Genomic DNA, 57,671 nt, shown 5'->3' on the forward strand with positions numbered 1-57,671 from the left:
ATATCGTTCTACAACCATGATCGTCTCCAGAAACGACTAAACGGCTTGAGCCCTGTCGAATACAGGGCTCAAGCCGCCTAGGCTGGTTTTCATTATTTACCCTGTCTACTTGACGGGGAGCAGTTCACAATATCCAGACGGGTCGTTTCGTCATGAGGTCGTTGCAAAAGCGGATAACGTCTGTCGAGCTAACGCAAGTGCTTGCTCGTTCCCGAGCGTGACGCGGATCCCGTCCGGTTGACGCGACGTATGGATGCCGTGCTCGGCTAAGTGGGACCAAACCGCTTCGGGTTGGTAGAGTGTGACGTATAAAAAATTCGCCTCAGCTGGCTGCACTTGACCGATCGTCCCGAGTAACTCTGACCACTTGACGCGCATGTCGTGATGCCAAGCGATTGACTCGTCCAAGTAGGTCGCATCAGCCAAAAAGACGTTGGCAATTTTCGCGCTCACACCGCTTATATTGAACGGGGGGACGAACTGCCGGAAATACTGAGCGAGTTCGGTCGTCGTGATCATAAACCCGAGACGGACGTTGGCTAAGCCGAACGCCTTTGATAGCGTCCGTAAGACGATCACGTTCGTCAGTTCATTCAAGTGCGTGACGATACTCGATGCAGGCGTGAAATCGATATACGCCTCGTCGACGATCAAATAAGGGACGAGGCCTGCCAGTTCGGCCAACTCACCGACCGTCCACAACTTACCGGTCGGGTTGTTTGGGTTCGACAACAGCAACAGCTTCGGTGCATGTTGCTGAATCGCCAAGGTGAGCGCCTCATACGATAAATCGTCCGCCTGAACATGCCGACCGTGTGCGATCGTCGTGAAGATCGGGTAGAGAGCGAAGTCAGGACTCGGTGACAAGACGACGTCTTCTGGTGACAAGAGCGCCTGCGTGACGACGTGAATCATCTCATCACTGCCACAGCCGACGAGCAACTGGTTCGATTCGACGCCAGCATAGGCCGCGTAGCGGGTGAACAGTTCATCAATCGGTTGGACCGGATACTCGTGCAGGTCATGGAACGAGATTGTTGCCAGCTGTTCATGCAACCGCTTCGGCACCGGGAACTGGCTTTCGTTTTGATTCAACCGATGTCCTTCCGGATAAGTGACGGGATAGATCGGGAGGTCGACTTGCCTCATTCCGTCGGCTCCATCGAGAACCATTTTTTAGCGAGTTTATCGATCTCGCCTGAGTCGATCATCTTGTTCAGCTCGTCATTGAACTGATCACGCAAGTCGTCTTCCAATTTGAAAGCGGCCGCCGATCCTTTTTCGCCGTCTTCTTTAAGCGCGAACGTATAAAGACCTGCGTCTTGGTCTAAGTATTTTTGAGCGACCGTGTCTTCGATGACCATTGCATCGATGCGGCCCGTGTTCAACTCTTGAACGATTTCTGGAATCTTATTCAATGAGACGAGTTCAGCGTCAGGCGCTTGGTCTTGAGCGATAGTCTCTTGAATTGAAGCGGTCTGGACGCCGATCTTCTTGCCGGCTAGCGCTTCGATCTCTTTTAGCGATTCATCTTTTGTCATGATCAAGTTCGTTGCTGATAAATAGATGTCCGAGAACGACGCATTTTCTTTCCGCTCTTCGGTCGGCGTCATGCCGGCCATGACAAAGTCGATCCGTCCGGCGTTCAAGGCTCCGAGCAAACTACCGAAGTCCATGTCCTCAATCTTTAACTCATAACCGAGACGCTCTGTGACCGTTTCAGCGATCTCGATGTCGAAACCGACGATCTCATCCCCGTTCGCCGTATCAACGAACTCATACGGGAAGTAATCGGCACTCGTTCCCATGACGAGTGTCTTTTTTTCTTCTCCCGTTGTCCCTTGGTTGCACCCCGCTAATAATGCGCTTGCGACTAGTCCCCCTGTAACGATCCACTTTTTCATGTATAAATTCCTCCTTCAAGATATGAGACTAAGTGTAATTGTATAATTATTAATTGTAAAGTATAAAAATACAGAAAAGCTAAAAAATATCATCCAGTCCGCTTTAAGCTGGATGACAAGAATCATCCGTCAATCTGCTGCAAGTAGCTGATGACGTCGGTCAAATAGGTCTCGATCGGGCGATTTGCATCGATTGTAAGCGTATGCATAAAGTCGGGTTTTTTACGGTTTGCGACAGTTCGATGAAAATCGTCCGAGGTGACGGATTCGATTTGACTAATCTTGCGTTCGCGCTCGGAAAGGCGGCGATTGATTTCATCGACGTCGTCGACGACACACTCGACGTAGCGATAAGTGGCGCCATGGTTTTCGGCGAGTGCCAATCCGCGTTCAAGCATCGCATCATACAGGCAAGGGCTGTCCAGAATGACGTTCCGGGCTAGTGACAAATTGAACGCAACAAGCGCCCAATCGATGTCATAGGCGACTTTTCCGGCCAGTGCCGGGTCAAGCGGATGATCCACCATTGCTTCGAGCAAGGCTGTCTTCGTCACGTCATGGTCGACGATGACCGCATTGAGCTGAGGCGCGATGGCACGGGCCAGCGTCGATTTGCCGGAGCCCGGAAATCCGGACATTTGTAAAAAGAACATGGTCTCACCTCACTTTTCGTTTGATTTACCACGGCTGAAACCGGCGAATAACCTGCCACCGAACGGCAACATCGCCTCGTCAACGAAGCATACGAGGTCGTCAATTTCATTGTTTCGATAATACGACTCGAGAGCAGCTACAAGTTGATGAGCCAACTCGTTGTCGTGGCGGGCGAGGGCGCGGTATGCCCATTTTGATGTACCCGTCCATTTTCCGTTCGTGCGCAAGATGAATTCGCAGATTAAATCCCCGATCGTACTGCTGATGAACAGACCTTCTTGCCGATTTTGACAGCCAATCAAGTCATCGAGCGCATCTGTCAAAAAATATCGTTTCATCTCAATCGTCTCATCAGACCACACATTTGGGCCGCGCTCGAGTAAGTCTTTAGCTTCACGTTTGATGGCTTCGATCACGCCTGTATCTTTCAATACGACGCTTTCCGCTACCATCGTCGGTAAGGACGGCATGGCGCGTTGGCGATCTTGATCGAAAAAGGCGCGGTAGGACGTCAAGTTGTGGGCGAATAGCTCGATGCGCCATCCGTATTCGATCAGCGATTCACGGTAAGACGAGACGAGCGTTTGATCGAAGACGACTATGTCTAAGTCAGACGTTTCCGTTGCTTCGCCCCGGACGATGCTTCCTGCTAACACCGCCGCCTGACAGTGGGGGAAATGCACAGTGATAAATGTTTTTGCCGCATTGATTGGCTCAAGTCTCGATGTCATCGTTTTCTCCTTGGTTAATCGACGTCAAAAAATCACGAACTTCCGCCCGTGAACGTAAGATGATGATGTTCTGATTGGCACGGCTCGATTGCAAGCGATGCAACACATCTGGGCGCTGCGATTTTGGGTAATTCCATACCCACTTCAAGAATTTCGGATCAAACCGCTCCTCACAACCAGTTCCCATGTCCGGTCTTGCCTTGCCTTTATATTTGATCATTCGTTTCAGGACGCGATATGTACAAACAATCCGTGGCAAGTCGAGATAGAGGATTGTATCGGCCGCTTCCATTCTCAAGTCGAGCGTGCCGCCGTAGTTGCCGTCGATAATCCAGGACGTTCGTTCGATTAGCTCGGTTTGGATTACAATCTGCTCTTGTCTCGTGGCAGGAACCCAATTCGGTTTCCATAATAATGCGTCCAAATGGTGGGCTTCGATGCCGAGTCGCGAGCTAATATTCCGCGCAAGCGTCGACTTTCCCGATCCACCAGAGCCGATAATTAATATTTTTTGCATATGTCCCTCCGGTGTTCACTATTCATTCAATAAATTTTGTCTGTGTCATGGTGATTATTCCGATTGAAGGATACGCCATTTCTCAATCACGCCATCTTCTTCATACATGACACGTACTTCCATCTGATTCAAGACGAGCCGTTGCTCGGAAGCGAATAAAATGATTGGATAGCCAGTCGACAGCGGCTCGTCAGCTTCGAAAACAGGACTGTGGGCCTGCATCGCATAATAGCCGTCCGAACGCGTATTGGCCGCACCGGCGTCAACTTGGATGACTGTCTCGAAACCTTGTAGACGGAGCACGTAACTGTATGTCGTCCGGGCCCCACGTTCGAGTCTCCATTCCTCGATGATTGCTTCACGTCTATCTTTCGCCTCTTCTAATAATATTTCTTGCGACGTATATTCACGCTCATACGGAATCATCTCTTGAATGTTGACGACCGTCATCGTCGCGAGTTTTTGCGATTCTTCTGACGGGGGAGTGATTAAAATACCGATAAAAATCAAGATAGGGATGAGCAAATAAATGATGACCCGACTTCGCATATGGTTTCACCTGTCCTTTATCGGTTTTTTCGCCATAATCTGTCAGAACCCTGCCTGCTGCTTAAAAAATGTTACCGAGAACATGTTCAATCGTCAAAAATATGACGACCGGATGTATGATGAAGTCAGGAGGGGATTGGGATGAAGATTGGGGTTATCGGTGGGGGAATCGCCGGGTTGACAACGGCGGCTCTCGCTAGTCGATCGGGACATGACGTAATCGTGTTTGAATCATCGCGCGAATGGGGCGGATGTGCCGGTAAGTTTGATCGCGGGGACTACCGTTTCCCGGCGGGGGCGACGCTCGGGATGGGCTTCGAACGAGGCGGACTCCATCAACGCGTGCTCGACTATTTAGACGAGGCGGTCGCAGTCGAGAAGCTAGACGAAGTGATGCATGTCCATCTGAGTGATCGAACGATCGTCTACTATCAAGCACGTCAAGCGTTTCTCGAGGAACTGAGCGCAAAGTTTCCGGAACTGCAGTCGGATATCCGGTCATTCTTTCGAGAAGTATGGACGGATTTTGATAGAATCCGACCGTTGTTCGAGCGTTTGCCGGCTTTACCGCTCCGGACGCTCGACGATGCGCTGACCGCGGTTCGCGGATTTCGGCCGAATCAAGTAGCGGCACTTGTAAAACTATATCGTCCGCTTCGCGAAACGTTAAGGCGTCATAATCTGAACGGAACAGCGTTCGAACGACTCATCGACGGAATTTTACTCGATAGTTTGCAGACGGGGGCACGCGATGCAAGTCACTTGCTCGCGACCGTCGCACTTTCGATTTACCATGAAGGGGCATTTTACGTCGAAGGTGGATTGTATACACTCGCGCACGCCTTGGAACGCTCGATTCGACATGGCGGAGGCACGACGCTGCTCGGTCGTCAAATCATGAAAATCGAGCGCGTCGCCGACGGCTGGTTATTGACCGATCGCCGGGGCCGGCTTGAGATCGTCGACGTCGTCGTTGCCGCGATCCCGCTCGAGGCGACACATCGCTTGCTGAGCGGTGCTGACGAGCGTCGATTTGCCGGGCAATATCGACGTCAGTTGAAGCAATCGCAATGGGGCACGTTCAGTCTATACGTGACGTTGCCCGAGCGCGTCTGTCTGGACCAGCCCTTATTCCAACAAGTGTATACGGACGACTTGCCGTCCGGCCATGCCTTCATCTCGATGTCGGCCGAGGACGACGTGTTACGGACGTCTCTCCCCGAACGGACCGTGACGGTCTCGACGCATATCGATTTATCAGAGTGGGACGATTGGAAAGACAGGGCCACCTATGAGAAACTAGAAGCAATATGGACCGAGCGTCTCATCTCGGCCGTGAAGCGGGCGTTTCCTGACTGGACGGGCGAATCAGCGGTCCTCCTTCCCGGGGGTCCAGGAGCGTGGGTAAAATATACGAGACGACCGCACGGTGCTGTCGGTGGCTATGCGCAAACACCGCGTCAGGCTCTGTTCCATGCCGCGAGCTATCGGACGACGCTACCGAACTTTTTCGTGTGCGGGGATACGGTGTTCCCGGGAGCGGGGACGATCGGGGCAATGACGAGCGGGTTGCACGTCGGACGTGCGCTCGGTGCAAAGCTATAATGAAGGGGACGGTGTCATGCATAAGAAAACATTTAATGAACTGACGACGAAAGAACTGTATGATCTGTTGGCGCTGCGGACCGAGGTGTTCGTCGTCGAGCAAGATTGTCCGTATCAGGAAGTCGACGGGAAAGATGTCACGGCGCATCATTACTGGATCGAAGAAGACGGTGTGATTGTCGCCGCACTCCGAGTGCTCGTCGAAGAAACGCCGATCGCTATCGGTCGCGTCGTCACGAAAGCGTCACATCGAGGCAAAGGGTACTCGCGCAGGCTAATGGAAGAAGCCGTCATTGACTTCGGGTCCGCCGAGCTCTACTTACAAGCCCAGACATACGTCGAACCGTTCTATGCGAGTTTCGGCTTTTCGCGAACGAGTGAAGAATACTTAGAAGACGACATCCCACACGTCGATATGATTCGGGAAAGAACCATATCTTCCTAAAGCAGTGCGGTACCGTTCGCCAGAAGTTCATGGTAGAATGTTGAGGAATACATGCGCACATGAAAACGTGCGATAACATTATAGCGTGCAAAGGGGTTTACGATGGTGACTGACCAACAAGTGATTGAAAAAGCGAAAGAATTAGCCGACCTTTTGGCAAAGACTCCAGAAGTGGCCCGCTTCAAAGAAGCGGAAACGAAAGTGAACGAAAGTGAACGCGTCCAAACGTTGATCAAACGGATCAAATATTTACAAAAAGAAGCGGTCAACTGCAAACATTACGGCAAGACCGAAGCGCTTGCCAAAGTCGAACTAAAAATCGACAAGGCGATGGACGAACTCGATTCGATTCCGGTCGTCCAGGCGTTCCAAGAGACACAAGTCGAAGTGAACGACCTTCTTCAATACGTGACGGTGACGCTCGCCAACTCGGTGACGGACCGAATCATCGAAGCGACGGAAGGCGACGTACTCGCAGGTAAAACAGGAAGCGGCATGGCAGCGGAGAAATCACGCGGCGGTTGCGGATACTAAAAAACAACAGCTGGCCTCTGGTCAGCTGTTCTACTTTATAGAGGTGAGACGAAATGGAAGCGATACATCAGACACCGATGATGAAGCAATATTTTTCAATCAAGGCGGATTATCCTGACGCCTTTGTATTTTACCGGCTCGGTGACTTTTACGAGCTCTTTTTTGAAGACGCCCAAATCGTGGCGAAAGAACTCGAATTGACGCTCACCGCGAAAAACGGCAAAAACGCCGAGCATCCGATCCCGATGTGTGGAGTCCCGCATCACTCGGCAGCCGTCTACATCGAGCAGTTGATCGAAAAAGGATTCAACGTCGCGATCTGTGAGCAGATGGAAGATCCGAAAGCGACAAAAGGCCTTGTGAAGCGGGAAGTCATCCAAGTCATCACGCCAGGTACTTACATGGCCGCGCTCGGAGACAAAGACAACCGTTATTTGGTCGCCGTCGCCAAAGTTGGTGAAACATACGGGGTCGCCCGTGGTGACGTGACGACAGGTGAATCTTGGCTGACGACGTTGCCGACGAAAGAAGCGGTCCTCCGTGAAGTCGAAGGATTGGTCCCGAGTGAGATATTAGTCGATGACGACCAGCTCGCGGACATGTTGCAGCCGCTCGGGATCCCGCTATCGATTCAAGTCGAACGCCGGTCGAGCGAACTGTCCGCATCGGCGAAAGACGACGCCCAAGTGAGCGCGTTTGATTTGCTGTACGCCTATTTGACACGGACGCAAAAGCGGGCGCTCGACCACTTGCAGCCGGCGATCGCCTATGAGGTCGAGGCCCACATGCAACTCGACCCGAATACGGCACGCAACTTAGAACTGTTCCGCTCGGCCCGCTCCGGAGAACGGAAAGGCTCACTCTTATCACTGCTCGACGAGACGACGACCGCCATGGGCGGACGTCTTTTAAAGCGTTGGCTCGAGCAACCGCTCTATACAGAGCAAGCGATCCATGAGCGTCAAGACGCGGTCGAGAACTTACTTGACGATTTCATGCTGCGCGACCAACTCCGGGACGAATTGAAACACGTCTATGATATCGAGCGGCTCGTCGCGAAAGTCGGCTACGGGACGGCGAACGCGCGCGATCTCGTACAATTGCGCGACACACTAGCACGCATCCCGGCTTTGAGCGTGATGCTCGAAGCGGTCGCATCAAGCCGGTTGCATCATATCCATGAAGACTTGGACACGTTCGAAGACTTGGCGGCGCTCCTTGAAGCGGCGCTCGTCGAATCTCCACCGATCTCGACGAAAGAAGGCGGAATGATTCGTAAAGGCTATTCTGAAGAGCTTGATCAGTTGCTTGAAGCGAAAGCGAACGGGAAGTCGTGGATCGCGAACCTGGAGCAACAAGAGCGGATCGCGACCGGGATCAAGTCATTAAAGATCGGCTACAACCGTGTCTTCGGGTATTATCTCGAAGTGACGAAAGCGAACGCCCGTTTACTCGAAGAAGGTCGGTACGAGCGGAAACAGACGCTCACGAACGCCGAACGCTACGTCACGCCCGAGCTGAAAGAGAAAGAAGCGCTCATCCTCGGTGCGGAAGAGAAGAGCTGCACGCTCGAGTATGACTTGTTCGTCACATTGCGAGACCGAGTCAAACTTGAGACGAAACGGTTGCAGCAGCTCGCACGGTCGCTCAGTGAACTTGACGTCCTGCTCGCTTTGGCGATCGTCGCCGAAAAGCGGGACTACGTGCGTCCGACAGCGTCCGCAAACGTTCAAATCGATCGCGGCCGGCACCCGGTCATCGAGACGGTTCTGCCACGCGGTGACTATGTCGCCAACGACTTGACGCTTGACGACTCGCGTCAGATGCTGTTGATCACCGGACCGAACATGTCCGGTAAATCGACGTACATGCGCCAGTTCGCGTTGATCGCGATCATGCACCAAATCGGATCGTTCGTCCCGGCCGAGGCGGCCGAACTGCCGCTGTTTGACCGCATCTTCACTCGCATCGGGGCAGCGGACGACCTCGTGAGCGGTCAGTCCACGTTTATGGTCGAAATGACCGAGACACGCCAGGCCGTGACCGAGGCGACGGCGAACAGCTTGATTTTGCTTGATGAGATCGGGCGCGGGACGTCGACGTATGATGGGATGGCGCTCGCGCAAGCGATCGTCGAATATATCGCCTCCTCAATCGGCGCGAAGACACTGTTCTCGACGCATTATCATGAGCTGACCGTCCTCGAAACGACGATCCCGACGCTCGAGAACGTCCACGTCCGCGCCATCGAACGCGACGGACGCGTCGTCTTCTTGCATGAAGTTCATCCAGGCAAGGCCGACAAGTCTTACGGCATCCACGTCGCGGAACTGGCCGACTTGCCACAATCGCTCATCGAACGAGCGCGGACGATCTTAACAGAGCTCGAACAAGAGAAAGAGCGGGTCGCTGCCCCGACTGACCCGATAACGAAGAAGTCGAGCGATGAAACCGCTCAGCTCTCTTTGTTCGAGACAAAAGATGAGTTAAAACAACAATTGCTCGAGCTCGATCTTTTAGCGATGAACCCGATCGAGGCGATGCAAGCGCTCTATGCGCTCCAACAGTCTGCGAAGAAAGGGTGAGTCGATGGGAATCATTCAAGAGTTGCCAGAACAGTTAGCCAACCGGATTGCGGCCGGGGAAGTTGTCGAGCGACCGGCATCGGTCGTGAAAGAACTCGTCGAAAATGCGATTGATGCAGGCGCGACGAAAGTGGAAGTCGAGCTAGAAGAGGCCGGGATCCGGCTCATCAAAGTGCGGGATAACGGCCACGGCTTTTACGAGGATGATGCGGCCCGTGCTTTTTTAAGACATGCGACGAGCAAGATACGAGACGAACATGATTTGTTCCGGATCCGGACGCTCGGATTCCGGGGCGAGGCGCTCGCCTCGATCGCATCGGTCAGTCACGTCACGTTAAAGTCGCGCCGGGCTGATGAGGCCGGCTTTGAGATGACGCTACATGGCGGCGTCGTGATCGAGCAAACACCGACTGCTGCGAACGTCGGGACAGAGATCACGGTCAGTCAATTGTTCTATAATACGCCAGCCCGTTTGAAATACTTGAAAACATCTGCGACCGAGCTCGCGAGCATCACCGACACGTTGAACCGGATTGCCTTGTCACACCCGGAAGTTCGATTGACGGCTTTCCATGAAGACAAGGAGCTGCTCCGAACGAACGGGAACGGGGACATCAAGCAAGTCATGCTCGCAATCTACGGTCGGCAAGTCGCTTCCCAAATCGTGACGGCGTCGAGTAAGACGAATGACTACAGCTTGAGTGCTCACCTCGTGCGGCCCGAAGTGACGCGTTCAAATAAACAGTATGTGACTTTGATCTTGAACGGTCGGAGCATCAAAAATTTCGCGCTCACGCAAAGCGTTCTCGAAGGCTATCATACGCTTCTGCCGATCGGTCGTTACCCGATCGCTGTGCTCGAAGTGAACATGGACCCGATGCTGATTGATGTCAACGTTCATCCGACGAAGCGGGAAGTGAGACTGTCAAAAGAGAAGGAACTCTGTCAACTGATCCGGGAGACGGTTCAGCTGACACTTCGGGAGCAACGGTTGATCCCGTCGGTCAAACCAAGACAGCCGTCCGTTCCGACAGAGCAATCGAAGCTTGATTTCACCGTTGAACGCTCAGACACAACAGTTGAGCCGAGCGCATGGAACTATCCGATCCCACGCGAGCCGGTCACATCTCCGAGTCGCTGGTCGCCGACACCACTCGTTCAAGAGACACCGGTCGAAACAGTGCTGCCAGAAGAACCGGTGGTTGAAAAGGCGGAACGCCGGCTGCCGGCGCTCGACGTTATCGGCCAACTCCATGCGAGTTACATCGTCTGCGGCGCGGACGATGGCATGTACATCATCGACCAACACGCCGCCCAAGAACGCATCAAGTACGAACTGTTTTATGATCAACTCGGCCAGCCTGAAAAAGAGTATCAGTTGTTGCTGTTGCCGCTCACGCTCGAGTTCACCCAACAAGAGACGCTTGCGATTGAAGAAGTCGCCCCACTTCTTAAAGAAGCGGGCCTCGATTTAGAGGCGTTCGGAGGCAATACGTTTCTTGTCCGGGAAATCCCGACATGGTATCCGCAGCACGATCTCGAAGGGACAGTCCGTGATTTAATCGAGATGGCGATTCGGGACCGATCAATCGATATCGCTAAATATCGCGAAGAGGCGTCGATCCTGATGGCGTGCAAACGATCGATCAAAGCGAACCATCCCTTAAACCTCGAGATGATGCGACAGTTGATCCGCGACCTTGGCGAGACGACGTCTCCGTATACGTGTCCACACGGACGTCCGATTTTAGTGAAGTGGAGTACGTATGAACTCGAGAAGTTGTTCAAACGTGTCATGTGACAAACGTTGTAATCTTATTTTAACCGGCTGTAACGTTTATGGATGCTTAGCTATGGGAACAATATACACATGTCGTCAAACGCATCGAGGTTGAGAGGTGGAGTTCACACTGCCTCACCCTCAAGGTGTAGACATGATTCATAAACCAGTAGGGGGAAATGATTATGACAGACACGCTTAAAGTAACGACACGAGAATTACGACCACGTTCGGTTCGAACAAACTTACGTAAAGAAGGAAAAGTACTTGGTGTCGTTTACGGCTACAAAGTCGAAAGCACACCAGTCGCGTTTGAAGAAATGGCATTGCGCAAGATTCTCCGTGAACACGGTGACAACGCCTTGATCGAACTTAACATCGACGGCAAGAAAGTAAATACACTCGTTCACGGGACGGAAGTTGATCCGTTCACGAGCACATACAAGCACGTCGAGTTCATGGCAGTCAAAATGGATGAGGCAACTGAAGTTGAAGCAGACGTCACACTCGTCGGCGACGCGAAAGGTGTCAAAGAAGGCGGCTTCTTGTCGCAAGCACTCTATAAAGTCACTGTTTCGGCAACGCCTGCTAACATCCCAGAGCGGATTGAGCTCGACGTTAGCGAGCTAGGGATCGGTGACTCACTCACAGTTGCTGATATTCCGGAGAATAAAGATTACGAAATCTTATCTGAAGGCGATCTTCAAATCGCATCAGTGAACGAGCCGGTAGCAGTCGAAGAAGAGGAAACTGAAGGTGAAGAAGCTTCAGCTCCAGAAAAATCGACTGATGAGACGACAGATTCTTCTGAGAAAGCATAATTGGTTTCATGCGGCCCTTTACGAAGGGTCGCTTTTTTTAGTCACAAATCCGACAAATGTAACCGATTACGATGTGAAAAGTGTGTCAACAGTTCGAATGGGCAGTTGCAAAAATGTCGCTCCGGGCTTATATTGTTAATGATTTCACATGTTTGTTCTTATTATATGGTTCATTTAAACAGAAAGAAGGGTTTGTGACATGGCATCAATGGAAATCCATGCACTCGAATCATTACGGAAGAAAGCACAGGCTTCCTCAGCGATGATTCACTATCGGCCGATGGAATATTTTTTACGGGCAATGCTCGCGGGGATTTTTATCGGGTTCGCATCAATCTTCACATTAAAAGTCGTCAACGGCATGTATCTTGTAGATTCACCATTTACGACGCTCATCGGGGGATTCTCGTTCGGGATCGCGCTCGTCATGATCATCTACGGAGGCGCTGAACTATTTACCGGGAATACGATGTATTTTACGACTTCAACGATGCGTGGCTACACGACGCTGAGTGATACGATGCTCGTCTGGTTGCTTTGCTTCGTCGGGAACGCGCTCGGCGGCATTCTTTTCGCCTTGTTGCTCGCGCCGACTGGAGTCATTCAAGAGCTCGGCATGAACAACTGGTTATTTGCCGTCGTCGAGAGCAAGATGCATCATACGACAGTCGAAATCTTTTTTAGAGCCATCTTCTGTAACTGGATGGTCTGTCTCGCTATCTTCTTGCCGAAACAGATGAAAAATGAATTTGCCCAAATCTTCTCGATGATCTTCCTAGTGGCCGTCTTCTTCGCTTCAGGGTTTGATCACGTCATCGCCAACTTCGTCTTGTTCGCACTCACACTCGTTGTTCCGCATCCAGAAGCAATCAGCTTTGCTGGAGCCATCCACAACTTGATTCCGGCTACGTTCGGAAACATTATCGGAGGCGCGTTATTCATGGGCGCGATCTATACATGGTTGAACGCTAAAGGATTGCGTGAAGCACAAGAGTCTGAGGAAGAAGAAGTCGAACTGAAAATCGTCAAGCCAGCCAAAGAAGTATGACATACATCACGAAACGCACAGTCGAGCCCACGTCAGGGATTCGGCTGTTTTTTTACGTTCGGGATCGGTTGCAACTGTCACAATATCGACGTGCCTCAAATCGATAAAACGTGACATAATCTATATATAGAATTTTTATCGGTTATCAGCCGTTTAATAATCAATATATAGCGAGGTGATGCGGAGTGAACATGCTCCAGCTTTATAATGATGTCTGTGTGCTACCAGATCAAGATTTGATCCAAGAGAACGCCAACGTCGACGGGAAGTCGCCACTCGGCAAACTAGCGCGCTTATCTTCAGAAGTGTCAAAACAATTATCGACCACGTACCTACTGTCGGAACGGTCACGTCTAGCTATCCGTGATAACTACTTATATGTGCATGACGCCGATTACTATGTGACCGGATCGACGACGTGTTGTCAAATCCCGCTCGGAGAGTTACTCGCGAACGGGTTCCACACAGGACACGGGACGATTCGTCCCCCGCAGGATATTCGTTCGGCGATGGCGCTCGCCTCGATCATTCTTCAAGCGAATCAGAACATGCAACACGGGGGACAGGCGTTCCCGATGTTTGACGTCGATCTCGCTCCTTACGTCGAGAAGACGTATGAACGTCAACTCGAGCGGCTGAACGGACTACCGATTGAGCTGACGGCGGAGCAACAACAGCAGATTGCTGAAGCAGAAACCGTATCGGCGACGTACCAGGCGTGCGAGGCGTTCATCCATAACGCCAACTCGATGCACTCGCGCGGCGGCGGTCAAGTTCCGTTCGTGTCGATCAACTACGGCACCGACACGAGTCGGTGGGGACGGGTGTTTATCCGCGAGTTGTTAAAAGCGACAGAGCGAGGATTAGGCAACGGGGAGACGCCGATTTTCCCGATTCAAATCTTCAAAGTAAAGGAAGGAGTCAACTTCAATGACGGGGACCCGAACGTCGATTTGTTCCGCCACGCATGCCGCGTGACGGGCAAGCGGTTGTTCCCGAACTTCTCGTTCGTCGATGCGCCGTTCAACCTTCAGTACTATGACGGGACACCTGCTTCAGAAGTTGCCTACATGGGCTGCCGGACACGAGTGATGGGAAACCGTCATGGGGCAGAGACGTCGATCGGAAGAGGTAATTTATCGTTCTCGACGTTGAATTTAGTGAAAATGGCACTCGTGTCATCCGATGTCGAGTCGTTTTATAAGACGTTGGATGAATTCGTTGACATCGCCATTGAGCAATTGCTTGAACGTTTCGACTATCAATGCAAGCGACATGCGGACGAATTCCGCTTTCTTTATGCGCAGCACGTCTGGCGGGGTAGCGAGACGCTTTTGCCTGAATCGGAATTACGAGACGTGTTAAAACAAGGAACGTTATCGGTCGGCTTTATCGGTCTCGCCGAAGCACTCCGCGTTCTCGTCGGCGGGACGCACGCCGAATCGAGGGAAGCCGAACGTCTCGGGCTTGATATCGTGACTCATCTCGCGGAAAGGATGAGACAGGCGGCGGATAACTATGATTTAAACTTTTCGCTATTGGCGACGCCAGCCGAAGGATTGTCCGGGAAGTTCGTGTTAAACGATCAACAGGAGTTCGGAATAATCGCCGGTGTGACCGACCGCGCCTTTTATACGAATTCGTTCCACGTCCCGGTTTATCAACACGTCTCAATCCGGGACAAGATTCGAATCGAGGCGCCATACCACGCCTTATGTGATGCCGGACATATTACGTACGTCGAGGTCGACGGATCGCTTGCCCATAACCCGGAAGCGGTCGAATCGATTGTACGTCTCATGCGGACGCATGACATCGGCTATGGCTCGATCAATCATCCGGTCGATCGTTGCGGGAGTTGCGGTCTAGAAGGGATCATCGACGAGTCGTGTCCGACGTGTGGGGAACGAGACCAGATCGAGCGGATCCGTCGTATCACCGGTTATTTGGTCGGGACGATGGATCGATGGAATTCGGCGAAACGAGAAGAAGAACGAGCGAGGGTGAAACATCATGCGCGTCCTATCCGTACTTGAAGAATCGGTCGTCGATGGTCCGGGCATTCGAACCGTGATTTTTACAGCAGGCTGTCCGCATCGTTGCCCGGGCTGTCACAACCCTGAATCGTGGAATCCGCGAGGCGGTCGTGACATCTCGATCGAAGAGTTGTTAGACCGTGTCGAGACGGCCGCATGGGAAGGCGTGACGATATCGGGCGGTGAACCGTTCCTGCAACCGGCTGAGCTGTCAGAAGTCGTGCGCGGTTGCAAGACACTCGGGAAGAACGTCTGGATCTATACTGGCTACACGTTCGAGGCGCTACAACAGCTAGAAAATGAGGACATCGATACCGTCCTTGACCACGCCGACGTGCTCGTCGACGGGCGTTTCGAACAGCCGCTCATGGACCGCTCGCTCCGTTTCAGGGGGTCGAGCAACCAGCGAATCATTTTTCTGAATAAAGTGTGATCGGGGCGACAACGCTCCGATTTTTTGTATACTAACAAAAAAGGGGGAAATCATTATGAAATGGTGTAGCTATGAAGTCGAAGGGGAGATAAGAGTCGGGGTGGTCGAAGCGGACCAAGTATATGACGTCAGTGATCAACTACATACGAACTCATTGTTAGAAGTGATTGCTCGCGAATTTAAACCGGATATCGATCTAGACGTCGCAAGCGTACGACCGCTCGAAGACGTCAAATTGCTCGCGCCATACCGGCCGCTAAAAAATGTCATCTGCATCGGTAAAAACTACGAGGAGCACGTGAAAGAGATGGATACGGCGGGAGCCGGTAAGCTCGTCATCTTCACGAAAGCGCCGACTTCGGTCGTCGGTCCTGACGCTATCGTCGAGCGTCATGCAGCGCTTACCGACCAACTTGACTATGAGGGCGAGCTCGCCGTCATCATCGGAAAGTCAGGACGCGACATTCAAGACGTCGAGGACCACATTTTTGGGTATACCATCATTAACGATATTACGGCACGAGACGTGCAAAAACAGCACGTCCAGTTTTTCCGCGGCAAGTCGTTCGATACGTTCTGTCCGTTCGGACCATTTATCGTCACGCCGGAAGAACTCGAATTTCCACTGTCAATCCGCACAGACGTGAACGGGGAAAACCGTCAGCTCGGAACGACGGATGACATGATCCGTCCGATCGATGAACTGATTCGGACTCTCTCAACAGGGATGACGCTCGAAGCGGGTGACATTATCGCGACCGGGACGCCAGCCGGGGTCGGCCATGGCATGAAGCCGCCCGTCTATCTTCAGTCCGGAGACCGGGTCGAAGTGACGATCTCTGGGATCGGCACGTTACGGAACGACATCGTCTGACGAAATTGACGCAAATTGTGAAGAATCTTGTAATCGTTCCGTCAATTCCATGAAACGGTGCCGGCTTCTATTATACTTAGGGTAGAAGTTAGAGGAAACATCATTGAGGAGATGACATGTTATGGAACGAAACGATCAACAGAATGAACAAAATCGGCATGAAGATTGGTTAGATACAGAGCTCGGTTCGTCAAAGCGGACGCCTGAACCTCCGCAAGCGGAACAAGTCACTCGGCCCTCTTTCATGAGCCGCATGTTCCCAGGGTTCATCGGCGGTGTCGCCGGGGCGTTGTTGACCGGTGCGATTGCATTACCGTTCATCGATCAAGCGCCTGACGTCACGTCGAATACGAATGTGACGTCAGACGGGACACCTGTCCAAACCTCATCGAACATCAAAGACACATCGGTCACCAATGCGGTCGCGGTGGCACAACCGGCAGTCGTGACCGTTAACAACTTCGCGGCGAGCGGATTCTCGGACGAAGCGGTCGAAGCGGGTGTCGGATCAGGGGTCATCTATAAAAAAGAAAATGGGTCGGCTTACATCGTCACGAACCATCACGTCGTCAATGGCGCCGAACGTCTGACCGTCACGTTCAACGACGGTTCAACTGCTGAGGCGAAGCTCATGGGAAGCGATGCGACGTACGATTTGGCCGTGCTCGAAGTCGACGCGGACAACGTATCGTCTGTGATTAAGATCGGGAAATCGAGCGAATTGAAACCGGGGCAGACGGTCATCGCTATCGGTAACCCGCTCGGACAGTTTGAGAACTCGGTCACACGCGGGATCGTCTCTTCGACGTCACGTCTCGTACCGGTCGATACGGACGAGAACGGACAAGCCGACTTCAATGCCGAAGTCATCCAAACGGATGCGGCCATCAACCCCGGTAACTCTGGTGGGGCGTTGATCAATGAATCCGGTCAGTTGATCGGCATCAACTCGATGAAAATCGCGACCGATTCTGTCGAAGGGGTCGGCTTCTCGATTCCCGTCGACATCGCGTTGCCACTCATCAATCAAATTGAGCAGACCGGCGAAGTGAACCATCCGTCGCTCGGTGTCTCATTGCGTGACGTTAATGAGTTCCCGCCTGGTTATTTGACTGAACAGATCAACCTACCGGAGTCGGTGACGGTCGGGACGATTATCGTCGACGTGCAGGCGAACAGTTCGGCGGCGGCAGCGGGCCTTGAGGCTCGTGACGTCATCGTCAAAATCAACGATCAACCCGTGTCCTCGTTCATCGATTTGCGGAGCGAATTGATTCGTGACACGGACGGCGTCGTCACGATCGAGTACGTCCGGGACGGCAAGACCGAAACGGTCGATGTCGAGATTCAAAATGCGAACGGAGACGCGTTGTAAAGATGGGCACTATGCCCATCTTTTTTGTTATGCTTAGAAAAAGGAGGGGATAACGTGATTCGTAAGTTATACGGTGTGTTATTTTTAGGGGCCGGCATCATGCATTTCGTTCAAGAGCGCGCCTTCATGTCGATTATTCCGAAATCATGGCCGTTCAAGCGCTTCATGGTACAGGCTAGCGGTGTGATTGAAGTCGTCTATGGAGTGTTGTTGCTCATGAACAAAGGGACCGGCTTCGTCAAGAAGACGTTGCCAGCTTTTTTGATCGCCGTGTTCCCAGCAAACATCAATATGGCACTCAAACCGTCTCGGATCGGTGGCAAGACGTTACCCAAATGGGTGACATGGGGTCGACTGCCGATGCAATGGGTATTGATCAAAGGTGTCAAGAAACTGTGACTACATAACGGGGGAATCAATCATGACTACGAACGTACTGAGCTGGTTCGAGCATTTTCATGCTCATCCGGAAGTGAGTTGGAAAGAAAAAAAGACGACGAAGACGATTGCGGACATCTTGGCGTCATGGAACGTGCGTCACGAGACGTTTGACGACGTCACGGGTGTCATCGCTGAAATCGGCACCGGTGCCGACGTTATCGCCGTCCGAGCCGATATCGATGCCTTATGGCAACAAGTCGAAGGAGAGTTCCGGGCCAACCATTCGTGCGGCCACGACGCCAACATAAGCATGGTGCTCGGCGCGCTCGAGCTGTTAAAGGACGAGGCGCTCTCGAAACGGATCCGCTTTATCTTCCAACCGGCGGAAGAACAAGGTAACGGCTCGCTCGCGATGATCAATAAAGAGGCACTTGACGATGTCAGCCACTTATACGGCATTCATTTGCGCCCGCTCGAAGAGCTGAAGCGCGGCCAATACGCCGCTGCGATTCAACACGGCGCCGCTTTGTTCTTGAAAGGACGGATCATCGGGGACGATGCCCACGGTGCGAGGCCACACCAAGGTCAGAATGCGCTCGACGTCGTCTTCACGATCCAACAGATGTTGAAAAGCATCTATCTGTCGCCGTTTGAGCCGCATTCAATCAAGCTGACCGGTGTCCAGGCAGGAAGTGAAAACATGAACATCATTCCAGGCAACGCCACGTTCTCGATTGACGTGCGGGCCCAGCAAAATAAAGAATTGCTCGAGCTTCGTGACCGTCTCGAGGCGATGTTGCATCAAATTAGCGTGCTGCATGGCATCGAAATCGAGTCGGAATGGCAAGACTTCACGCCGGGTGCCGAGATTGGAGAACGCTCGAGCCGGATCGCAGCGGAAGCAATCATCGCACTCCATGGCGAGGACGCGCTCGTCAATCGCATCGTGACGTCGGGAAGTGACGATTTTCATTTTTACACGGTCGAGAAACCGGGACTCGATGCCACGATGATTGGGATCGGGGCAAATTTGACGCCGGGACTGCATCATCCGCAGATGACGTTCGACCGCGACGTCTTGCCTGAAGGGGCGGCTTTGCTCGCCGAGACGTTAAGACGAGCGGTTGCAACACGATAAAGTGAAACGAAATGGACGGGGCGTGAGCTTGCCGTCCATTTTTTTATTGCTAACTCTTGATGTAAGCGTTATCATATTCTCATTAGCGACAATATAACGACAATTCTGAATTTTCGCTAACGGGGAGGAATTTACATGGAACTGCAGGGGAACAGGCAAGACATGAAGCTTGGTTGGGCGTTGTTGCCGCTATTTGTCATGATTGGGGTCATGCTCGTCGCCATCGTCAAACTCGAGCAAGGGCCACACATCCCGCTCATCGTCGGGACGGCGACCGCTTCGCTTGTCGCGTGGCGTCACGGCTACAAATGGAAAGACATCGAGGAGATGATGTACAAGGGGATACGGCTCGCCTTGCCGGCGGTCGTCATCATCATTTTGGTCGGTTTGACGATTGGCGCCTGGATCGGGGGAGGCGTCGTCGCCACGATGATTTATTTCGGGTTGAAGATCATCTCGCCAGCCTACTTCCTCGTGACGATCTGTCTCATCTGTGCGGTCGTTGCTTTGTCGATCGGCAGTTCGTGGTCGACAATGGGGACGATCGGTGTCGCCGGGATGGGCATTGGGCTCAGCATGGGGATTCCGGCGCCGATGGTCGCAGGTGCCGTCATCTCGGGCGCCTACTTTGGCGATAAGATGTCGCCGCTGTCGGATACGACGAACCTTGCGGCCGGTTTGACGCATACGAACTTGTTCGTCCACATCCGTCATATGCTTTATACGACGATTCCGGGACTCATCATCGCGCTCGGCGTCTATTGGTGGCTCGGGACGCGTTTCAATGATACGGCGACGAATCCTTCAGACATCGTGCAGACGCTCGGCATTTTGGAAGACAGTTTCGTCATCTCGCCTTGGTTGCTACTGATTCCGCTCGCGGTCATCGTGCTCGTCACGAAAAAAGTACCGGCCATCCCGGCACTCGTCGTCGGGATCGCGCTCGGCTTTCTGGCCCAAGTCGTCATTCAAGGCGGATCGCTCTCGGATAGCGTCGGTGCGCTTCAAAGCGGCTATGTGATCGACACCGGCAATGAGCTCGTCGATAACTTATTCAGTCGGGGTGGGCTCGACGCGATGATGTATACCGTCTCGATGACGATCGTCGCGATGACGTTCGGGGGGATTTTGGAGTATTCGGGGATGCTGCAATCAATCATGAACCAGATCGTCAAACTAGCGAAGACGGCCGGCTCGATGATCGCGTCGACGATTCTTGCCGGGATTGCGACGAACGCGACGTGTTCCGAGCAATACATATCGATCGTCGTACCGGCACGCATGTTTGCCGGGGCCTATGAGAAGATGGGGCTCCACTCGAAGAACTTGTCCCGGGCGCTCGAGGACGGCGGCACGCTGACGTCGGTGTTCATCCCGTGGAACACGTGCGGGGTGTTCATTCTCGGGACGCTCGGTGTCGGGGCGTTCGAGTACGCGCCGTACGCCGTCCTCAACTTCATCGTCCCGGTCATCTCGATCATCTATGCGTTCACTGGGTTCACGATCGAACGGATCACGGTATTGCAAGCAGAAGCCCAAGTCGAAGATCAAGCGGCATTATAAAAATTTCCCGGCCCTCTAGGCCGGGAAATTGAATTTATAGACGGCGCGGGGGCGGCCTTGGGCGTAGCTCATTTCTTCACCGATGACACGGACCAGCTGTGCGTCGTGTAGTTTTTTGATGAGCCGTTCGGTCGTCCGGCGCGAGACGTTCAAGTAGTCGGTCAGCTCTTTGGCGGTGAACTCGAGTTTGCGTTTCGAGAACCGGATGATCTTGCCGGCGTTGGCCGGGCTGATGCCGACTTGTTTGACGATATCAAACGCAACTTCCTCGGTCACACGGTAAGAAGTCACGTCGTCGCGTTTTGGGAAAGACAATCGCTTCGAGTCGTCAACGATGCGGACTCGTTCGTCGGTGGCAGCAGACAAAGCGATTTGTGCATGTTCGTAAGCTTGTTGGTATTGGGTGCCGTAGCCGATCCCGATTGAATAGTCAAAAGACGCGGGGGCGAGTGTGTTTTCTTCGAGGGCGTTGATCGTCTCGCCTTTCGTCGTCAATAGAGCGGTCGAGGGACCATCTGTCGTTTCGAGATGTCCGCCGATATAGTGAACCGTAGCCAAATGGTCGCGGATCACCTCGGAATCGGTATCGTATAAAATGATTGAAAATTGAGCGTTGTCCGCCAATAGTTGACGAACACGTTGAATCAGTTGCTCGAGGTGGTACCGGATCGTACTCGGAGGCTCGATCATGAGCTGACTCTCGTAGCCTTGCTCCTGCAATTGGCGGTGGACACGCTCGATGCTCGTCAAGGCCAAGTTCGTTTGAGCGGGTTGTAAGCTCGCGTGAAACGCGAATACGTCTTGAAAGTCGACGCCAGGATGAATCTTCATTAAATGAGGTGGGGTCGTCACTTCGGGGAGAGACGATAAAATCGCCGCCAATCGTTTCGGCTCAATTACATCGATCGACACGTGTTCGAGAGAGACGGCACGAGTGAGCGCCGCCGACAAGAGCGTCGTCAACAGTACGGTCTCGTCTTGGACGACGTGGTGCGCCATATTCGTACTGAGATAAGGTAGCGCGTACGAATAAGGGAACGATCCCGAGAAAAAGACGCCGTCGAACGAACCGAGCTGTTTGGCGATCGTGGCCGCCTCGTGCGGATGTTGATACGTATAGTAGGCGAAGCGAACATCTTCATAATCGGGGGCGAGCGCCGTGATGGTAGCGACGAAGTCGGCTGAACCGACGATTGCTAAATGAAGCGACATGCGAAAACTCCTCCTTGCAATTTAGCGACTATTTAACGACAATATATACAATGAACTTTTAAATGTAAAGGAGCTCTTATCATGAAACTAGAAAAAATAGAACTGTTTGCGATTGAACTACCGCTCAAAGTCCCGTTCATCGTCAGCTACCATCGCTATGACGTCATGCCGTCGGTAATCGTCAAGATGACGACCGAATGCGGTCTCGTCGGGTACGGTGAGGCGGTTGCCGACGAACACGTGACGGGCGAGTCGCTTGAGAGTACGATCAGTGTCATTCGCCGCTTGCTCGGTCCACTGTTGATCGGACGGAACCCGATGCATCTAGAACGGATTCACGACGAGATGGACCGGGCCATCCGCGACGTTCCAGCGGCCAAGGCAGCGCTCGACATCGCTTGTCATGACTTGATCGGGAAGAAGCTCGGACAACCCGTCTACGAGTTGCTCGGCGGACGCTATCACGACGCCTTCCCGGTCACACACGTCTTAAGTATCGGTGAGCCTGAAGCGATGGCGGCGGAAGCGTCGGAACAGGTCGCGGAAGGTTACACGGCCGTCAAAATGAAAGTCGGCGTGGATGTCGCCTCGGACGTCCGTCGTGTCGCGGCAGTAAGGCAAGCGGTCGGTCCTGACGTCCCAATCCGTGTTGATGTCAACCAAGGCTGGGTAAACGCGGCGAAGACGCTGCAGGCGATGCGTAAGCTCGAACCGTTCGATATCGATTGGGTCGAGCAACCGGTCAAAGCCGACGATTTTGAAGGAATGCTCGAAGTCAAAGGCAAAATATCGGTCCCGCTTATGATTGATGAAGGGGTACGCGGTGTCGCCGACATGCGCCGCTTGACGATGATGCAAGCGGCGCATAAAGTGAACGTGAAATTGATGAAGTGCGGCGGCATCTATCCGGCGAAAAAACTCGTCCATATGGCCGAGATGTCCGGTATCGAGTGTCAAATCGGCTCGATGGTAGAATCGTCGATCGCTTCGAGCGCGGGCTTCCACGTCGCGTTCTCGAGTAAAATCGTTCAATCGGTCGAACTGACCGGCCCGCTCCGGTTCGCAACGGACGTCGGTAATTTGACGTACGATTTACCGTTCATCCGCTTGAACGACCGGCCTGGTCTCGGTGTCGACGTCGATGAGGACGTGCTCCGTCGCCTGACGACCGATTACTACGAAGTCGGAGGCGCCGATCATGTGGCACGGTGAATGCAATGGACTTGAACTCGACGTTCGGCATCTTACCGATATGGACTTGACGGCCATCGAAGCGGTGCAACAAACCGTGATTGCTGATCTTGCCGAAGGTAGCCATTACCAAGCGCTCACGACAGACGAATTCATGAAGCTGTTGTCGGATCAGACGATCATCGGCGCGTTCCACAAAGATGCGTTGATTGCGTTTCGGGCGTTGCTCATCCCGCCGCTCGATGACGAACACTTAGGTCGTGACATCGGGCGGCGTGAGGATGAACTCGATCGCATCATCTACCAAGAGGTGACGAACGTCGATCCGTCTTATCGGGGCTACCGTTTGCAGCAACATTTAGGGAAGTTGTTGATGGAAGAATTGAGCCAAGATGAACGGTTTGACCTCGTCTGTGCGACCGTCGCTCCGTTCAACATCCCGAGCTTGAAGGACAAGTTCGTCCTCGGCTTACGGATTGGTGCCCTAAAACAAAAGTATGGCGGTAAACTTCGTTATATCTTTATGAAAGAATTGCATACGGGTTGGCGACCGTTAGGTGAGACGACGTGGCTTGAAATGAGTGATACGGACGGGCAAGTCGAATTATTGAAGACAGGTTGGTACGGAACGGCGATGAAACGAGTCGATGAGACGTGGCTCGTTCAATATGAACGATGAAAATGGCCTGATCGATGTGATCAGGCCAAACGTGTTCAGTCGAGGATGAATAAAATGTCTTCGGCTAACTTTCCATACGTCCGATCGCTCGGGTGGAACTGGTCGCTTGCGAGGTCTCGGGTGACGTCGCTCACGTACGCGAACGGATCGATCACGTCGATACGATACGTATTTCCAAGATTAGCCGCCGCAGCGTTCCAGTCGAGAATCAGCTGGTTGAACGCCTGTCCATTCTCATTCTCAGGGAACGGATTATAAAGCGCGATGTAGACGATTTGAGCCGAGTCGTTCAGACCACGGATTTGTGCAAAGATGTCATTTAAGTTCGCTTTAGCGTCGGTGACGACTTGTTCGATATCGACGGATTCGAAGTTGTCGACGTTCTCGCCGCGGTTGAATAAGTCGTTGCCGCCAATCGTCAGCGTGATGTAACGGGCGTTTTCGATTGTCCGTTGCACTTCCGGCTGTGCGAGTTGAGCGAGCAGATCCTCGGTGCGTGCCCCCGATATGGCCAAGTTTTGTGTGCGGATATCTTGTTCTTCGAGAGCTGCGCTGACCGGTTGAACGTAACCGGCGCCTGACGTCGAACCGACGCCGCGTGTGATTGAGTCACCGAGAGCGACGAAAATTTCGCCGTCTGGTTCAGGTCTCGTATCTTCGCTGATTGAGAGCGTACGCTCTGGCGGGTTGACGATGTCTTGATACCCGATCCAAAGACCAAACAAGGCCGTTGCCGTCAACAAGACAGAGCCGATTAAAAACGCATACCATTTCCCATTTTTCATGTGATGACCTCGCTTTCTATGAGACCATCATATCAAATATATTCGAACCTGCCCTATGTGAATGTTCGAATAGGACAGAAGCGGACGAGTCCGCTAGAATAGAGTTGAGGTGAGACGATGCAACCAACATTGAAAATAGACCATTTGACAAAAGTAATCGGGAAAAAAACCATTATCGACGATATCTCGTTCGATGTGTTTCCTGGGGAAGTGTTCGGATTTTTAGGACCGAACGGTGCTGGTAAGACGACGACGATCCGGATGATCGTCGGCTTGATCAAACCGACGAAAGGGTCCGTCTCGATTTGCGGTTTTGGCGTCGAGCGCCAGTTCGTCCAAGCGATGAACCAGATCGGGGCGATTGTCGAGAATCCCGAGCTGTATAAGTTTTTGAGCGGCCGCGAGAACTTGAACGTGTTCGCGCGCATGTTACCGGGTGTCACGGAGGCCCGGATTCAAGAAGTGATCGACCTCGTCGATTTGACGGCCCGGATTGATGACAAAGTGAAGACGTACTCGCTCGGGATGCGCCAGCGGCTTGGGATTGCGCAAGCGATGCTCAACAACCCGCGTGTCTTGATTTTAGATGAACCGACGAACGGGCTCGATCCGATGGGGATTCGTGATTTGCGATTGTTTATCCGTCGCCTCGTCGAAGAAACCGGACTCAGTGTGCTTGTTTCAAGCCACATCTTGGCGGAAATCGAGTTGCTCGCTGACCGTGTCGCCATCATGTCGCGCGGCAAGATTGTGAAAGTCGGTACCGTTCAAGAGCTGATCAATGAATTGGCGTCGACGGTCGACGTTCACGTGGCGGACAGTTTTGAGGTGTTGCCGATTGTTCGTGGTTTTGAATCGATCGAGCAGGCGGACGTCGTCGACGAACGGACGATCCGTGTCTCGATGAACTTAGAAGACACGGCCCGATTAAATCGTTATTTGCTTGATCGAGATGTTGAGGTCTTTGGTCTCGAACGACGTGTTCAGACGCTCGAAGAACTGTTTATCACATTGACCGGGGGTGACCATATTGTCTAATCCATCTTTACTCGGCCTGATTCGTAACGAAGTGTTGAAGATCCATAATAAACGACGGCTATTGGTCGTCTCGGTCATCCTCGTCGTACTCGTCTCGATGTTCACGTACGCCAACTATCGTCAAATCGAGAAACAGCGTGAAGAGCAAGGGACGATCGACTGGCGTGTCGACCTGCAGCAAGAAATCGTCGATACGCAAAACCGGCTCGCCTCGGCGAACGTCCAAGACGAGTTCCGGCAAATCCTCGAGTTCCAAGTGCAACAAAATCAATACTACTTAGATAACGACATCAACCCGAGTTACCCTGGGGCGCCGACGTTCATGCGTGTCTTCTTCTCCCAAGGGACGACGCTCGTCCTGCCGCTGTTCATCATCGTTCTGATGGCAGACATCGTCAGCGGCGAGCATAACGACGGGACGATCAAGACGCTGTTGTCACGTCCGGTCCGGCGCTTCAAGATTTTGTTGGCGAAATGGATGACGACGCTGTTGTACACATCGATCCTCATCTTCATCACGGCGTTCGTCAGTTATGCCATTTCCGGGCTCGTGCTCGGATGGGACGGTTGGACCGCACCAATCTTGACCGGATTCCAGGCCTCAGCGACCGGGACGTTCTCGACCGACTTCGTCCATACGCTGCCGATGTGGCAATACTTGCTCATGTCGGTCGGTCTATCGTGGTTCGTCGTGGCGGCCGTCGGTACGATCGCACTCATGATTTCGGTCCTCGTCAAAAATACGGCGACCGGGATCGGGATCATGATGGCCATCCTCATTTCGGGACCGCTTCTCACGTCGCTCGGGTCGAACTGGGACAGCTCGAAATACTTGGTGAACGTCAACTTCGGTCTTCATACCTATCTCGAGGGACAAGCTCCGCCGATCGATGGGATGACGCTACCGTTCTCGCTCATCGTCATTTTTGCTTGGTCGCTTGCGGCTTTAGCGTACGCGTTCTATCACTTCACTCAAAAAGATGTCTATTAAATGAGAAAGTGTCACCATCCCGGTGGCGCTTTTTTTATACGGTTGAAAGCACTAAACAGGAAGACTGAATAGGTTAAATGTCTCAATAGTTAGAATTGTCAAAATAATTAAAAAGTTGGATTCCTTAACTGTGGGAAACTATGTAAAGTAAGAGACACCACATAAGGAGGGAAACACATATGAAAAAAGTTTTATCGACATCACTGATTGCAGGCGTCTTACTCGTTCCACAATTCGCCGGGGCGGCAGAACTGAAGACAGGCAAGTTGACAAAACCATCGACTGAGGCGCCGGCGACGATCGTCAAAGAGTTCGCCAAAGCGAAAGGAGAATTCAAGACGATCGAATCGAAGCGCGACAAAGTCGGACAAGTCGTCAAACTGCAACAAACGGTGGACGGTGTTCCTGTATTCGGCGGTATCGTCGTCGGAGTGGTCGACGAGGCCGGGCAATTGAAGACGGTCGTCGATGACACGAAACAACTGAAAGGACTACATAAATCGATCAAACTGAACGAACGAAAAGCGATCGCCCGCTATAAAGAACTTGTCGGTCATACAGGCGCCTACGAGCTCGAGCCGGCAGCGGAACTCGTCATCTACCCGAACAAAGGTGAAGCGGCTTATGCCTATGAGGTGACCGGGACGATACTTGATGCTGAGGAACCATCACGTTGGACGTACTTCATCGATGCGACGAGCGGCGAGGTGTTGAACAAATACAACCAGTTGGCCCACGCCAAACCGACGAACGGCATTACCGGAACGACGTTTACCGGGACGGGGATCGACGTGCTCGGGCAAAGTCAGACGTTCAAGACGACGAAGAGCGGGTCATACTACTATTTACAAGACTCGACGCGCGGTAAAGGCATCTACACGTACGATGCCGGAAACCGGACACGTCTTCCCGGATCACTTTGGGCCGATGTCGATAACGTGTTGAACACGACATATGACCGGGCCGCGGTCAGTGCGCACGTGAATGCGACGAAAACGTACGATTTCTTCAAAAACACTTACGGCCGCAATAGTTACGACAACAACGGGGCGGCCCTCAACTCGACGGTCCATTACAGCCGCAGTTACAACAACGCGTTCTGGGACGGCAGCAAGATGGTTTACGGGGACGGGGATGGACAGACGTTCACGTACCTCTCGGGTGCGCTCGATGTCGTCGCCCATGAGTTGTCACACGCCGTCACCGAGTACACGGCCGGCTTGATCTACCAGAACGAATCGGGTGCGATCAACGAAGCGGTGTCTGATATCTTTGGTACGGTCGCCGAATACAGTGTCGGATCGAACTTTGACTGGTTGGTCGGGGAGGATATCTACACGCCAGGCGTTGCGGGGGACGCTCTACGTTCGATGTCGAACCCGGCCGCTTACGGTGACCCGGATCACTATTCGGTGCGTTATACAGGAACGCAAGACAATGGCGGTGTCCATATCAACTCAGGAATCGTCAACAAAGCGGCCTACTTGTTAGGGAACGGCGGATCGCATTACGGTGTCTCGGTCCAAGGTGTCGGCGTCATGGAGATGGGGGACATCTACTACCGCGCCCTCACGGTCTACTTGACACCGACTTCGAACTTCTCGAGTCTTCGCCAAGCGGTCGTCCAATCGGCTAAAGACCTTTACGGTTCGACGAGCACACAAGCCGTCGCTGCCGCGAAATCGTTTGACGCGGTCGGCATCTATTAATCGGAATCAATTAAGTAGACAGACATCTCTTCCCGCGCGGAAGAGATGTTTTTAGTTTAGTAGGTGATAGACTCGCAAAAGAGGGTAAATAGGGTTGTAGTTTAAACTGAACTGATTCAGAGGAGGATTTATGGATATTCACCAATTTCGCATCGACCATAAAAATGGAATTCGCTTGAGCGACTTCCAAACGAGCATGCAAGACCGGCCGTCTGATGAGACGTTGACTGAAAAATTGATTCCAAAGAGTGTCGACAGGTTAAAAGAGTTACATTGGAAGCTATATGCCGAGGCTAAAAAGGGTGTCGTCGTCGTCTTGCAGGCGCTAGATGCCGGAGGGAAAGATGAAGCGATCAGCTATATCTTCTCAAACTTGAATGCCCAAGGGTTGAAGACGAACGCCTTCCAAAAGCCGTCGGACACCGAAAAGAAACATGACTACTTATGGCGGATGCACGATTTGATGCCGGAGCGGGGTCAAGTCGGTATTTTGAACCGATCGTATTACGAAGAAGTCATCGCCCCCCGCGTCCACGATCTACTAGGCGACGAGGTGATCCCAGATGAAGCGAACGTATGGGCCGTGCGCTACCGTCAGATTAACGATTATGAGCAGTATCTTAAGGAGAACGGCTTTGAGGTCATCAAATTTTTCTTTAACGTCTCAAAAGAAGTGCAACGCGATCGTCTGCTCGAACGGCTGAAAGACCCGAAGAAGAATTGGGAGTTTTCATTCAGTGACGTCGAGGAGCGGAGACATTGGGACAATTACCAGTCCATCTTCGAAGACATGTTGTCGAATACGTCGACAAGTCAGGCACCATGGTATATTCTTCCGGCCGACGATGACTGGTACGCGCGTTACATCGTCTCGAGCGTTATGATCGACGTGCTCGAGAACATCAAACCGCAGTTCCCGACGTTCACAGAAGATGAGCAGGAAAAGATTGACGAGGCGATTAAAGAGTTAGAAAGTGAATGATTGAGCGTCGTGTGCTGAAACGATTGATTTCCCTATTGCGTTGAAAGCGAATCCAATGTACAGTGGACGTATCGAATCAGACGTCAGACATCTATACAAAGGAGCAATCATTGTGGGGAATATTAGTTTGTTGTTCGGCGGCGTGGCACTGTTCATTAACAGCCTCGTCCTGTTTGGGAAAGTCGATATGAAAAGTGCCGGGGTGTTCAGCCTGTTCACCGGCATGTTCCAGGCGTTCATCGCGACATGGCTCGTCATCGGGGCGAGCCCGTCAGAACTGTTTGGATACGCAGGTATTTACTTGTTCGCATTCACGTATTTGTACGTCGGTGTGACGTTCATCTTTAACTTGGACGGACGCGGTGTCGGCTGGTTCTCACTGTTCGTCGCGATTTCGGCACTATTTTACGCTGTCGTCGGGTTCGCGAATGGTGACAGCATGGGCGCGGTGACGTGGTTGTTCTGGTCGTTCCTTTGGGGATTATTCTTCTATGGGATGGCGTTGGAACGAGCGATCGACGGCGTGACAGCACGCGTCGCCTTCGTCCTCGCTTGGTTGACGTTGATCGTACCCGCATTGCTCGGCTTGGCCAATTTGATGACGCCACTCTATGACGTCATTTGGTGGGCGGCGAGCGGTACGGCTGTCCTCTACTTCGCCTTCGCGATGTCGCGGTTCAAACGCCAAGTCGAGACGGCAAACTAAAAACGCTCATCCTGAGCGTTTTTAGTTTGCGTGTTAAATTGTGTCTAAAGTGTGAAAAGTGGGAAAGGAGTAGGTAAAGGAGGCGGTCACAGATGAGTGATGGCTTGATTTTACTGCTCGGTTTATTAATCTGCGGTTGGATGCTGTTTGCGGTCGTGTTTGATGATACAATTAAAAGAAGAATTTGACGGGCCGTTTCCTTTTTAGGAACGGTCTTTCGTTTGAGGAGTGACAGAAATGAAAAAGACACCAGTCATCGTGATTGTCGGGCCGACGGCAGTCGGGAAGACGAAGACGGGCATCGAGCTCGCCAAGGCGTTCGACGGAGAAATCGTATCAGGCGACTCGGTCCAAGTGTACCGCGGAATGGATATCGGTTCCGCCAAAGTGACGGTCGAAGAGGCGGGAGGCGTACCGCATCACTTGATCGACATTTGTGACCCGGATGAGGCGATGAGCGTCGCCAAATTTCAACGTCTCGCCCGCGCGGCGATCGACGATATCTACTCGCGCGGGAAGGTGCCGATTGTAGTCGGTGGGACGGGCCTGTATATTCGGGCGATTTTATACGATTACGAGTTCACGGAGCGACCGGTCGATACGGAACTGCGTGCAGCGCTAGAAGCCGAAGCGGAAGCGCATGGCGCCGAGGCGTTGCACGACCGCTTGCGTGGCCTCGACCCGAGGCGCGCCGACATCATTCATCCAAATAATGTCCGCCGTGTCATCCGTGCCCTCGAAGTCGCGCTCTCAGGTGACGAGCAGGCAATGGATAGTGCCCCATCTGAGCACTATGATTATAAGTTGTTCGTCCTGCACGCCGATCGCGACGTCTTATATGAGCGGATCAATCATCGCGTCGATTTGATGATCGAAGCGGGTCTCATCGAAGAAGTCGAGCGCTTATTGAGTGCCGGGTACCGCGAAACACAGGCGCTACGGGCCATCGGCTATAAAGAAGTCGTGCCGTACTTAGACGGGAATATGACGCGAGAGCGGATGACCGAGACGTTGAAACAACATACACGCCAGTTTGCAAAACGGCAATTAACATGGTTCCGTCATCAATTTGATGGGATTTGGGTAGATATGGGAAAGAAATCATTTGAACTATCGTATAAAAATATCTATGATGAGGTTGAGGAGTTTTTTCGAAAATTCCGATTATTTGAACGAGACATAGACTAGGGGGAATGCAACATGAAGGCAAGCTATAACATCCAAGATCATTTTCTGAACCAATTGCGCAAAGAGATGGTTCCGACGACCGTGTTTTTAGTCAGTGGCTTCCAAATTCGCGGAGTCATCAAATCATTTGACAACTTCACAGTGATCGTCGAGTCGGAAGGGCGCCAACAGTTGATTTATAAACATGCGATTTCGACGTTCTCGCCAGCACGGAACGTCACGTTGTTCGAACCGGAAGCGGTCGAGATGACGGAAGGTTAATTGAAGCATAAGGAAAGAGCGGCCCGGGGACCGCTCTTTTCTTATGCCGTTTTTATGTTGCGGTCATCACGGAGCGCCTCGAGGACGCGATGGATGGCGCAGCCACCGAGCAACGAGTCGAGTTGCTCGCACATTTGGGCGGGACTCGACCGATACAAGTGCGTATACGTCCGTTTCCACGAGCGGTCGGCCGACTGGATGCGGACGAGCAGGTCGGCGTGGCCGAGCTCTTTCAGCTTATCGATATTCATCCGGTTCGTCCGGGCGAAGGCAGATAAGACGACCGCTTTCGCGAGCGGTGTTTGTACCGGATATCCTGAAACGATTAAAGCGGCCATCGCCCCTTTCATCTCATGCGCGACGACCGAGTCGATGAGGTCGTCATGCGTATATGGATTTCCGGCGTGACCGGCGACTGCCTGTTCAAGCTCATTGTCTGATACGGGACAGACCGCCCCTTCAAGGATACCGTCAATCGTTGGATGGACATCTGCATAACGTGCCGCTTCCCCTGTCGCGATCAACCGTTCATACGTGTCTAGTAGTGAAATCATCATCGTTCCCCCTTTTTGTAACTACTTATATCGTAACAATATAAGTAAGCGCTTTCAATATATTCTTCGCAAGTTTCTGACCAGTAACGAAAGTATGTTCGCCTCGAACGATAAAACACGATACAATGGGCAAAGAGAAGAAAAAGGGGGTCATACCATGAATTATTATCAACAGATCGACGCGGTCGCAGGTGGTGGTACGTTCGACCGGGCCCGGTTTCAAGTTCCGAAAGTCGAGAAGTCGACGCTTCGGCTAACGGATTTGTCGGATGGGACACCGATCCAGACGAATGCACTCGTCAGTTCGATCGAGGTGCGGGAAGGGAAGTCTGGCGCCAAATGGTTGCAACTCAATTTGACGACGTCTGGCGGGCTGATCCGGGCCAAACACTGGCTACGGGGCAACGAAGACCAACTGCTACCGATTTACGAATCGGGCGTGATCGCCTTAGAAGGAAAGATTGACGTCTATCCGAAGCCGGACGGCGCTAAATCGATCACGATTGATCGTGTCCAACCGATGTCCCGGGACGAGGCGGTGTCGCTCTTACCTGGACTTCCAGGCGACGAGACGTTCGATCAATTCGCCGAAGAGCTGTTCGCGATTTTGTCGACGCTGTCTCCGGACTATGAGGCGATTGCGCTGGCGCTCCTCGACCAATATTGGGATGATTTCGTATTGGCGCCGGCTGCGCTCTATCATCACCACAACTACGTCGGTGGACTGTTAAAACATACAGTCTGCATGCTGCGACTCGGCTACCGCATTCAAGAGCAAGACGATTGTTTGGCGACTGCGTTCCGGATCATCAAAGAAGCCGAGCAGTTGCACAAAGTAGACGTATGGAATACGATGAACGGTGTTAAAGTAGAGCAGGCGTTCCGTGGTACGTTTGAGTCGCTCTATACGGCGTGTGAGGCGATGGCAGAACTGAAAGAACCGCTCCGCTGGGATGAACTCGCGCTCGGTATCTTGTTCCATGATATCGGCAAATTGTTCGAATACAGTCATCTGTTGTCGTCACCGAGACGGTTCGAGCAGCTGTTTTACGTTACCGGCACGAGTGAGACGACAGGGATCGCCATCAATCCGATGGGGAGTCTGGTCGGACACATGCCGTACGGAGGGCTGTTGTTCGAGAAGAGTCAACAAGCCGCCGGCATCACGTTGCCGCTTGACGTCCACCACCGGATTTGGCATATGATCTTGTCCCACCACGGAAAACGGGAATGGGGTTCTAGCGTCCTGCCGGCCACGACCGAAGGGTGGCTGCTCCATTTGATCGACTTGTTGGACGCTCGCTACGAGAAGTGGGCACGGGTCCACGAAAATTTATAAAGTGAGGTGCAAGGCATGATTCCCGTGCAATTAGTGACCGGCTTTTTAGGCGCCGGAAAAACGACGTATATGAACCGTCTTTTAGAAGCGACGGACGAACGATTGCTCTTGATCGTCAACGAGCTCGGCTCGGTCAACATTGACGAACAATTGATCGTCAACATGGATCAAGAACAAATCGAACTGTCGAACGGTTGTATTTGTTGTTCGATCCAAAATGATTTGAGCAAGACGTTTTATCAACTCGCCTCACGAGGCGAGTCGTTCGACCGCATCGTCATCGAGACGACCGGTGTTGCCGACCCGGCCCCGATCATCCAGACGATTTATTACGACGATTACTTACGCTCGCGCTTTAAACTGACGGCGATTTTGACCGTCGTCGATGCGAGCCAGATGGACCGCGAACTGTTCATCGAAGGTATCCATCAAATCGCCTATGCCGATGTGATTTTGCTCAACAAAGTCGATCTCGTCAGCGAGGCCGAGCTCGGGCGGGCCCACGGCCGGATTCGTGAATTGAACCCGACCGTTCGTGTCATCGAGACCGAGCAGACGGTCGGAGCGTATGATTTACTCGAGAACACGTTCCAGCTCTCCCGCATCGATGAACGTCTGCTCGGCGAACTGACGGCCGGACATACGTCCGTCTCGACGCTGCGGGCCATCACGATCACGACTGACGTGCCGCTAAACCGTGAGCGGGTCACACGTTACGTCAGAGAAGTGCTCATGCACTATGAACAAGACGTCTATCGTCTCAAAGCGATCGTCCGCCTTGAAGGCGAGTCTTCAAAATTTGTCGTCCAGGCGACGAACCAGTTGATGGGCGCGACGTTCGCCAATGAACCGAGCGACGATACCCGGTCTGTTTTTGTCTGGATTGGCAAAGAACTTGACCGGGAAGCGCTTGAACGCGGGATGAAAGCTTGTGAGGTGAATGAACGATGAGATTGATGCTAGTAGACGGATTTAACTTATTATCACGTTATTATTTTGCGACCGAACGACGCCGAGCGCTCGACCCCGAAGTGACGTTGAAAGGTTTGCTCCGTAAAGTCGACGGCTGGACGAACGAGTTTACCCACATCGCTTTCTTTTGGGACGGACCGATTGAAACGACGCATCGATTCGCCTTGTTCCCTGACTATAAGGCGACCCGGACCGGTCTACCGGAGCCGTTGTTTCATGATTATGTCAAACTGCGGGCCGCGCTCACGGAACGCGGCATCTTTCAGTCTGAGCTGGCCGGGTACGAGGCGGACGATTTGATGGGGGCCGTCGCGACGGCGTTTCCCGGAGAATCGTACATGTATTCGTCCGACCGGGACTTGCATCAACTGTTATCCCCGAACGTGTTTCAAATCGTCCCTAAAAAAGGTGAGGAACTGTTGATGAACCGGGAATTGTTCGAAGCGACGTACGGGGTGAGACCGTTACAGTTCGTCGATGTGAAGGCGCTCCAAGGCGATGCGTCGGACAACATTCCGGGCGTTAAAGGGATCGGCCCGAAGACGGCGACGATCCTCGTGCAGTCATACGATACTGTCGAGCAGTTATACGAACTGTTGCGAACGGAACAGTTGCTTGAAGCACACCAAAAGTATGTGAAAAAATTGGACGGTCACGAAGAAGTCGCGTTGCTGTCGAAGCGTCTGTCACAAATCGATATCGACGCTCCGATCGAGACCGACTGGGAGGCGTACCGCTTTGGTTCACGTTTATTTTGACGCGGCCACGAATCAGCAGACCGGGGAGAACGGGCTCGGTGTCTGGCTAAAGGCATCCGATGGGACGGTCGTTACGTTCACAGAGAAGCGGACCGGGCTATCGAGCGTTCAAGCCGAGCTCGCGGCACTCGTCTTCGCGCTCAAACAAGCAGAAGCGCTCGAAGGGGAGTCGACGTTCCTCTTTTATTCAGACGCCGAGACAATCGTACGTGCGCTCGAGCAACGCTTTATGAAAGACAAATCGGTCAAACCGCTATTTCTCGAGGCGTTGATCGCCTACGACGAACTGCCGGTCACGTTCATCAAGTGGATCCCACGGGCAGACAACCGGGCTGACTCGGTCGCAAAGGCAGCGCTGCTTGGCAGATGAAGAAGTCGAGACACGTCTCGACTTTTTTTCGATTCTCATAGGCGCACGTTTCTTTTTTGCAAAAATTTCGCTAAAATGAAAGCGTAGTCAAAAAAAGAGGGGGAATTTTTCATGGATTATCGGATCGAACGGGACACGATGGGGGAAATCAACGTCCCAGCTTCAGCAAAATGGGGAGCACAAACACAACGAAGCTTAGAGAACTTTAAAATCGGGACGGAGAAAATGCCGCTCGAAGTCGTTCATGCGTTCGCGATTCTGAAAAAAGGCGCGGCCTTGGCCAACGCTGAATTAGGAGTCCTCGAGCAAGGCAAGGCGGACATCATCGCCGAGGTCGCAGATGAGATTGTGGCGGGTGATCATGACGCCGAGTTCCCACTCGTCGTATGGCAGACAGGATCAGGCACACAATCCAATATGAACGTCAACGAAGTGATCGCCCACTTGGCGAACGACAAGTTAAAAGCACGCGGGCAGACGCTGACGATTCATCCGAACGATGACGTCAACAAATCACAAAGTTCAAACGACACATATCCGACTGCGATGCATATCGCCGCTATCCTCGCCGTCGAGGACAAAGTCATTCCGGCCATCGAAGCGCTCCACGCGACGCTCGAGAAGAAAGCTGAAACGTATATGGACGTTGTGAAGATCGGGCGCACCCACTTGCAGGACGCGACGCCGGTCACGCTCGGGCAAGAGATCAGCGGCTGGGTCCGCATGCTTGAACTATCAAAACAGATGATTGAACGGACGCTTGAACCGTTAACAGAACTCGCACTCGGAGGGACAGCGGTCGGGACAGGTATCAACGCGCACCCGGATTTCGGTGAAGTTGTCGCTGCCAAAATTTCGACTGAGACCGGTAAACATTTCGTGACAGCCGTGAACAAGTTCCACGCACTGACGAGTCACGATCAACTTGTCTTCACGCACGGGGCGTTGAAGGCGCTCGCAATGGACGCGATGAAGATCGCCAACGACGTGCGCTGGCTCGCCTCTGGTCCCCGTGCCGGAATTGGTGAGATCACGATTCCTGAAAATGAACCGGGTAGCTCAATCATGCCTGGAAAAGTGAACCCGACGCAAAGTGAGGCGTTGACGATGGTCGCGGCCCAAGTGCTCGGCAACGATACGACGATCGGGTTCGGTGCGAGCCAAGGGAACTTCGAATTGAACGTCTTTAAGCCGGTCATTATGTACAATTTCTTGCAGACATGCCGTTTATTGACAGACAGCCTTCATTCGTTCGACGTTCACTGTGCCGTCGGGATCGAGCCGGATTTAGATGTGATTGCCCATAACGTTGAACGCTCCCTTATGCTCGTCACGGCGTTGAATCCGCACATCGGCTACGAAAATGCTGCGAAGATTGCCAAGCATGCCCATAAAAAAGGCATCTCATTGAAAGAGTCAGCGCTTGAGACGGGTCTATTGACCGAAGAGCAGTTCGACCAGTGGATTCGTCCGGAAGAGATGACATCACCTAATTTAAAAGTTGGAAAATAACAGGAAGAGCGGTCGTTGAACCGCTTTTTTTTTTGAATTTATAGGACGTTTGAACTAGATTAATGTCAAACAATAGGAATTAAATGAGGAAATAGTTGTATTTTCGCGAGTGAAGTCGCATAATCAGAGACAGAAGCGAATATCGGGGAGAGCGAAACTGGGGGGTCGGGCATGGAGCAACATCAACTCACAGATCAAGTACATAGAATCTTGGTGAAAATCACGGAAGCTAGACAGATTCAAAAAACCGAAATCGAATTTTTATTGGATTGGATGAAAACGGAAGTCAAAAATCGTCGACTCATGCATCTGCTTGAGATTTTTAGCCGGGTCGAATCTGACGTGCGTGAGCTGCCGCCAGTCTTGACGCAGTCAGAAGCGATTGCGTTGATTGCGCCGGTCAAACGTTATATTCATACGGTTTTGGGAATCGAACAAGAAGATGAAGACTTAGTATTGATTTTATCGGGTAGTTTCTCTACGTTTAGTCGCTACAAACCGAGAGTTGAAAAGTTAGGGGCGAGGCCGGTGTTTCTGCAGACGATCGCAGAAGCGGTCGAGTACGATTATGAAGACGTCCCGAAAGCGATCGTCATGGATGTCGAACTGTGGCCACACTTCCCAGAGCGAGACATTCAGTCGTTCGTCAGCAAAATGAAGAAACTCTATGTGCCGCTCATCGTCATCGGGACGAATGAGCATTATCGCTTGGCCGCTTACTCATACGGCTTTGATGATTACTGGGAATCGTGGATCCCGATGGAAGAACGGCTTGTCCGGCTCGGCTTACATATTGAAAAGGCACGGCTCGTCTCGAACGCGCTTCTCATCGATGAATTGACGGGCGCTTTTAACCGTAAATACTTAAAAGCGACGTTCAGCCGGTTCGTCTCCCGCTTAGAACGTTCCGGAGAGAGCTTCACGCTCGCACTTTTAGACATCGATCACTTTAAGCAGTTAAATGACACGTTTGGCCATACGTATGGCGACGAAGTGTTGCATCGCATCGCCGAAGAGATCCGTCTAGCCATCCGGTCGAGCGATGAGTTGATTCGGTACGGCGGCGAAGAGTTTTTGGTCATCCTTAACGTTTCCGATCGGACCATCGTCGATGCGGTACTTGAACGTGTCAGGACGCGGATTGAGCAGATGGAATTTCCTTATGAGCACCATGTCACCGTGTCGATCGGTTATACGCGTGTCTGCCAGACCGGGATGACGCTAGGGGAATGGTGTGCCTATGCCGACGAGGCCTTATATAAAGCGAAGCGTGACGGACGTAACCGCATCATCCGGTACTCGTCAGCGGTTCGTGAAGAGAAGCGTCTCGCTTATGTGACAATGAGTCCACAGCAATACGCTTCACTCGCCGAACAGCTACCGAAACAACATCGGCGCTATGAGGTCGTCTATCGACCGTACGACTTATACGTCTGTAACGACAACGTTGAGATGTTCATCTTAGACGAGTCGGGATCGACCGCGACGAAAGGGACGCTATCGGCCGTGAAAGAACAACGCGGCAAGTATAGCCATATCCTCGCCGTCACGAAGCGAACGGCGACCGAGCTCGGGACACTGTATGATGATTTGACTGAGCAAAACCATAATGATGTTATCACGAAAAAAATTGAGCAATGGCTTGAAAAATTACCAGATTGAAAAAGACATCGATCTCATTCGATGTCTTTTTTGTCGTATTGGCGGAACGTAAAACTATAATCATGCCGCTCATCTTTCGGATGGAACTGTTCGTTCGTGACGATGAGATTTTGCGGCGTGAGCGGGTAATACGTGTCCGCTTCGAACGTCCCGTCGACTTCGGTAATATAGAAGCGTTCGGTGACTGGCATCGTCTGTTCATAAAGCGTCGCCCCGCCAATGACCAAGAAGTCTTCAGTGTCGCGCGCGGTGAGGATGCGATCGAGGTCGTGCCAGACTTCGACGTCGGGTGCTGAAAATTCACGGTTCGACGTGACGACGATGTTTCGCCGGTTCGGGAGCGCCCGGCCGATCGATTCAAACGTCTTTCGACCCATGACGACCGTCTGACCCGTGGTGACAGCTTTGAAGTATTTCAAGTCGTCAGGCAGGCGCCAGAGCAAAGCGTTATCTTTCCCGATTTCACGATTCGAGCCGCAAGCGACGACATGGATGATCATACGCTGACAGCTCCTTTAATGTGCGGGTGCGGGTCGTAACCGACAAGTTCGAAGTCCTCGAACCGGAAGTCCTCGATCGATGATACGTCACGCAAGATGTTCAGTTGCGGAAGCGGGCGCGTGTCACGCGTCAGCTGCAGCTTCACTTGATCGAGATGGTTATGATAGATGTGCGCGTCGCCGAGCGTATGAACGAAATCGCCGACTTCAAGGCCGGTCACGTGGGCGACCATGTGCGTCAACAAGGCGTATGAGGCGATATTGAACGGCACACCGAGGAACGTGTCGGCGCTGCGTTGATACAACTGGCATGATAGTTTGCCGTCGGCGACGTAAAACTGGAACAGCAGATGGCACGGCGGGAGCGCCATGTCATCGAGTTGACCAGGGTTCCAAGCAGACACGACGAGTCGACGAGAGTCGGGATTCGTCTTGATCTGTTCGATCACTTGGGCGAGTTGATCGACACTCGAGCCGTCTGGTTTCGGGAACGAGCGCCATTGGGACCCGTACACAGGGCCGAGGTTGCCGTCCTCATCCGCCCATTCGTTCCAAATGCGGACGCCGTTGTCTTGCAGGTAACGGACGTTCGTGTCGCCGGAGATGAACCAAAGCAGCTCGTGGATGATCGAGCGGGTATGTAATTTCTTTGTCGTGATGAGTGGGAATCCGTCCTGCAGGTTGAAGCGCATCTGATAGCCGAACACGCTCGTCGTGCCGGTACCGGTCCGGTCTTCTTTGACGACGCCGTGGTCGAGAATATGGTTACATAAGTCGTGGTATTGTTTCATGGTAGGTGTGCCCCCTTTTCAATCATTCATTTCTAACGTTATCACATCTACCACAAGATGTAGATGATTTCTTGACTGTAAAATCGATATACAGCTACGAGACAGTGATTATTCGTTTTCGGGATGTCCGATTTCGGGTATACTAGGGAAAGACAATTAAAGGGAGGGATTCGATGAAGTTACAAGGTATGAATATTTTGCAGATCGTCAGTGACGACTTTGAAGATTTAGAACTATGGTATCCGGTCCACCGGTTACGTGAAGAGGGAGCGAACGTCATCCTCGCCGGCGAGAAAGCGGATCACGCTTATATTGGAAAGTACGGCGTTCCGGCCAAGTCGGACGTCGCGTTCGACGACGTCGACATCTCGTCATATGATGCGTTGCTCGTCCCGGGTGGCTGGTCTCCTGACTTGTTACGCCGTTTCGATTCGGTAAAAGGGTTCGTCCGCTACATGGACGAACAAAAACGGCCGATCGGTCAAATCTGTCACGCTGGCTGGGTATTGATTTCAGCTAATATCCTTCATGGCGTCAACGTGACGAGTACGCCAGGTATTAAAGACGACATGGAAAACGCGGGTGCGATTTGGCACGATGAGCCGGTCGTCGTCGATGGCCATATCGTCTCGAGCCGCCGTCCGCCTGATTTGCCTGACTATATGCGAGAATTCATCAAAGTCATGGCTAAAAACTGAAAAAAGAATAAAGGAGATTTCCCCAGTTGAACTTAAAATCTAACCCAATTCTCCGTAAATCGATGGAGTCGACTGCTTACAGCACGGAGCCGATGACGAAAGCCGGCACGTGGTCAAAAGTGTTCACGTTGCTCTTACTCGTCACGGCCGCGGCCGGGACGACATGGCTACTCGTGCCGACGATTGGGGAAGCGCTGTTGTTCCCACTTATGATCGGTTCGCTCATTCTCGGCTTGATCATGGCGCTCATCATCACGTTCAAACCAAACACGGCGCCTGTCGTAGCACCACTTTACGGCATCGTCGAAGGCGTGTTCGTCGGTTCGATTTCGTATTTCTTTGAAGCGATGGCACCAGGTATCGTCGGTCGCGCCGTCTTGACGACGTTTATCGTCGCGTTCGCGATGTGGTTCGTCTATTCGACCGGTCTCGTCAAAGTGACGCAAAAGTTCCGGGCCGGTGTCACGGCCGCGATTTTCACAGTCATGCTGTTGTATCTCGTCCAAATCGGTATGAGTTTCTTCGGTTCCGGACTGCCGTTCATGACGGGGTCGTCACCGCTCGCGATCGGCGTCCAGTTCGTCATCGTCATCATCGCCTCACTCGCGCTCGTCCTCGACTTCGACTATATCGCACGTCAAGTCGAAGCCGGGGCACCAAAGCAGTTGGAATGGGTGGCGGCGTTCGGATTGATTGTGACGCTCATCTGGCTCTATATCGAATTGCTCGACTTATTGTACCGCCTCGCGATGCGAGACTGATCATCGGCCTTGGGCCGATGATTTTTTTAGGAAGACAGGAAAGGATGTGACCGCCCTCGCGATTAAAGAGGGCGAAACTTATGAAAAAAATTATTATCATCGGTTCGGGCATCGTCGGCATCTCGGCTGCCTATCATTTGGCCGGGAAAGCCGATGTCACCGTCATCGATCGAAAAGAAGTGGGCCGGGCGACCGACGCGGCCGCAGGCATTGTCTGTCCGTGGATCGCCCAACGCCGCAATAAAGCCTGGTACGCGCTCGCAAAAGGCGGTGCCCGCTATTATAGAGACGTCGTCGCCGAGTTAATGAATGAGGGTGAGCGTGATACCGGCTATAAACGCGTCGGGACGCTCGCGTTGCATGAAGACAAGAAGTTGAACGAGATGCTCGAGCGGACGACGCTGCGCCGGGAAGAGGCACCAGAGATCGGTGAGTTGACAAGACTGTCGGCTGAAGAGGCGAAAGTTCTTTTCCCACCGCTGTCAGATGAATACGATGCGCTCCTCGTCGCAGGCGGGGCCCGCGTCGACGGCGAGAAGTTGCGCGCGGCACTAGAACGAGTCGCCGTCAAACGTGGCGTGAAACTTATCGACGGCTCTGCCGTTCTCGTCGAAGAAAACGGCTATCACGTCGAATGTGACGGTGTCCGCTATGAGGCCGATGAGATCGTGCTCGCCTGTGGGGCATGGTTGCCTGAGTTGATGGAGCCAATCGGTTATACGGCACGCGTCTCGGGGGAGAAAGCGCAAATCGTCCACGTCCAGTTGCCAAACGTCGATGCGTCAGATTGGCCGGTCGTCATGCCGCCGCGACGCCGGTATTTGCTCGGCTTCGAAGGGGGGCGGGTCGTCATCGGTTCGACGCATGAGCGGGGTAAGGCGTTCGATGCACGCCGGACGGCGGTCGGTGTCCATGAAGTGCTCGCAAAAGGCCTTGAGTCGGCACCTGGGTTAGCCGAAGCCGAATTGATCGAGACACGTGTCGGCTTCCGTCCGGTCACACCGAACTCGATCCCGGTTCTCGGTCGTGTGCCGGGGGCGGAGAAATTACTCGTCGCCAACGGTCTCGGTTCATCGGGCTTGACGGTCGGCCCGTTTATCGGCAAAGTGCTTGCTGACTTGGTGCTGACGGGAGACTGCGAACTTGATCTGTCGCTTTATCCGATAGAAGACCATGTCTACCGACAACTGCAGTGAACGAAACAGGCGACAATCCGCGGATTGTCGCCTGTTTTTAATCACTTCGTCGCATGATCCCGTGCAAGAAAAAATGAAAATACTCCTGCATCGTCTCGGTCATTTCGTGCGAAGTGAAATCTGGATCTGATAAAACTGCCTGTTGCATCAAGCGAACGTAACGAAGGTAAGCATCGGTCGATACGTCTGGATCGATCGCCCCGGTCGTCTTGCCGTACTCGATCAAGCTTCGGAACGCGGCATACCCTCGGGCCGCGAGTTGTTGCCACGACGGGTCGGCCGTGACGATTGATAACACCGCGTCATCGAACAATGCCGCCGATTCAATTTTCCGTCTTAATATCTCAATCAGTAACTCCTCGAACGGGATGTGTTCCCCGATGCGCTCATCGATCCAGCCCATCTCATCTTCGGTCAGACGAGTGAGCACTTGAAGGACGACTTGTTCCTTCGAACCGAAGTAATTGTAAATTGAGACAGGAGAGACTGAGGCAGAGCGGGCAAGTTCACTGATTGTGAAACGTGACTGCTTCTCGCTCATCAGCGACTTGGCGGCGTCAAGTATGGCCCGTTGTTTCGTCTCCGTCCGTTTCGTAAAACCGTCCACCTTCATCCCTCTTCTCCATTGTTTTGTAATCAATATACCATTTCCATTTCAAAAAATAACGTGATATACTAGTTTTGTAATCATATCATGTTTATATTTCAAAAAGGAGAGGGCGAAATGATCCAAATTGAGAAGTTGACGAAACGGTTTGACCAGACGCACGGCATTTTCGACGTCTCGTTCCGTGTCGAGCCCGGCACCGTTTTCGGCTTTATCGGTCCGAACGGTGCCGGGAAGTCGACGACGATTCGTCATTTGATGGGACTGCTCCACGCCGACTCGGGGAAAGCGACCGTGATGGGGCATGATTGCTGGAAGGAGACCGAGACGGTGAAGGCGCTCGTCGGCTATTTGCCAGGTGAGATCAACTACCCGCAAGACATGACCGGGGAAGAAGTCATTCGTCTGACGAGACGCCTTCACGTGACGAGTGCGGAGCGGGAGCGTCAATTGCTCGACGTGTTCGCTTTCGATACGGGTTTGAAAGTCCGGAAGATGTCGAAAGGGATGAAGCAAAAACTCGCCATCGTCACGTGTTTCATGAAAGACGTTCCTGTATATGTCCTCGACGAGCCGACGAGCGGGCTCGACCCGCTCATGCAAGAGCGTCTCGTCGACTGGGTGCTCGCTGAAAAAGCGGCCGGGAAAGCGATTTTGATGAGCTCGCACCACTTCCCGGAGATGGAGAAGACGTGTGACCGGGCCGCCCTCATCCGCGACGGCCGGATGATCATCGAAGAAGAGATGGCGGAGCTGAAACGGCGAAGCAAAAAGACGTATCGCATCGGCATGAAAGACGAGGCGGCGGCGATCAAATTGAGCGAACAGATCGGGACACGTGACCAGACATTCGTCACGGTGTCGCTATCGACGTCAGAAGAGTTGAACGGCTTGATTGAGCTGCTCGCCCGTCACGACATCGCGTCTTTGACGAGCGGCACCGACGAACTCGAGCACATGTTCATGCAATATTACGGGGAGGCGACTTAAATGGTACTCGTATCGTCACTGTTCAAGCAAAATCGGGGTTGGATATTAGGTTACGCGCTCGGGACGAGTGTGTACTTGTTTTTCTTGGCGGCCATCTTCCCATCGATTCAAGAGACCGGCCTGATCGAAGGGAAGCTCGATTCACTACCGCCAGAGCTGCTCGACGTGTTCAAGATCGACCCGAATCTCGCGATGGACAACGTCATCAACCTGCTCGCCGGGAACTATTATGGGCTCATCTTCTACGTGCTCGCCATCTTGTTCGCGTTGACGTTCGCGTCAAGGCTCATGGCCAAACCGGTCGACTCGGGCGAGGTCATGCTCTACATGGCGGCCCCAATCTCAAGAAGCGGCTACGTGACGGCGAGTATCGCCTTGCTAGTCATCGCGACCGTCTTGTTCGTCGGATTGAACGGGCTCAGCCTCATGCTCGCGAACGTGTTGTTCGACTTAAACATCGATAGCGGTCTGTTGTGGACGTTGCAACTCAACGCCGGTCTCATCTTGCTCGTCCTCGGGTCGCTCGCTTACGTGCTCGCGAGCCTGTTCGATGACAGCACCCGGTCGTACATGGTCACAGGCGGCATCTTTTCAATCTTCTTGATTGCCAACATCTTCTCAGGCTTCAGCGATCAATTCGACTGGTTGCGAAACCTGTCGATCTTCTCTCTATTTGACGCAAACGCATTGATTCAAGGAGATTCGGTTTGGTTGTCGTTGTTTTGGCTGACAGCGCTGAACGTGTTGATCATCGTCTCCTGCTATGGCTGGTTCACACGGAAAGACTTGACGATTTAGTTTTTCGGAATAAGATGTCGGGTATGTTACAATCAGCTCGACAGATTAGAAAGGGGAATGATTTATGCAACTCGCAACGTTACGAAACGGCGTTCAAATCCCGATGATCGGATTTGGCGTCTGGCAAGTAGACAATGAGACCGAGGCGCCACAAGCTGTCGCCGAGGCGTTGAAAGTCGGGTACCGTCACATCGATACGGCGGCCGTCTATAAAAACGAAGAAGGCGTCGCCAAAGGGATTATGACTTCAGGCGTCAACCGCGCCGACATCTTTTTGACGTCGAAGATTTGGAACGAGGATATCCGTCAAGGACGGACGAAGGATGCGTTCGACGAGTCGCTCGCTCGCCTCGAGACCGACTATTTGGACTTGTGCCTGCTTCACTGGCCGGTCGACGGTTTCGTCGCCGCTTGGAAAGATCTTGTCGACTTGTATGAGGCTGGAAAAATCAAAGCGATCGGCGTCTCGAACTTCAAAGAGCATCATCTTGAAGCGTTGAAAGAAGCGGGTCTGATGACGCCACTCATCAACCAAGTCGAACTTCATCCGCAACTCCCGCAACCGGATCTCGTCGAGTACTGCCAAGATGAAGGCATTCAAATCGAGGCGTGGAGCCCGCTCATGCAAGGAAAATTCCTCGATGTCCCGGTGTTTGCTGAAATCGCTGACAAGTATGGGAAGACACCGGCTCAAGTCGTCCTCCGTTGGCACTTAGAGACAGGGAACGTCGCCTTGCCGAAATCGGTCACACCACACCGGATCGAAGAAAACTTCAACGTCTTCGACTTCACACTCGATGCTGAGGATATGGCGAAAATCGATGCGGTCGCGACACATGAACGCATCGGTCCAGACCCTGACACGATTGAATTTTAAACCGATTGAGACTCATTATTTGAGTCTCTTTTTCATTTCGCTTGTGTATGAGCAGAGACACACGGGTATAGAATACTATGTTAATAAAGGAGGTGTCAGGTCTTCTTCGGAAGATCCTATTTATGGACTTGTCAAAATGGCCTTTGGTCAACTGGCTGGCGTTTTTAGCGACGGTCGTCATCAACTACTTCGCGAGCGGTGATAACGCGGCCGTGTCAGACCGGATCGATATTTATTTCAAACCGGCCGGATACGCTTTCTCGATTTGGGGACTCATTTACGTCGCGCTCGCAGTGTGGCTCGTACTCCAATTGAAGAAAGGGTCGGTCGCGAACCGACAGGCTAACCGGATGAAGGCAGGTTTCCTCGTGTCGTGTATTTTGAACGGTCTTTGGCTGCTCGCGTTCACAAACGAGTGGTTCATCGCCTCGCTCGTCGTCATGGCGGCGTTTTTAGCGACGCTCGCTTGGTTGTATTACATCGCCTTCCGCACGTCGACGAGCTGGCTTGACCGTTTCCCATTCTCGGTTTACCTCGGTTGGGTGTCGGTCGCGACGATCGTTAATGTCTTCATCGTCATGAAGACGGAACGGATTACGACGTTGCTCGGCTTAGATGAGTTGGCATGGACGTCACTCATGCTCATGGTCGGGGTCGTCCTCGCTTTGGTGTTCATGTGGTGGCACCGCGACTTTATCTACCCGCTCGTCTTCGCCTGGGCGTATGTGGGCATCTTCGCCCGAATCGACAACGGGACGCTTTACGTCGTCCTCGTGAGCGCGCTCATCGTGCTCGCGCTCGGTTACGTCGGCTTGATCATTTGGAAACGGCCGCGTTCGTTTTTGCATCACTCCAGAAAAACAGTATGACAAAGAAAAAGATAGCCTAAAACGGGCTATCTTTTTCTTTGGGAATAACAAGTTCTGGTGAACCTATACATAAATATATTTGGTGGATAAATATTCATTATGGATTATAAGTTGTTTTTAAAAATCCCTTGATATCAAATATGTATCCGCTTTCAAAAAATATTCATTCCGTTACCGTTATGCAAAAACTCATTCAACATACTTGATTTTTCAGAATATTTAGAACAAAATAAAATTTACGAACAAGATGGATAGAGAGGGGCTGATTCGATGGAGCGAACAAGTTTGTACGATCCACGATTCGAAAAAGATGCATGCGGTATTGGGTTATATGTCAATTTAATGGGAGAAACAAAGCACGATATCGTCAGCAAATCGCTATCGATGCTCTGTAAGCTCGAACATAGAGGTGGGCAAGGCGTCATCGACGCTGGTGACGGGGCCGGCATCATGACCGAGTTGCCACACGAGTTGTTCACTCAGACGATGAACTTGCCAGCGCCGGGGGGCTATGCGGTCGGGATGGTGTTTTTCCAACCGAACGAGACAAAGTTGCGCGACAAGCAACAACAAATGGAGCGACTCGCCGATGAACTCGATTTCGCGACGATCGCCTGGCGGGAAGTGCCGGTCGACAGTTTGGCGATCGGTGAACACGCTCGGGTGACACAACCGACGATTTATCAATGGTTCGTGTCGTGTCCGTTCGCAGACTACGATTCAAACGAACGCTCGCTCTATCAGCTTCGCCGGATGATCGAGAAAACAGACGAATTAAACCTTTATCTTCCGAGCCTGTCGACGAAGACGATCGTTTATAAAGGGATGTTGACGCCGATCCAGATTGAGCGGTTTTATCTCGATTTGCAATCGCCGGCTTATAAGAGCACGTTCGGGATCGTCCATTCCCGGTTCTCGACGAACACGTTCCCGTCATGGGAGCGGGCCCATCCGAACCGGATGATCGTGCATAACGGTGAGATCAACACGTTACGCGGGAACATCGATGCGATGCGTGCCCGCGAAGGTGTGACCTCGACCGACCTGTTCGATGATGTGAACGAACTGTTCCCCGTGCTCCAAGAAACGGGCAGTGACTCCTCGATGCTCGACAACGCATTCGAGTTCTTCACTCGGACCGGTCGTTCGATCGCACACACGGCGATGATGCTCATCCCTGAGCCGTTCGCCGAAGTATCGATGGATCCGTTCAAAAAAGACTTTTACCAGTACCATTCGTCGATCATGGAGCCGTGGGACGGACCGACGGGCGTCGTCTTCACGGACGGGCGTCAAATCGGGGCAATCTTGGACCGGAACGGCTTGCGGCCGATGCGTTATATCGAGACGATGGACGGGGAACTCATCTTGTCGTCTGAGAGCGGGGTCATCCCGGTCCACGCGGAGAACGTCAAGACGAAGCAGCGTCTCCGTCCCGGGCAGCTCCTCCTCATCGACTTGGAATCGAAACGTCTCATCCCAGACGCAGAGATCAAACAGACGATCGCCCGGGCCGAACCGTACGGGAAATGGTTGAAGCAGATGACGACGATTGCGGACCAGCCTGTGAATGAACCGGTCGTCGAACAGGTGCACCGTAAACAACGGGCGTTCGGATACACGAAAGAGGATATCGAGCAATATCTCGTGCCGCTCATCCTCGAGAAAAAAGATCCGATCGGCTCGATGGGCCATGACCAACCGGTCGCCGTCTTGTCAGAGCGACCGCGGTCGCTGTTCCATTACTTTAAGCAACACTTCGCCCAAGTGACAAACCCGCCGATCGACGCGTTGCGCGAGAAAATCGTCACGGCGACGTTCACTTGGCTCGGTCCTCAAGCGAATCCGGTTCATACCGGTCGGGGACACGCCCGCCGCGTCTGGCTCGAACATCCGATTATTGACGCGGCGACAGTCGAGGCGGTGAAGTTGAAAATGAACGTCGCCCGCATCACGACAACGTATGAAACAGACCTCGAACGTTCGCTCGAGTCATTGTTTGAACGTGTCGATGCGGCCGTCCGAGATGGGGCTGAAGTCATCGTCTTGTCTGACCGTGACATGTCCGAGTCATCGCTCGCGATGCCGGCCCTGCTCGTCATGAGCGCGGTCCATCAACATTTGATTCGGTCGAACTTACGGGCGTCATGCAGTCTCATCGCTGAAAGCGGAGAAGTGAGAGAAGTGCACCAAGCCGCCGCTTTGATCGGATACGGGGCCGATGCGGTCTATCCGTATTTAGTGTACGCGACAATCGCCGAAGCGGTAGAAGCCAGATTGATTTCGTTCTCGGTTGAAGCAGCGATCCGCCGCTATCAAACGGCTGCAGTCGATGGAATCGTCAAAATCATGTCGAAGATGGGGATCTCGACCGTGCAAAGTTACCGGGGAGCACAAATTTTTGAGGCGGTCGGCATCGACCGCGCATTGATCGACCGTCATTTCCGAGGGACGACGTCACAACTGTCCGGGATCGGCTTCAAGGAGCTCGAAGCAGAATCGCGGCGTCAGCACGAATCGGCATTTAGCCGTGACCGTCCGCTTGAAGCGGGAGCAGATTTCCAGTGGCGAGCCGATGGGGAAGAACACGCCTTTAACCCTAAGTCGATTCACTTGTTGCAACGGGCATGCCGCGAGAACGAACGTCGTTATTATGACGCTTACGTCAAACAGCACGAAGCATCCGGTCAATTTTTAAGACAGTTGTTCGACTTTAAATCGCAAGAGCCTATCCCAATCGACGAGGTCGAATCGGTCGCCTCGATCGTCAGCCGTTTCAAGACGGGCGCGATGTCGTTCGGCTCACTGTCGAAAGAGGCACATGAGACGCTCGCCATCGCTATGAACCGGATCGGCGGGAAGAGCAACTCAGGTGAAGGCGGCGAAAACCGTAACCGCTTCACTCCTGACGCGGACGGGAACGAACGCATCAGTCGGATCAAACAAGTGGCAAGTGGACGATTTGGTGTCACGGCCGAATATTTGTATCATGCCGATGAGATTCAAATCAAGATGGCGCAAGGTGCGAAACCAGGTGAAGGTGGGCAGTTGCCGGGCAATAAAGTCTACCCGTGGGTCGCCGAAGTGCGCGGCTCAGTCCCGGGTGTCGGGCTCATCTCGCCGCCACCGCACCATGACATCTACTCGATCGAAGACTTGGCCCAATTGATCTTTGACTTGAAGCACGTCAATCCGAAAGCAAAAGTGAGCGTCAAGCTCGTCTCGAAATCCGGTGTCGGAACGATTGCGGCCGGCGTCGCCAAAGCGAACGCCGACACGATCGTCATCAGCGGCTACGATGGCGGGACAGGGGCTTCGCCTCGGACGTCGATCAAGCATACGGGTCTCCCGTGGGAGCTCGGATTGCTTGAGACACACCAGACGCTCGCATTGAACGGACTTCGCGGTCGCGTCACGCTCGAGACGGACGGCAAGCTCATGACCGGACGCGATATCGTCCTCGCCGCCATCTTTGGGGCGGAGGAATACGCGTTCGCGACGGCACCGCTCGTCGTGCTCGGCTGTATCATGATGCGGGCCTGTCATCTGGACACGTGTCCGGTCGGCGTCGCGACACAAGACCCGGCGCTTCGCCAAAAGTTCATGGGTAAACCGGAACACGTCGTCAATCTCATGACGTTCCTCGCCGAAGAAGTGCGCGAAATACTCGCCTCGCTCGGCGCGAAGACGATCGGTGAGGTCATCGGCCGAACGGACTTGCTAGAAGAGAGCGCCTGGAAACAGGAGCACGCGAAAGCGAAAATGCTCGATTTGACACCGATGTTATCGGTCCCGACAGCGTTACCGGGGAAGGAAGAGTTACCTCATCCGGCTTTTCAGTCGTACGACCATCGAAAATTGATCCCAGCCGTATCGCGTTCGATTAAATCGCTTCAACCGACGTTCTTCGTCGGGCGGGTCCGCAATACGGACCGGGCCGTCGGGACGATGCTCGGCTACGAAGTGACGAAAGTTCACGGCAACATCGGTTTGGCTGAAGATACGATCTCACTCCGACTGAGCGGATCGGCCGGACAAAGTTTAGGCGCATTTCTTCCTCATGGCATCACGATCTCTGTGATCGGGGATGCGAACGATTATGTCGGAAAAGGATTGAGCGGCGGGAAACTCGCGGTCATCGCTGAGAAACATGCCCCGTTCGACGAGAGCGAACAAATCATCGCCGGCAACGTCTGCCTGTACGGGGCGACATCGGGGATGGCATTCTTCAACGGACACACGGGGGAACGGTTCGCGGTCCGAAACTCAGGTGCCGTTACCGTCACTGAAGGCGTCGGGGATCACGGGTGTGAATATATGACCGGTGGGACGGTCGTCGTCCTAGGAACGGTCGGCCGCAACTTCGCGGCCGGGATGTCCGGAGGTGTCGCCTTCCTATACGGCGACCAAGACTATGACCAACTCGTCAACACGGAACTCGTAGCGGTCGAACGCGAGTTGACCGATGAGGACACAGAACAGATTTACACGCTGCTCGAGATGCATCAATTCCACACGGATAGTGTGAAAGCGAGTCGTATCCTCGAGTCGTTCGATGACGAGCGGAAGCGCTTCGTCAAAATCGTACCTCGCGATTATGCGAACGTACTTGACGTCATGCGTCAAATTGAAGCCACTCGTCCGGAACTGAACGAGGCAGACCGTGCCCTCGAACTGTTTCGGGTCGTGACTGAAGGAGGCGTAGTATGAGACATAAATTTATCGATATCCCACGTGAGACGCTCCCTGAGCGGACAGTGCTTGAGCGGATACGTGACTATGATGAATATGCATCCCGGATGGACGATGAACCGATCGTCAAGCAGGCCGAGCGCTGCATGGACTGCGGGACCCCGTTTTGTCACGTCGGTGACATGATCGGGCAAGAGACGATCGGGTGCCCGATCCACAATTTGATTCCGGAATGGAACAAGCTCGTCTCGGACCAAGACTGGTATCGCGCTTACGAGCGGTTGATGGAGACGAACAACTTCCCAGAGTTCACGGGCCGCGTTTGTCCGGCCCCATGTGAAGGGTCGTGTACGCTCGGCATCAGCGAGGACCCGGTCGCCATCAAATCGATCGAACGGACGATCATCGACCGCGCGTTCGAAGAAGGGTGGGTCCAGCCGCGCCTCATCCAGATGCGTACCGGACGCTCGGTCGCCATCATCGGCAGCGGTCCAGCGGGTCTCGCTGCGGCGGACCAGTTGAATCAAATCGGTCATCACGTCACTGTGTATGAAAAAGCTGACGAGGCGGGCGGGTTGTTGTTTTACGGGATCCCAAACATGAAGCTTGATAAAGACGTCGTCCGGCGCCGGATTCACTTGCTGGCAGCGGAAGGAATCCGCTTTAAGACAGGTGTCAACGTCGGTGTTGATGTGACGGTCGAGTCACTCCGCCACAAGTTTGATGCCGTCATCCTCGCGACGGGGGCACAGAAACAGCGGACGCTCGGGATCGAAGGGGACGACGCGACCGGCGTCGAACCGGCGATGGACTATTTGACCGAGTCGACACGGGTGCTCGGCGGAAAAATGATCGACGCACAGTATGACGCGGCCGGGAAAGACGTCATCGTCATCGGTGGCGGTGACACCGGGGCCGATTGTGTCGCCACAGCGATCCGGCAAGGTGCGAAATCGGTCACACAGTTCGGTAAACACCCGGAAAAAGGCATGTTCCGGGCGCCAGAACGTCCGTGGCCACTTCAACCAGACACGCTTTCGGTCGATTATGCTTACGCCGAGGCGATCGAGCGTTATGAGCATGACCCGAGAACGTATTTGATCCGCTCGAATCGAGTTATTAGCCAAGACGGTCGCGTCGCAGGCATCGAGACGGAACGGATGGAAAAGATCGTCAAGCCGGACGGTCACGCGACGTTCTTCGTCGTCGAAGATTCAGTTAAGACGTATCCGGCCGACCTCGTCCTCGTCGCCATCGGCTTTGAACGTCCTGAATCCGAATTACGCAAACTTGGCGTCGAAGCGAAGCAAGACTACGTTTCGAACGTGGACGGCGTCTTCGTCGCCGGGGACGCGAGACGCGGACAAAGCTTGATCGTCTGGGCAATCCGCGAAGGGCGAGAAGTCGCTGAAACGGTCGACGCTTACTTGGAGGCTTGTCAATCTCGTCTAAAAACTTCATCATAAAAAGGAGCGACGCGATGTCGCTCCTTTTTAGATTGATCAATAGGAGGAGTCAGAGATGCTAACAGAAGTCCTCATGTATACCGGGTTTTGGTTTTTACTCGTGCTCGTCTTGCTCGGCACGATTTACGCGCGGCGTAACCGGAAGTGATTATAATACCATCGCGGCGATCAAGCCGAAGACGATGAGCGGGATGTTGTAGTGGAGGAACGTCGGCCAGACCGTCTCACGCAAGTGGTCGTGTTGCCCGTCCGCGTTCAAACCGCTCGTCGGTCCGAGCGTCGAATCACTCGCCGGGCTACCGGCGTCACCGAGCGCTCCGGCCGTCCCGATGATGGCGATCGTCGCTTCGACCGAGAAGCCGTACTGGATACATAACGGCACGAAGATAGCGGCGATGATCGGTATGGTCGAAAAGCTCGAGCCGATACCGAGTGTGATGATGAGACCGACGAGGAGCATGACGAGGGCGGCGAGGAACTGCGAGTCACCCATCAAGTTGCTTGCTCCGCTCACGAGCGGTTCAATCGCACCCGTTTCACGGATGACGGCGGCGAATCCGCTCGCGGCGATCATGACGAAACCGATGAAGGCCATCATGCGCATGCCGCTCGTAAAGATATCGTCCGCTTCTGACCACGGGATGAGACGGAAGAGCGTCAACAGGATCAAACCGGTCACGGCCGAAGCGATCATCGATTCGGTCTGCAATTGAACGACCAAGACGACCAAGACGACGATCGCCGTCAACCAAATCTTCATGTTGCTCAACGTGCGGACCTCATAGTCGCTCGGCCCGAGTTGGATCGTTTCATACGACCGCGGTTTCCGATAGTGGAAGAAAGCGGTGATGAGTCCGACGAGCATCCCGAGTGCCGGGATGGCCATGATGCTGACGATATTGACGTCACCGACGGCCATCCCGTTCGTCTCGACGTTCGGGAGCAAAATCTCGTTCAAGTAGATGCCGCCGAATCCGACCGGTAGCAACATGTACGGTGTGACAAGCCCGAACGTGAGGATCGTCGCGACGAGCCGGCGATCGAGTTTCAACTCATTGAACAAGACGAGTAACGGCGGTACGACAATCGGGATGAAGGCGATGTGGATCGGTAAGACGTTCTGTGAGCTGATAGCGAGTAAGAGCAGCAGCGACAGCAGTATCGCTTTGACGCGACCGACACTCTTGCCGGTCACATCACGACCAGACATGCTGATCAACCGTTCAGCCAGGACGTCAGGCAGGCCGGTCTTTGACAAGCCGACAGCGAACGCACCGAGCAGGGCGTAGCTGAGGGCGATCGTGGCACCGCCACCAAGCCCGTCGCTGAAAGCGGTCAACGTGTCGTTGAAACCGAGTCCTCCGACAAGTCCACCGACGATGGCGGCGAGGATGAGCGATAAGACGATATGGACACGACTGATCGCGAGAGCAAATAAGACAATGACAGCTAATAATACAGCATTCATGAGTTCCAACACCTTTCGAATCATAAGTTCTTTCTCTTGTTATCACTTTAATACGATAAAGACTTTTGAAATTTAACATACGTTTTATGACTTGTCAAATCATGAAAACAAAAAAAGCGACAACTTCGAAAAGTTATCGCTTCTTCATCATAGTTCGACGTTATGGTACACCTGACGAACGTCTTCTAAGTCTTCGAGTACGTCGAGTAGTTTCTCGAATTGCTCTTTCGACGCTTCGTCGAGTTCGACTTCGTTTTGCGGTAGCATCGTCAGCTCGGCGACTTCGAACGTCTCCACACCCGCCGCTTTGAACGCGGTCTGGACGGCATGGAATTCTTCCGGCTCGGCATAGACGATGACCGTCTCGTCTTCTTCGATGACGTCACGGACATCGAGGTCGTGCTCCATCATGAGTTCGAGCACGTCGTCTGCTGTCATCCCGCCGACACCGATGACGGCCGTCGCATCGAACATATACGCGACCGACCCGCTGACGCCCATGTTACCACCGTTCTTGCCGAACGCGGCTCGAACTTCAGAGGCGGTCCGGTTGACGTTGTTCGTGAGCGTGTCGACGATGAGCATCGACCCGCTCGGCCCAAAGCCCTCATAGCGGAGTTCGTCGAAGTTCTCTTCGTCGCCGCCTTTCGCTTTGTCGATGGCCCGGTCGATGATCGCTTTCGGGACGTTATACGTCTTCGCGCGCTCGACGACGAACTTGAGCGATTGGTTCAATTCCGGATCAGGTTCACCTTGGCGGGCGACGATGTAGATCTCGCGGCCGAACTTCGCGTAGATACGACTCGTATTGGCGTCTTTAGACGCCTTTTTCTCTTTAATATTGTTCCATTTACGACCCATTACGTGTCATCTCACTTTCCATTGTTCGATAGATTCACTGTCGATTATATAAGAAGAAGCGAGCGTTGACGAGAGAAAATCATCCCTCGCTCTTGTCCATCTTCTCAACGATCTCGGTCAGCGTCTTTAAACTGTCGATCAAGCGGTCGGTCTCATCCTCATCGAGGAACGCTAACCGATCCTCGAACAGGCGCCGAAACGAGTCGCGCCGCTCGAGGAGCACGCGCTCTCCTTGGTCGGTCAATTGGTTCCAGATGACACGGCGGTCGCGCTCGTCAGGGACACGTGTAATATACCCTTCGTCGACGAGCTTCGTGATGAGCGGCGTCACGTTCGGCGGGGCAATCGATAACGTCTCACTAATTTGTCCGTTCGTGACCGCGCCTTCATCCTCGATCAACATCAGTAGATGAAAGTGAGAGAAGTTCAAGTTCGGGATTTGCGGGAGGTCGGAGCGGCGGAGCAGTTTTCTTCTGATTAACGGGATCAGTTTCACAAACTGATCGGCTGCATCTTGTCTTGGCATAGTCATAGTCACTTCCTAGTCAGGTTCTTTCTTCATTATACACGACCACAGGCGGGGTGGACGAGCAATCATCGGACTGTGAGCATTTACACACCGATTCCGCCAAACTAATGACACAAACAATGTAAGCGTTTACATATAGATCTGTCCTTGTTTTCATGAAAACGCATACGATTTTACTGAGCTGATCTGTAAAAATCAAGACCTATCCTCAAACAGCAAAAAAATATTGTGAAAGAGTTCACATTGTTGTCACGCACAAATTGAATGAAACGGTGTATTCTATGAATGTGAAGGAAAGCACAAACTCTTATCAGGCAAACCGATTATCCCGTGCTCTCCATCAAGTCAGAAGATCAGCTCTCATTCATGAGGAGGAAACCAACATGGCAGTTAAAGAGAAAGCAGTAGTGGAAACATCAGCAGAACAGATGGTCGACACGCTCGTCAAGCAAGCGCACACGGCACTCGACACGTTGATGACGTTTGACCAAGAGAAAATCGACACGATCGTCCAAGCGATGGCGTTAGCCGGACTCGAGCAACACGTCGCACTCGCTAAACATGCATTTGAAGAAACAGGTCGCGGTGTGTTTGAAGACAAGATGATCAAAAACATCTTTGCGACAGAATATATTTTCAACTCACTTCGCGGTGAGAAAACAGTTGGCGTCATCGAAGACGATGAGCAAAACGGCATCACATACATCGCCGAGCCGGTCGGTGTCGTCGCCGGGGTCACACCGGTCACGAACCCGACATCAACGACGATGTTCAAAGCGATCATCGCCATCAAAACACGTAACCCGATCATTTTCGGCTTCCACCCGTCAGCACAACAATGTTCAAGTGCAGCGGCCCGTGTCCTTCGTGACGCAGCAATCGCAGCAGGTGCACCGGAACATTTGATCCAATGGGTCGAAAAACCGTCACTCGACGCGACGAAAGCACTCATGAACCACCCAGGCGTGGCCATGGTACTCGCAACAGGCGGCGCGGCAATGGTGAAGTCGGCTTACTCGACAGGTAAACCAGCGCTCGGCGTCGGACCTGGTAACGTCCCGGCTTATATCGACAAGACAGCGAAAGTAAAACGCGCCATCTCGGACGTCATCTTATCGAAAACGTTTGATAACGGCATGATTTGTGCGTCAGAACAAGCGATCATCGTCGACCAAGAAGTATATGAAGACGTGAAGCGTGAAATGACAGCGCTTGGCTGCTACTTCTGCTCACCTGAAGAAAAAGCTAAACTCGAAACACTCGTCATCAAGACAGACACATGTGCGGTCAACCCTGAGATCGTCGGGAAACCGGCAGCATGGATTGCCGAGAAAGCTGGACTCAGCGTCCCGGCCGACACGAAAATCTTGATCGCTGAACTCGAGACAGTCGGCGCAACAGAACTGCTCTCACACGAGAAGCTCAGCCCGGTGCTCGGCGCTTATAAAGTTCAATCACGAGAAGAAGGCTTCGCGATCGCTGAGAAAATGCTTGAAATCGGTGGTCTCGGCCATACGGCCGCAATCCACTCGACAGACGACGACGCGATCCTCGCGTTCGGACTTCGCATGAAAGCTTGCCGCATCATCGTCAACTCGCCAACGGCACACGGCGGTATCGGTGACCTTTACAACGAAATGACACCATCACTCACACTCGGTTGTGGGTCGTACGGTAAAAACTCCG

General features: G+C 52.9%; 55 protein-coding genes (1 of these 55 running past the window's edge). 40 read left to right on the forward strand and 15 right to left on the reverse strand.

What is annotated here, in order from left to right:
- Positions 1-81, forward strand: an 81-nt coding sequence (locus tag EVJ24_RS15580) for an IS3 family transposase (protein ID WP_131440828.1), incomplete at its 5' end; no start/stop codon positions are given.
- A 69-nt stretch (positions 82-150) separates the two neighbouring features.
- Here EVJ24_RS15580 and EVJ24_RS06855 read toward each other — a convergent pair.
- The 6 genes from EVJ24_RS06855 to EVJ24_RS06880 form a co-directional block, all read right to left on the reverse strand.
- Complete coding sequence (locus EVJ24_RS06855; protein WP_131440457.1) at positions 151-1,149, reverse strand: pyridoxal phosphate-dependent aminotransferase; 999 nt, start codon at positions 1,147-1,149, stop codon at positions 151-153.
- Positions 1,146-1,904 carry a transporter substrate-binding domain-containing protein gene (locus EVJ24_RS06860; protein ID WP_131440468.1) on the reverse strand — a complete coding sequence of 253 codons (759 nt, stop codon included), beginning with the start codon at positions 1,902-1,904 and terminating at the stop codon, positions 1,146-1,148. Before EVJ24_RS06860 ends, EVJ24_RS06855 begins: the two co-directional genes overlap by 4 nt.
- A gap of 122 nt (positions 1,905-2,026) precedes the next feature.
- Positions 2,027-2,557 carry an AAA family ATPase gene (locus EVJ24_RS06865; protein WP_131440470.1) on the reverse strand — a complete coding sequence of 177 codons (531 nt, stop codon included), beginning with the start codon at positions 2,555-2,557 and terminating at the stop codon, positions 2,027-2,029.
- Positions 2,558-2,566: 9 nt separating this feature from the next.
- Positions 2,567-3,289 carry a nucleotidyltransferase domain-containing protein gene (locus tag EVJ24_RS06870; protein ID WP_131440472.1) on the reverse strand — a complete coding sequence of 241 codons (723 nt, stop codon included), beginning with the start codon at positions 3,287-3,289 and terminating at the stop codon, positions 2,567-2,569.
- A complete protein-coding gene (locus tag EVJ24_RS06875; RefSeq protein WP_071397375.1) occupies positions 3,273-3,806 on the reverse strand; it encodes a DNA topology modulation protein in 534 nt (177 codons plus the stop codon). The genes EVJ24_RS06870 and EVJ24_RS06875 overlap by 17 nt, the downstream gene beginning before the upstream one ends.
- A gap of 54 nt (positions 3,807-3,860) precedes the next feature.
- Complete coding sequence (locus tag EVJ24_RS06880) at positions 3,861-4,355, reverse strand: hypothetical protein (RefSeq protein ID WP_131440474.1); 495 nt, start codon at positions 4,353-4,355, stop codon at positions 3,861-3,863.
- Between the two features lie 141 nt (positions 4,356-4,496).
- On the opposite strand from EVJ24_RS06880, the gene EVJ24_RS06885 reads away from it, so the two are divergent.
- From EVJ24_RS06885 to nhaC, 14 genes are all read left to right on the forward strand, one after another.
- Positions 4,497-5,960: a phytoene desaturase family protein gene (locus tag EVJ24_RS06885; protein ID WP_131440476.1), complete on the forward strand. Its 1,464-nt coding sequence runs from the start codon at positions 4,497-4,499 to the stop codon at positions 5,958-5,960.
- 16 nt (positions 5,961-5,976) lie between these two features.
- A complete protein-coding gene (locus EVJ24_RS06890) occupies positions 5,977-6,405 on the forward strand; it encodes a GNAT family N-acetyltransferase (protein WP_131440478.1) in 429 nt (142 codons plus the stop codon).
- Between the two features lie 102 nt (positions 6,406-6,507).
- A complete protein-coding gene (locus EVJ24_RS06895; protein WP_070327373.1) occupies positions 6,508-6,939 on the forward strand; it encodes a RicAFT regulatory complex protein RicA family protein in 432 nt (143 codons plus the stop codon).
- A gap of 53 nt (positions 6,940-6,992) precedes the next feature.
- Entirely contained in the window at positions 6,993-9,524 is a 2,532-nt protein-coding gene (mutS, locus tag EVJ24_RS06900; protein WP_070327372.1) for a DNA mismatch repair protein MutS, read from the forward strand.
- A gap of 4 nt (positions 9,525-9,528) precedes the next feature.
- Positions 9,529-11,325 (forward strand): DNA mismatch repair endonuclease MutL, encoded by a 1,797-nt coding sequence (mutL, locus tag EVJ24_RS06905; RefSeq protein ID WP_131440480.1) that lies wholly within the window; start codon positions 9,529-9,531, stop codon positions 11,323-11,325.
- Between the two features lie 164 nt (positions 11,326-11,489).
- Positions 11,490-12,125: a 50S ribosomal protein L25/general stress protein Ctc gene (locus tag EVJ24_RS06910; RefSeq protein WP_131440483.1), complete on the forward strand. Its 636-nt coding sequence runs from the start codon at positions 11,490-11,492 to the stop codon at positions 12,123-12,125.
- 208 nt (positions 12,126-12,333) lie between these two features.
- Positions 12,334-13,173 carry a formate/nitrite transporter family protein gene (locus tag EVJ24_RS06915; RefSeq protein ID WP_071397388.1) on the forward strand — a complete coding sequence of 280 codons (840 nt, stop codon included), beginning with the start codon at positions 12,334-12,336 and terminating at the stop codon, positions 13,171-13,173.
- A gap of 191 nt (positions 13,174-13,364) precedes the next feature.
- Positions 13,365-15,209 (forward strand): anaerobic ribonucleoside triphosphate reductase, encoded by a 1,845-nt coding sequence (locus tag EVJ24_RS06920; RefSeq protein ID WP_131440485.1) that lies wholly within the window; start codon positions 13,365-13,367, stop codon positions 15,207-15,209.
- Complete coding sequence (nrdG, locus tag EVJ24_RS06925) at positions 15,187-15,642, forward strand: anaerobic ribonucleoside-triphosphate reductase activating protein (RefSeq protein ID WP_131440487.1); 456 nt, start codon at positions 15,187-15,189, stop codon at positions 15,640-15,642. The genes EVJ24_RS06920 and nrdG overlap by 23 nt, the downstream gene beginning before the upstream one ends.
- A 55-nt stretch (positions 15,643-15,697) precedes the next feature.
- Complete coding sequence (locus tag EVJ24_RS06930; RefSeq protein ID WP_131440489.1) at positions 15,698-16,516, forward strand: fumarylacetoacetate hydrolase family protein; 819 nt, start codon at positions 15,698-15,700, stop codon at positions 16,514-16,516.
- Positions 16,517-16,637: 121 nt separating this feature from the next.
- Positions 16,638-17,891: a S1C family serine protease gene (locus EVJ24_RS06935; RefSeq protein WP_131440491.1), complete on the forward strand. Its 1,254-nt coding sequence runs from the start codon at positions 16,638-16,640 to the stop codon at positions 17,889-17,891.
- A gap of 54 nt (positions 17,892-17,945) precedes the next feature.
- Positions 17,946-18,290: a DoxX family protein gene (locus EVJ24_RS06940; RefSeq protein ID WP_201740359.1), complete on the forward strand. Its 345-nt coding sequence runs from the start codon at positions 17,946-17,948 to the stop codon at positions 18,288-18,290.
- A gap of 22 nt (positions 18,291-18,312) precedes the next feature.
- Positions 18,313-19,410, forward strand: a complete 1,098-nt coding sequence (locus EVJ24_RS06945; RefSeq protein WP_131440493.1) for an amidohydrolase — start codon at positions 18,313-18,315, stop codon at positions 19,408-19,410.
- A gap of 162 nt (positions 19,411-19,572) precedes the next feature.
- Positions 19,573-20,973 carry a Na+/H+ antiporter NhaC gene (gene nhaC / locus EVJ24_RS06950; RefSeq protein ID WP_442899258.1) on the forward strand — a complete coding sequence of 467 codons (1,401 nt, stop codon included), beginning with the start codon at positions 19,573-19,575 and terminating at the stop codon, positions 20,971-20,973.
- A gap of 15 nt (positions 20,974-20,988) precedes the next feature.
- Here the strand turns inward: nhaC and EVJ24_RS06955 are convergent, their stop codons facing one another.
- On the reverse strand, positions 20,989-22,185 hold the full coding sequence (locus EVJ24_RS06955) for an HTH domain-containing protein (RefSeq protein WP_131440497.1): 1,197 nt from the start codon (positions 22,183-22,185) through the stop codon (positions 20,989-20,991).
- Between the two features lie 81 nt (positions 22,186-22,266).
- Here EVJ24_RS06955 and EVJ24_RS06960 point away from each other — a divergent pair, with 81 nt between their 5' ends.
- Both EVJ24_RS06960 and EVJ24_RS06965 read left to right on the forward strand, forming a co-directional pair.
- Positions 22,267-23,397: a mandelate racemase/muconate lactonizing enzyme family protein gene (locus tag EVJ24_RS06960; protein ID WP_131440499.1), complete on the forward strand. Its 1,131-nt coding sequence runs from the start codon at positions 22,267-22,269 to the stop codon at positions 23,395-23,397.
- On the forward strand, positions 23,384-24,055 hold the full coding sequence (locus tag EVJ24_RS06965) for a hypothetical protein (protein ID WP_131440501.1): 672 nt from the start codon (positions 23,384-23,386) through the stop codon (positions 24,053-24,055). The genes EVJ24_RS06960 and EVJ24_RS06965 overlap by 14 nt, the downstream gene beginning before the upstream one ends.
- A gap of 35 nt (positions 24,056-24,090) precedes the next feature.
- Here the strand turns inward: EVJ24_RS06965 and EVJ24_RS06970 are convergent, their stop codons facing one another.
- On the reverse strand, positions 24,091-24,840 hold the full coding sequence (locus tag EVJ24_RS06970) for a GDSL-type esterase/lipase family protein (RefSeq protein WP_131440503.1): 750 nt from the start codon (positions 24,838-24,840) through the stop codon (positions 24,091-24,093).
- A 117-nt stretch (positions 24,841-24,957) separates the two neighbouring features.
- Here EVJ24_RS06970 and EVJ24_RS06975 point away from each other — a divergent pair, with 117 nt between their 5' ends.
- The 7 genes from EVJ24_RS06975 (at position 24,958) to hfq (ending at position 31,715) form a co-directional block, all read left to right on the forward strand.
- Complete coding sequence (locus tag EVJ24_RS06975; RefSeq protein WP_131440505.1) at positions 24,958-25,878, forward strand: ABC transporter ATP-binding protein; 921 nt, start codon at positions 24,958-24,960, stop codon at positions 25,876-25,878.
- Positions 25,871-26,869: an ABC transporter permease gene (locus EVJ24_RS06980; RefSeq protein WP_131440507.1), complete on the forward strand. Its 999-nt coding sequence runs from the start codon at positions 25,871-25,873 to the stop codon at positions 26,867-26,869. The genes EVJ24_RS06975 and EVJ24_RS06980 overlap by 8 nt, the downstream gene beginning before the upstream one ends.
- Positions 26,870-27,048: 179 nt before the next feature.
- Positions 27,049-28,578: a M4 family metallopeptidase gene (locus tag EVJ24_RS06985; RefSeq protein WP_131440509.1), complete on the forward strand. Its 1,530-nt coding sequence runs from the start codon at positions 27,049-27,051 to the stop codon at positions 28,576-28,578.
- A gap of 130 nt (positions 28,579-28,708) precedes the next feature.
- Complete coding sequence (locus EVJ24_RS06990; RefSeq protein ID WP_131440511.1) at positions 28,709-29,560, forward strand: PPK2 family polyphosphate kinase; 852 nt, start codon at positions 28,709-28,711, stop codon at positions 29,558-29,560.
- A 112-nt stretch (positions 29,561-29,672) separates the two neighbouring features.
- The gene (locus EVJ24_RS06995) at positions 29,673-30,266 is read left to right on the forward strand and encodes an AmiS/UreI family transporter (RefSeq protein WP_131440514.1); all 594 of its coding nucleotides are present in this window, start codon (positions 29,673-29,675) and stop codon (positions 30,264-30,266) included.
- Positions 30,267-30,503: 237 nt separating this feature from the next.
- Entirely contained in the window at positions 30,504-31,454 is a 951-nt protein-coding gene (miaA, locus tag EVJ24_RS07000; protein WP_131440516.1) for a tRNA (adenosine(37)-N6)-dimethylallyltransferase MiaA, read from the forward strand.
- 12 nt (positions 31,455-31,466) lie between these two features.
- Positions 31,467-31,715 carry an RNA chaperone Hfq gene (gene hfq, locus EVJ24_RS07005; RefSeq protein WP_016509830.1) on the forward strand — a complete coding sequence of 83 codons (249 nt, stop codon included), beginning with the start codon at positions 31,467-31,469 and terminating at the stop codon, positions 31,713-31,715.
- A gap of 41 nt (positions 31,716-31,756) precedes the next feature.
- Here hfq and EVJ24_RS07010 read toward each other — a convergent pair whose 3' ends face one another.
- Entirely contained in the window at positions 31,757-32,269 is a 513-nt protein-coding gene (locus EVJ24_RS07010) for a hypothetical protein (protein WP_236637584.1), read from the reverse strand.
- Between the two features lie 157 nt (positions 32,270-32,426).
- On the opposite strand from EVJ24_RS07010, the gene EVJ24_RS07015 reads away from it, so the two are divergent.
- From EVJ24_RS07015 to EVJ24_RS07040, 6 genes are all read left to right on the forward strand, one after another.
- Complete coding sequence (locus tag EVJ24_RS07015; protein ID WP_236637586.1) at positions 32,427-33,608, forward strand: DNA-binding protein; 1,182 nt, start codon at positions 32,427-32,429, stop codon at positions 33,606-33,608.
- Between the two features lie 15 nt (positions 33,609-33,623).
- Positions 33,624-34,559, forward strand: a complete 936-nt coding sequence (locus tag EVJ24_RS07020; RefSeq protein ID WP_131440522.1) for a CobW family GTP-binding protein — start codon at positions 33,624-33,626, stop codon at positions 34,557-34,559.
- A complete protein-coding gene (locus EVJ24_RS07025; RefSeq protein WP_131440524.1) occupies positions 34,556-35,338 on the forward strand; it encodes a 5'-3' exonuclease in 783 nt (260 codons plus the stop codon). Before EVJ24_RS07020 ends, EVJ24_RS07025 begins: the two co-directional genes overlap by 4 nt.
- A complete protein-coding gene (locus EVJ24_RS07030; protein ID WP_131440526.1) occupies positions 35,319-35,708 on the forward strand; it encodes a reverse transcriptase-like protein in 390 nt (129 codons plus the stop codon). The genes EVJ24_RS07025 and EVJ24_RS07030 overlap by 20 nt, the downstream gene beginning before the upstream one ends.
- A 111-nt stretch (positions 35,709-35,819) precedes the next feature.
- Positions 35,820-37,220 (forward strand): class II fumarate hydratase, encoded by a 1,401-nt coding sequence (gene fumC, locus EVJ24_RS07035; RefSeq protein WP_131440527.1) that lies wholly within the window; start codon positions 35,820-35,822, stop codon positions 37,218-37,220.
- A 171-nt stretch (positions 37,221-37,391) separates the two neighbouring features.
- Complete coding sequence (locus EVJ24_RS07040) at positions 37,392-38,882, forward strand: GGDEF domain-containing protein (RefSeq protein ID WP_131440528.1); 1,491 nt, start codon at positions 37,392-37,394, stop codon at positions 38,880-38,882.
- 14 nt (positions 38,883-38,896) lie between these two features.
- On the opposite strand, the gene EVJ24_RS07045 is transcribed toward EVJ24_RS07040, so the two are convergent.
- Together EVJ24_RS07045 and EVJ24_RS07050 are read right to left on the reverse strand one after the other, a co-directional pair.
- On the reverse strand, positions 38,897-39,382 hold the full coding sequence (locus EVJ24_RS07045) for a dihydrofolate reductase (protein WP_131440530.1): 486 nt from the start codon (positions 39,380-39,382) through the stop codon (positions 38,897-38,899).
- The gene (locus EVJ24_RS07050; protein ID WP_131440532.1) at positions 39,379-40,173 is read right to left on the reverse strand and encodes a thymidylate synthase; all 795 of its coding nucleotides are present in this window, start codon (positions 40,171-40,173) and stop codon (positions 39,379-39,381) included. The genes EVJ24_RS07045 and EVJ24_RS07050 overlap by 4 nt, the downstream gene beginning before the upstream one ends.
- A 173-nt stretch (positions 40,174-40,346) precedes the next feature.
- Between EVJ24_RS07050 and EVJ24_RS07055 the strand changes: the two genes are divergently transcribed.
- The 3 genes from EVJ24_RS07055 to EVJ24_RS07065 all read left to right on the forward strand — a co-directional run bounded on the left by EVJ24_RS07055 (position 40,347) and on the right by EVJ24_RS07065 (position 42,828).
- Positions 40,347-40,871, forward strand: coding sequence for a type 1 glutamine amidotransferase domain-containing protein (locus tag EVJ24_RS07055; protein ID WP_131440534.1), 525 nt, complete (start codon positions 40,347-40,349; stop codon positions 40,869-40,871).
- A 26-nt stretch (positions 40,872-40,897) separates the two neighbouring features.
- Entirely contained in the window at positions 40,898-41,632 is a 735-nt protein-coding gene (locus tag EVJ24_RS07060; protein WP_131440536.1) for a Bax inhibitor-1/YccA family protein, read from the forward strand.
- 80 nt (positions 41,633-41,712) lie between these two features.
- Positions 41,713-42,828, forward strand: coding sequence for an NAD(P)/FAD-dependent oxidoreductase (locus tag EVJ24_RS07065; protein WP_131440538.1), 1,116 nt, complete (start codon positions 41,713-41,715; stop codon positions 42,826-42,828).
- A gap of 37 nt (positions 42,829-42,865) precedes the next feature.
- Here EVJ24_RS07065 and EVJ24_RS07070 read toward each other — a convergent pair whose 3' ends face one another.
- A complete protein-coding gene (locus EVJ24_RS07070) occupies positions 42,866-43,441 on the reverse strand; it encodes a TetR/AcrR family transcriptional regulator (RefSeq protein ID WP_236637587.1) in 576 nt (191 codons plus the stop codon).
- Between the two features lie 111 nt (positions 43,442-43,552).
- Between EVJ24_RS07070 and EVJ24_RS07075 the strand changes: the two genes are divergently transcribed.
- The 6 genes from EVJ24_RS07075 (at position 43,553) to EVJ24_RS07100 (ending at position 53,127) form a co-directional block, all read left to right on the forward strand.
- Positions 43,553-44,425 carry an ABC transporter ATP-binding protein gene (locus EVJ24_RS07075; RefSeq protein ID WP_236637588.1) on the forward strand — a complete coding sequence of 291 codons (873 nt, stop codon included), beginning with the start codon at positions 43,553-43,555 and terminating at the stop codon, positions 44,423-44,425.
- Positions 44,426-45,223, forward strand: coding sequence for an ABC transporter permease subunit (locus EVJ24_RS07080; RefSeq protein WP_131440544.1), 798 nt, complete (start codon positions 44,426-44,428; stop codon positions 45,221-45,223). It begins immediately after the preceding gene.
- A gap of 64 nt (positions 45,224-45,287) precedes the next feature.
- Positions 45,288-46,100 carry an aldo/keto reductase gene (locus tag EVJ24_RS07085; protein ID WP_131440546.1) on the forward strand — a complete coding sequence of 271 codons (813 nt, stop codon included), beginning with the start codon at positions 45,288-45,290 and terminating at the stop codon, positions 46,098-46,100.
- Positions 46,101-46,222: 122 nt separating this feature from the next.
- On the forward strand, positions 46,223-46,969 hold the full coding sequence (locus EVJ24_RS07090) for a TspO/MBR family protein (RefSeq protein ID WP_131440548.1): 747 nt from the start codon (positions 46,223-46,225) through the stop codon (positions 46,967-46,969).
- 270 nt (positions 46,970-47,239) lie between these two features.
- Positions 47,240-51,679 (forward strand): glutamate synthase large subunit, encoded by a 4,440-nt coding sequence (gene gltB, locus EVJ24_RS07095; protein ID WP_131440550.1) that lies wholly within the window; start codon positions 47,240-47,242, stop codon positions 51,677-51,679.
- On the forward strand, positions 51,676-53,127 hold the full coding sequence (locus tag EVJ24_RS07100; RefSeq protein ID WP_131440552.1) for a glutamate synthase subunit beta: 1,452 nt from the start codon (positions 51,676-51,678) through the stop codon (positions 53,125-53,127). Before gltB ends, EVJ24_RS07100 begins: the two co-directional genes overlap by 4 nt.
- 148 nt (positions 53,128-53,275) lie before the next feature.
- On the opposite strand, the gene EVJ24_RS07105 is transcribed toward EVJ24_RS07100, so the two are convergent.
- The 3 genes from EVJ24_RS07105 to EVJ24_RS07115 form a co-directional block, all read right to left on the reverse strand.
- Complete coding sequence (locus tag EVJ24_RS07105; protein ID WP_131440554.1) at positions 53,276-54,595, reverse strand: Na+/H+ antiporter family protein; 1,320 nt, start codon at positions 54,593-54,595, stop codon at positions 53,276-53,278.
- Positions 54,596-54,742: 147 nt separating this feature from the next.
- On the reverse strand, positions 54,743-55,456 hold the full coding sequence (locus EVJ24_RS07110) for a YebC/PmpR family DNA-binding transcriptional regulator (RefSeq protein WP_070327338.1): 714 nt from the start codon (positions 55,454-55,456) through the stop codon (positions 54,743-54,745).
- A 79-nt stretch (positions 55,457-55,535) separates the two neighbouring features.
- Entirely contained in the window at positions 55,536-55,982 is a 447-nt protein-coding gene (locus tag EVJ24_RS07115; protein WP_070327337.1) for a MarR family winged helix-turn-helix transcriptional regulator, read from the reverse strand.
- A 386-nt stretch (positions 55,983-56,368) separates the two neighbouring features.
- Between EVJ24_RS07115 and adhE the strand changes: the two genes are divergently transcribed.
- Positions 56,369-57,671, forward strand: partial view of a bifunctional acetaldehyde-CoA/alcohol dehydrogenase gene (adhE, locus tag EVJ24_RS07120; RefSeq protein WP_070327336.1) — the 5' portion only. The gene runs 1,289 nt beyond the window's last position; the window shows 1,303 of its 2,592 coding nt (coding positions 1-1,303); the start codon lies at positions 56,369-56,371; its stop codon lies off the right edge, out of view.

Origin of the sequence: Exiguobacterium sp. SH1S21 (assembly GCF_004337175.1) — a bacterium.
Taxonomy (GTDB): Bacteria; Bacillota; Bacilli; order Exiguobacteriales; family Exiguobacteriaceae; genus Exiguobacterium; species Exiguobacterium aurantiacum_A.

What these genes read in the sequence shown, in the direction of transcription:
- EVJ24_RS06930 (WP_131440489.1), top strand. Translation starts at nt 15,698, where the DNA reads ATGAAATGGTGTAGCTATGAAGTCGAAGGGGAGATAAGAGTCGGGGTG.
- EVJ24_RS06985 (WP_131440509.1), top strand. Translation starts at nt 27,049, where the DNA reads ATGAAAAAAGTTTTATCGACATCACTGATTGCAGGCGTCTTACTCGTT.
- EVJ24_RS07025 (WP_131440524.1), top strand. Translation starts at nt 34,556, where the DNA reads ATGAGATTGATGCTAGTAGACGGATTTAACTTATTATCACGTTATTAT.
- EVJ24_RS06945 (WP_131440493.1), top strand. Translation starts at nt 18,313, where the DNA reads ATGACTACGAACGTACTGAGCTGGTTCGAGCATTTTCATGCTCATCCG.
- EVJ24_RS06865 (WP_131440470.1), bottom strand. Translation starts at nt 2,557, where the DNA reads ATGTTCTTTTTACAAATGTCCGGATTTCCGGGCTCCGGCAAATCGACG.
- EVJ24_RS06880 (WP_131440474.1), bottom strand. Translation starts at nt 4,355, where the DNA reads ATGCGAAGTCGGGTCATCATTTATTTGCTCATCCCTATCTTGATTTTT.
- EVJ24_RS06965 (WP_131440501.1), top strand. Translation starts at nt 23,384, where the DNA reads ATGTGGCACGGTGAATGCAATGGACTTGAACTCGACGTTCGGCATCTT.
- EVJ24_RS06910 (WP_131440483.1), top strand. Translation starts at nt 11,490, where the DNA reads ATGACAGACACGCTTAAAGTAACGACACGAGAATTACGACCACGTTCG.
- EVJ24_RS06860 (WP_131440468.1), bottom strand. Translation starts at nt 1,904, where the DNA reads ATGAAAAAGTGGATCGTTACAGGGGGACTAGTCGCAAGCGCATTATTA.
- EVJ24_RS06955 (WP_131440497.1), bottom strand. Translation starts at nt 22,185, where the DNA reads ATGTCGCTTCATTTAGCAATCGTCGGTTCAGCCGACTTCGTCGCTACC.
- EVJ24_RS07045 (WP_131440530.1), bottom strand. Translation starts at nt 39,382, where the DNA reads ATGATCATCCATGTCGTCGCTTGCGGCTCGAATCGTGAAATCGGGAAA.
- EVJ24_RS07110 (WP_070327338.1), bottom strand. Translation starts at nt 55,456, where the DNA reads ATGGGTCGTAAATGGAACAATATTAAAGAGAAAAAGGCGTCTAAAGAC.
- EVJ24_RS07085 (WP_131440546.1), top strand. Translation starts at nt 45,288, where the DNA reads ATGCAACTCGCAACGTTACGAAACGGCGTTCAAATCCCGATGATCGGA.
- EVJ24_RS06935 (WP_131440491.1), top strand. Translation starts at nt 16,638, where the DNA reads ATGGAACGAAACGATCAACAGAATGAACAAAATCGGCATGAAGATTGG.
- fumC (WP_131440527.1), top strand. Translation starts at nt 35,820, where the DNA reads ATGGATTATCGGATCGAACGGGACACGATGGGGGAAATCAACGTCCCA.
- nrdG (WP_131440487.1), top strand. Translation starts at nt 15,187, where the DNA reads ATGCGCGTCCTATCCGTACTTGAAGAATCGGTCGTCGATGGTCCGGGC.
- EVJ24_RS06885 (WP_131440476.1), top strand. Translation starts at nt 4,497, where the DNA reads ATGAAGATTGGGGTTATCGGTGGGGGAATCGCCGGGTTGACAACGGCG.
- gltB (WP_131440550.1), top strand. Translation starts at nt 47,240, where the DNA reads ATGGAGCGAACAAGTTTGTACGATCCACGATTCGAAAAAGATGCATGC.
- nhaC (WP_442899258.1), top strand. Translation starts at nt 19,573, where the DNA reads ATGAAGCTTGGTTGGGCGTTGTTGCCGCTATTTGTCATGATTGGGGTC.
- EVJ24_RS06960 (WP_131440499.1), top strand. Translation starts at nt 22,267, where the DNA reads ATGAAACTAGAAAAAATAGAACTGTTTGCGATTGAACTACCGCTCAAA.
- EVJ24_RS06970 (WP_131440503.1), bottom strand. Translation starts at nt 24,840, where the DNA reads ATGAAAAATGGGAAATGGTATGCGTTTTTAATCGGCTCTGTCTTGTTG.
- EVJ24_RS06895 (WP_070327373.1), top strand. Translation starts at nt 6,508, where the DNA reads ATGGTGACTGACCAACAAGTGATTGAAAAAGCGAAAGAATTAGCCGAC.
- EVJ24_RS07105 (WP_131440554.1), bottom strand. Translation starts at nt 54,595, where the DNA reads ATGAATGCTGTATTATTAGCTGTCATTGTCTTATTTGCTCTCGCGATC.
- EVJ24_RS06890 (WP_131440478.1), top strand. Translation starts at nt 5,977, where the DNA reads ATGCATAAGAAAACATTTAATGAACTGACGACGAAAGAACTGTATGAT.
- EVJ24_RS07100 (WP_131440552.1), top strand. Translation starts at nt 51,676, where the DNA reads ATGAGACATAAATTTATCGATATCCCACGTGAGACGCTCCCTGAGCGG.
- hfq (WP_016509830.1), top strand. Translation starts at nt 31,467, where the DNA reads ATGAAGGCAAGCTATAACATCCAAGATCATTTTCTGAACCAATTGCGC.
- EVJ24_RS07010 (WP_236637584.1), bottom strand. Translation starts at nt 32,269, where the DNA reads ATGATTTCACTACTAGACACGTATGAACGGTTGATCGCGACAGGGGAA.
- mutS (WP_070327372.1), top strand. Translation starts at nt 6,993, where the DNA reads ATGGAAGCGATACATCAGACACCGATGATGAAGCAATATTTTTCAATC.
- EVJ24_RS07075 (WP_236637588.1), top strand. Translation starts at nt 43,553, where the DNA reads ATGATCCAAATTGAGAAGTTGACGAAACGGTTTGACCAGACGCACGGC.
- EVJ24_RS07080 (WP_131440544.1), top strand. Translation starts at nt 44,426, where the DNA reads ATGGTACTCGTATCGTCACTGTTCAAGCAAAATCGGGGTTGGATATTA.
- EVJ24_RS07090 (WP_131440548.1), top strand. Translation starts at nt 46,223, where the DNA reads ATGGACTTGTCAAAATGGCCTTTGGTCAACTGGCTGGCGTTTTTAGCG.
- EVJ24_RS06990 (WP_131440511.1), top strand. Translation starts at nt 28,709, where the DNA reads ATGGATATTCACCAATTTCGCATCGACCATAAAAATGGAATTCGCTTG.
- EVJ24_RS06875 (WP_071397375.1), bottom strand. Translation starts at nt 3,806, where the DNA reads ATGCAAAAAATATTAATTATCGGCTCTGGTGGATCGGGAAAGTCGACG.
- EVJ24_RS07040 (WP_131440528.1), top strand. Translation starts at nt 37,392, where the DNA reads ATGGAGCAACATCAACTCACAGATCAAGTACATAGAATCTTGGTGAAA.
- miaA (WP_131440516.1), top strand. Translation starts at nt 30,504, where the DNA reads ATGAAAAAGACACCAGTCATCGTGATTGTCGGGCCGACGGCAGTCGGG.
- EVJ24_RS07015 (WP_236637586.1), top strand. Translation starts at nt 32,427, where the DNA reads ATGAATTATTATCAACAGATCGACGCGGTCGCAGGTGGTGGTACGTTC.
- mutL (WP_131440480.1), top strand. Translation starts at nt 9,529, where the DNA reads ATGGGAATCATTCAAGAGTTGCCAGAACAGTTAGCCAACCGGATTGCG.
- EVJ24_RS07050 (WP_131440532.1), bottom strand. Translation starts at nt 40,173, where the DNA reads ATGAAACAATACCACGACTTATGTAACCATATTCTCGACCACGGCGTC.
- EVJ24_RS07055 (WP_131440534.1), top strand. Translation starts at nt 40,347, where the DNA reads ATGAAGTTACAAGGTATGAATATTTTGCAGATCGTCAGTGACGACTTT.
- EVJ24_RS07065 (WP_131440538.1), top strand. Translation starts at nt 41,713, where the DNA reads ATGAAAAAAATTATTATCATCGGTTCGGGCATCGTCGGCATCTCGGCT.
- EVJ24_RS06920 (WP_131440485.1), top strand. Translation starts at nt 13,365, where the DNA reads ATGCTCCAGCTTTATAATGATGTCTGTGTGCTACCAGATCAAGATTTG.
- EVJ24_RS07020 (WP_131440522.1), top strand. Translation starts at nt 33,624, where the DNA reads ATGATTCCCGTGCAATTAGTGACCGGCTTTTTAGGCGCCGGAAAAACG.
- EVJ24_RS06855 (WP_131440457.1), bottom strand. Translation starts at nt 1,149, where the DNA reads ATGAGGCAAGTCGACCTCCCGATCTATCCCGTCACTTATCCGGAAGGA.
- EVJ24_RS06975 (WP_131440505.1), top strand. Translation starts at nt 24,958, where the DNA reads ATGCAACCAACATTGAAAATAGACCATTTGACAAAAGTAATCGGGAAA.
- EVJ24_RS06915 (WP_071397388.1), top strand. Translation starts at nt 12,334, where the DNA reads ATGGAAATCCATGCACTCGAATCATTACGGAAGAAAGCACAGGCTTCC.
- EVJ24_RS07115 (WP_070327337.1), bottom strand. Translation starts at nt 55,982, where the DNA reads ATGCCAAGACAAGATGCAGCCGATCAGTTTGTGAAACTGATCCCGTTA.
- EVJ24_RS06870 (WP_131440472.1), bottom strand. Translation starts at nt 3,289, where the DNA reads ATGACATCGAGACTTGAGCCAATCAATGCGGCAAAAACATTTATCACT.
- EVJ24_RS07070 (WP_236637587.1), bottom strand. Translation starts at nt 43,441, where the DNA reads ATGAAGGTGGACGGTTTTACGAAACGGACGGAGACGAAACAACGGGCC.